The organism is Catellatospora sp. NPDC049111, assembly GCF_040648615.1.
GTDB lineage: Bacteria > Actinomycetota > Actinomycetes > Mycobacteriales > Micromonosporaceae > Catellatospora > Catellatospora aurea.
In genome coordinates, this window is sequence record NZ_JBEZEB010000015.1 from 1 (window position 1) to 57,202 (window position 57,202).

Consider the following 57,202-nt stretch of genomic DNA (forward strand, 5'->3'; position numbering starts at 1 on the left):
AGCAGGTGCACCGAGGCGTCGGCGGCCGACAGGGTGATCGTGATGATCCACGACGTGGCCACGAAGCCGAGCAGCACCAGCACGAAGACCTTGCCACGCCAGAACGGCAGCAGATCCTCCAGCATCGCCACCGAACCCTGCCCGTGCGGGCTCTCCTTGGCCACCCGCCGGTACATCGGCAGCATGCCCAGCAGCGTCAACGCCACGATCAGCAGCGTCGCCAGCGGCGACAGCGCCCCGGCCGCGGTAGCCGCGATCGCGGGCAGGTACGCCAGGGTGGAGAAGTAGTCGACGCCGGTCAGGCACATGACCTTCCACCACGACTGCGGCTTGGCGTGGCTCTCGTCGGCCTCCGGCCCGACCGGCTGCACCCGGTGCTGCAGCAGCCAGCCGCCGAGCCGCCCGGCGGGCGGTTGCATGCCATCGGGGCTGTCGACGACGGCGGGAATGGCGTACTCGACTGCCTCGCCGGTGGTGGTGTCGCTGCTCATGACCTTCTCGATACCCGGGGTGCGAACCTGACTCGCGATCAGCGCACACCATAGGCCCGCCTGTCACGGCAAACGCGACCGGCCCGCTGTCGGGGTGGTCCGTTAGGCTGCCCGCGGCAGGCTGTAGCGCAGAGGTCGTCGCGCCACTTCGCGCAGTTGGAGGACGCCGGTTCGAATCCGGCCGGCCTGCCACCCACCCGTCCTGGAGGTGTGCGGATGATCACGCTGCTGCGCGGCGACCTGACGCAGTGGCGACGCATCCGCACCCGCATGCCCGCGCCGCAGGCCGTCGCCGCGGCAGCCGACGCCCGTGCCGCCGGTGACTGGCGCGAGGCCGCGGCGCTCGCCGACACCGACGTCGACCTGAACCTCGACGAGGTCCGGGATCGGTTCGGCGCGCAGGGCGCCGCCGCCATCGACGAGGACCTGCACCACCTCGCCCTGGACCTGCTGCTCTGGCACCTGCCGCGGCACCACGGCGGCATGACGACGCTACGGGCCCGGACCAGCGCGGTGCTCGCGCCGCGAGCCGTCGACCACGGCACCCCGCTGCTGCGGGTGCGGCTGCCGCTGTCGCCGACCGGCCCGCAGCGGCTGCGGCTGACCGTCGCGACGCTCGCCGACCTGAACCGGGAGCATCGCTGGTACCTCGCACCCCGCCACACCTGGGACGTACGCGAGACCGCGGCGTTGCGGGCCGCCTGGGGCTGCTCGGCCGACCGGCCGCCGCTGCTCGCACCCGACGGCACGCCGCTGCCCTGGTCCGCGCTCGGCACCGGCGACGACCCGGCGGCCGCGACCGAACGGGTCTATCTGATGCTCGCCGCGGGCGACCACACCGCCGCTTGGCGCGCCTGCGGCATCGAGCTGCCGTTCACCGACACCAAGGCGCTGCAGCGCGACCCCGCCACGCCGACCTGCCCGGTCGGCCTCGCCGCCGAGATCCGCGCCGCCGCCGCGACGTTCACCGAGCGCCCCCGGTTTCCGGCCGAGCGGGTGGACACCCTGTTCGGGGCACACCTCAACATCAGCGTCGGGGCCGAGCTGGTCGCCTCCGAGTCCGACCCGCACGACTACAACGAGGGGCCGCCGCAGATCGCGAGCGGCCCGGTCCCGGCCGACCTCGCCCTGCTGCACGCCGGCCTGCTGACCCCTGACGAACTCCACCCGCTGCTGCGCGCGGCACTGTTCCCGACGCTGCCGCCCGCGCGGCACTGCGGTGACCACCGGTCGGCGACCGACCTCCGCTCCCCGACCACCGACGTGATCCGACCACCCGGGCGCGAGCTGCCGCCGGGGTCGGCGGTGGGTGAGCCGGGCGCGCCGGTGCGGGTGCGGTGCCGGGGCGAGTGGCACATCGTGGGCGTCCGCGACGGAGCGCTGCGGCTGCACGCCCACGACGCCGACGAGTTACGCCGCGAGCAGGCGCTGCGGGTGATGGGTGGGGCGAGCGCCGGCTGTTTCGCGGTACGCGACACCTGGCTGACCGGGGCCGGCCGGCTGCCGAAGGCCCTGGCCGCCCAGCGCACCCGGGTGCGCGAGCGGCTGCTCGACGGCGACACCGACTGGCTGCTCGACGGCCTGGCCAGGGGCGTCGTCGATCCGCTGATGCGCGACGGCGGCGGCTGGTCGCTGCGGCACATGGCGATGTGGGTAGACCACGCCCGTCTGCTGCCGCTGCTCGACGCGGCAGGCCTGCCCGTGGACACCCCCGACCGCATCGGCCGCACCCCGCTGTACGTGGCCGTGATGAACGGCGGCTCCCCGGCGCTGATCCGAGACCTGCTGGAGGCGGGCGCGGACCCGCTCGCGGAGACGGTGCACGGCGCCACCCCGGGCAGCGTGGCGGCCGGTCACGCGCGCCGCGACGATCTGGCGTTCCTCCGGCACGAGTGGAGCAGCCGCTACGCCGCCGCCCGGCGCTGACCGCCGCGTCCGGCCGGTCAGGGGCGGCGCTCGGCCGGTTCCGGCGTGATCACGCGCAGCTGGAGCATCGCCGCGAAGCGGGCCTCGGGGTCGGTCAGGTCCAGGCCGCCGACCTCGGCCAGGCGGCGCAGCCGGTAGCGGAACGTGTTCGGGTGCACGTACATCGCCGCCGACGCCGCGATGACGTCGCCGAACGCGTCCAGCCAGGCCCGCAGGGTGTCCACCAGGTTCGTCCGGTGCTGCTCGTCGTACGCGAACAGCCGCGCGACCGGCCCGGTCGGCCGGTCGCCGCGCACCGCGACCAGGTCGCGCAACTCCAGCACCAGCGACTCCACGTGCACATCGGACAGCCGTGCCACCCGGTGCCCGCGCGGGCCGCGCGCCGGGGCGGAGCGCAGCACCCGCAGCGCCCGGTCGGCCCCGGCCCGCGCGTCGGCGAGTCCGCCCGCGTCGGCGGCCACGGTCCCGATGCCGATCACGGCGCGTACCCGGTCGCCGACCCGGTCGAGGAAGTCGGTGGCGATGCGCAGCGCGCGCTGCTCGCCGTCGCCGTCGCGGGCCACCGGCAGCAGCCCGTACGCGACGTCGCCGACCAGCGCCGCGACGCAGCGCGGATGCACCGCGGTCAGGTGCATCGCCAGGCCGTCGGCCAGGCGCTGGCGCTCGCCGGTCAGGTTGACGTCCGCGCCGATGGACTCGTGGCCGGGCGGCAGCATGGCCAGTGCCAGCACCACCACCGGCTGGTCGGCCAGGCCGAGGCGGTGCAGCGCCTCACGCGCGCCCCCGCCACCCTCCAGGGCCGTGCTGAGCAGGTCGGCGCGCAGTCGCCGGGCCACATCCGCACCGGCCCGGATCCGCAGCATGTGCAGCGCGACGAGGCGGGCCGCGTCGCGCAGCGCCTGGCTGCGCTCAGCGGTCAACGGCTCGCGCACGGCCGCCCAGATCGAGCCGAGCACCTCGTCGCCGGCGCGCACCGCCACCGCGACCCGCGGCACCCGGAACCCGTCCGGCTCGCCGTGCGGCTCGATGTACACCGGCTCGTCACTGCGGTAGAGCTCGCGGAACACGCCGCGCTCGACCAGCATGCGCGAGTACTGTTCGGGCACCTGGCGGCCCAGGATCGTCTCCACCCGGGACAGGTCGGCCTCGTCCTGCCGACCCGAGAAGGCCAGCACGCGGGAGCTGCGGTCCTCGATCGTCACCGGTGCGTCGAGCAACGCCGCAATAGCGTTGGCCAGGGCGAACAGGTCTCCAGAGGGCATCCCTCCGATGGTCTGCGGCTCGGCCTCGCCGACGTCGCCCTCGGCCAGCAGCGCCCGTAGCAGGGCGGCCAGCTGCGCCCACGACGCGCCGCGGGTCAGCGCCAGCAGCGCCACGCCGGACTCGTCGGCGGCCTGCCTGACCTCCGGGGTCGGCGTCAACGGCGCGCGCAGTACGAGCGCGGTCGCGTCGTGCCTGCCCAGGGTGTGTAGCAGGGACGCGATCTCGGCTGGTTCGCGCAGGCCGACGCCGAGCACCAGGGCCCGCCACGGCAGCGTCGGCTCCTCGAGAGGGTCGTGGATGGCGACACCGCCGATGTCGCCGCCCCGGTCCGCGTCGCCGTGGACCAGTTCGAGCAGCGTCGCGCCGAGGTCGTCGAGCACGCGGCCGAGGGTGGCCTGGGAGCGCGGGTTCATCTTCACCGGGGGTGGGCACCGTCCGAACGTAGGAGCAGGACGGCCAGGCTAGTTCGTCCACAGCGACGATGCCAGCCCTCGTTTTCGTCCCATCACACCAAGATCGCTCGACTTGCTTGGCACTGGCGGGTGTTGCCGCCGTTGGTCAGCAGGACGACCGCCAGCCCCTGGGCGGGCAGCAGCCGCAGGAACGCGGACTGGCCGAGGGTGTTGCCGTCGTGGCCGATCAGCCGCGCGCCGTCCCAGCCGAACCTGATCCAGCCCAGGCCCCACGAATCGCCGAGGGTGTGTTCGTCGGGCAGGTCGGCCTGCCGGTCGGCCATCGCCGCGGCGCTGTCCGCGGCCAGCAGACGGGTGCCGTCGGCGGCCAGGCCGCCGGTCAGGTGCAGCCGCGCGAACGCGAGCACGTCGGCGGCCGTGGCGTTGATCAGCCCGGCCGGGCCCATCGAACGGGGCAGGCCCCACACGGGGGCGCGCGACGGCTCGCCGTCCGGGCCGGTCACGTGGCCGACCCCGGCGCGGTGCAGCAGCGCCTCCTCGGGCAGGGTACCCGTACGGGTCAGGCCGAGCGGCGCGAACAGCCGCTGCCGCAGCGCCGCGTCCCAGGTGCCGCCGGTGAGCCGCTCGATGACGTACCCGGCCAGCGCGAACCCGGAGTTGCAGTAGGACCAGGTCGCGCCGATCGGGTGCACCTGCGCCACCTCGGTCAGCAGCGCGGCGTACTTCTCCAGGCAGTCGTCACCGCGGCCGGTGTCGGTGAACACGTCGCCGTCGATGCCACTGGTGTGCGTCAGCAGGTGCCGCATGGTGACCTGCTCGGCGGCGTCGCCGGCCAGCCGCAGGCCGGGCAGCAGGCGGGCGAGCGGGGCGTCCAGGTCGAGCAGGCCTTCGTCGGCGAGCTGCAACGCGACGGTGGCGGTCCACACCTTCGTGATCGAACCGATCTGGAACACCGAGTCGGTGGTGGCGGCCACGCCGGTGGCCCTGTTGAGCACGCCGTACGCGGCCTCGGCCAGTTCGTCGGGCCGGCCGCCGGCCCCCAGCCGCAGGATGCCCAGCGACGCCCCGGGCACCCGGTGCCGGGCCGCGAGCGCGAACAGCCGACGCTGCCAGTGCGCGGCGTCGATCGGCGCGGACGTGGTCGGACCCGGCTGGACTGCGGTCACCGGCTTCTCCTAGCTGGTCGGGACGGCGGCACGGTCGCTCAGGGCCACCGGACGGGACCGACCCGAGGCGGCGCCCGTGGCCACACCCTAGGGCGGCACGGGCCCACGGGCTTCGTCCCCGACGACGAACACCCGTCGCCGCGGCTGTCGGCGAGCACGATCCCGCCGCGCGGCCCGGCGGCACCGCAGCCGTCCCACTGTCGGTCTCTCGACGAGGCGTCGTGCGTCCGACCCAGTCGCCCCTATCGTGCAGTGGCCAACGCCCGAATCCGCTGCCGCAGAAGGACCACCCCATGCCGCTCCACCCCCGCCGTGCCGCCCTGCTGATGATCCCGGTCCTCGCCCTCGCCGGGCTGGCGACCGCCTGCAAGTCCGGCGGCGAGTCGCCGTCGGCCGCGCCCAGCGCGGTCACCGTGCTGACCCCGTCACCGGACGCTCCCACCAGCGCCGCGCCGCCGGCCGTGCCCACCCCGACCTGCGCCGAGGTGAAGGAGGCGATGGTGCGCGGCCTGATCGACCCCTACTACGCGTTCGGCAAGGACGGCGCCCCGCTGACCGAGGGCATGTTCTCCGGCGAGGACGGCCTGGTGCTGGCCGTGCAGAAGCCGTGCGCGACCGGCGACCTCGGCGGCGAGATCGGCAACGTCACCGTCGGCACGATCATGAGCAGCGTGGTGGACACCACCGGCCGGTACTGGGGCGTCATGCTGTGCGCCAAGCCCGCCGACCGGGCGCAGTGCGTGGTGCACTTCGTGCTCGGCGACCGCGACCCGATCGAGTCCGTCGCCGTCGCCGACCGCAAGCTCACCCTGGTCTACCTGACCCGCCCCACCGACGCCGGGTCCGCGGTGGTCAGCGTCCGGCGCACCGCCGTGTACGTCGCCGACGGCAGCATCCTCAAGGAGGAGTCGCACACGGACGCGCCCTACACGCCGTGACCGCGGCCTGACAGGTCCCGTGCATCCACCGGGCGGGACCTGTCGGACCGACGTGAGAACGTGATGGCCCACCCGGCCTCCGCCGATCTCACCGGAGCAGCGATGAGCGCACCTCGTGTCACCCTGTACGACCACGACGGGACGTACACCGGCTCCCGGATCCACAACGACGTGCCGCTCGGCGACGCACACGAGCTGCGCGAGCAGCTCATCGCCGAACTGCCCGACGTCGCTTACGGCGACATCGCGGTCCGCCCGTTCTCCGTGCGTGAGGGCGACATCGTCTGGGAACTCGTCGATCAGACCGCGAAGCACGGCATGCCCCGGGTCAGCTTCTACCCGATGGACATCATGTTCGCGCCGCCGTGGGACGGCACCTACGACACCTGAGCCGTCACCGGTCTGCGGCGGCGACGATGCCGTTGATGGTGGGGGTGTCGAAGAAGACGTGCAGCGGCAGGTCGACGCCCAGCCGGCGGCGCAGCCGGGCCGCGATCTTCGTGACGGTGAGCGAGTGCCCGCCCAGGTCGAACAGGTCGTCGTCGGGCCCGATCTCGCCGTGCCCGAGCACCTCCCGCCAGATCTCGTACACCTGCAGCGCCAGTCCCGTGTAGGGCCGGGCCGACGCCTGCGGCACCAGCGGCGCCCCCGCCAGCCCGGTCAGCGCGGCCCGGTCGAGCTTGCCGTTGGCGTTGCGCGGCAGCTGCTCGACCAGCGTGAACACCGACGGCACCAGGTATCCGGGCAGCCCCGCCGCCAGCCGCTCGCGCAGCCGGGCCGGGTCGGGCGCGCCGACCAGGTACGCCACCAGCGCGTCGCCGTCCGCCGACACGGTCACCGCCGCGTCCACGACCGACTCCGCCGCCCGCAGAAACGCCTCGACCTCCCCCGGCTCGATCCGGTGCCCGCGCACCTTGAGCTGGTCGTCGGCGCGGCCGTGGAACTCCAGCGATCCGTCGGGCAGCCGGCGCACCCGGTCGCCGGTGCGGTACAGCCGCCCCCAGGCCGTGTCGACGAACCGCGCCGCGGTCAGCTCGGGACGGCCCAGGTAACCCCGGGCGACCCCGGCCCCGCCCAGGCACAGCTCCCCCACCACGCCGTACGGCAGCGGGCGCAGCCCGGCGTCCAGCACGTACGCGGTCGTGTTGGCCAGCGGGCGGCCGATGGTCACCGGGCCTGCCCCGGTCAGGTCCGCGGCGGTCGACCATACCGTCGTCTCGGTCGGGCCGTACAGGTTGACCAGGCGCTGCGTCCGTGCCCGCAGCTCGGCGGCGAGCGGGCCGGGCAGCGCCTCGGCCCCGCACACCGCGACGACGCCGCGCTCGGCGAACCCGGCGTCGATCAGCCGCCGCCACGTCGACGGGGTCAGGTGGGCGTGGGTGACCCCGGTCAGCCGCAGGAGCTTGAGCAGCAGTTCACCGTCGCGGGCCTGCTCGGCGGTGGCCAGCACGACCGTGCCGCCGGTGACCAGCGGCAGCCACAGCTCCGGCACCGACATGTCGAACGCCGCCGACGCGACGGCCAGCCATACGTCCCCGGGCCCGGTCGGCACCACGTCGGGTAGCGCGTGCAGCAGGTTGACCACGCTGCCGTGCTCGACGGCCACACCCTTGGGCCGTCCGGTCGAGCCGGATGTGTAGATCACGTAGCAGAGCCCGGGTTCATGCCGCCGTGCCACGGCCGGGTCACCGGTCGCGACCGGTGATGTCGCCGCACCGGACTCGGTCGCCCTGCCCTCGTCGGCGGCCGGCGGCATGGTCTCGCCGAGCAGGGTCGGCTCTTCGCCGATGACGGCCGCCGGTGTGGCCTCGCCGAGCACCGTCGCGCCGTCGCCGTCGGCGACCAGCAGCGCGGCCGGGCACGCGTCGGCGAGCAGGGCGTCGCGGCGGGCCACCGGGTGCTCCGGGTCCAGCGGCAGATAGGCCGCGCCGGTACGCAGCACGCCGAGCAGCGCGGGCAGCAGCCGCGACGTGCGGGGCAGGCACACCCCGACGAGGTCGCCGGAGCCGATGCCGCGTTCCCGAAGCTGTGCCGCCACCGCCCCGGCCTCGGCGTCGAGCTGCGCGTAGGTCATGGCGCTGTCGGCGGCGACCACCGCGACGGCGTCGGGCTGCGCCACGATCCGCGCGTCGACGAGTTCGTGCAGGGTCGGCGGGCCGGGAACGGGCCGAGCGGTGGCGTTCCAGCCGGCGAGCAGCTCGTGTTCGGACGGATCGAGGAGGTCGAGGTCGCGCAGGGGCGCGTCGGGTCGGCGGGCGAAGCCGTCGAGCAGCAGACGCAGGTGCGTCCCGATGCGGGCGGCGTCACCGGGGTCCAGGCGGGCCGGGTCGACGTGCAGCAGCACGGGCAGGTCCACAGCGGCGGGGTCGTCGAGCAGCTGGACGTGCAGGGCGTTGCGGGCGGCGTGGTGGAACGCCGTCCACTCGACCCGCACGCCGAGCCCGGCGAACTCCGGCGTGGGCCGGACGCGGCGGCGGTAGCTGATCGACACCGGGGTGAGCGCGGCTCGCGGGGCCAGCCCGGACACGGCCCGGGACAGGGGCACGGCGCGCACGGCATAGATGTCCCGCAGCAGCCGCCGCACGTGCGCGACGCGTTCCCGTACGGTGACCGGTGCCGCGGCGGAATCGGTGGCGGCCAGGGCCACGGGCAGCTCGTTGACGTGCAGCCCGACCGTGTCGTGCCCGTCGGCGGGGCGGGTGCCGAGGTCGACGCCGACCACGGGAGCCGGGTCGCCGTACCGGTCGAGCAGCGAGAGCAGCCCGGCGAGCACCACCTCGAACGTCGTCGCGCCCAGCTCCGCGGCGGCCGCCCGGATCGCGGCCGCGTCCAGGGTGAACGGCACGACCACGCCGGCTGTCGCGCCGGGCGCGGTGGTCCCCCGCAACCCCGGCAGGCTGGGCTCACCCGGAGCGCGATACCCCGACCAGTGCTCGCCCGCCCACGCCGGCACCTCCCCGCCCAGCCCTGTCTCCCCGGCCCGTTCCCCTCGGGAGTCGTTCCCCGCCGTCGGATTCCCCGACTTTCTCGGAAACTGCAGCAATCCCGCACCGGATTCGTGCAGTTCCCCGGAAACCGCAGGGGCCGCTGCGGCGTGAGCCGCGCCGGGAGAGGCCGATGGGGTGGGGGCGGAGTAGGCGGTGGCGAGGTCGGTGAGGAGGATCTCTTTGGACTCGCCGTCGAAGACCAGGTGGTGGGCGACGATCAGGAGCAGGTGCCGGTCGGGTCCGGCGGGCACCAGGTCGAAGCGGACAAGCGGTCCGGCGGCCAGGTCGAACGGCGCGAGCGTGCGTTCGCGGACGAACGCCGCCAGGTCGTCCGGAGCCGCCCCCACCTGCAGCGACGGTATACGGGCCGCCGGGACCAGACGCAGTTCGCCGTCGTCCTCGGCGAACGCGCACGACAGCACCGGGTGGCGGGCGACCGCCGCCGCGACCGTTTCCGTCAGCCGGGCCGGGTCGAGCGGGCCGTCGAGCCATACCGGCAGCGGCATGTGGTACGCCGTGGCGGCCAGCCCGAGGCGCTCGGTCAGCCACATGCCGTGCTGGGCCGGGGTGGCGGTGCTCATCGCGGTACCTCCTGCGGTGGTGCGGGGGCGAGCTCGCGCGCCGCGTGCTCGAACAGCTCGGTGACCCGCCCGGCGAGGGTGTCCATCTCGGACCGGTCGAAGGCGTGGTGGTTCCAGAGCAGGTGCGCGACCAGCCGGCCGTCCGGGTGTTCGACCACGGCCAGCTCGGGCGCCTGCAGGTCGGGCAGGCCACCGGGCGTGGGCCAGTCCGCGTCCAGGGCCCGCGGCAGCTCGAACGTCTCGGACTCCAGGCCCGGCAGGTGCGCCTGGCCGCCCCAGGTCTCCACGCGCAGCCAGGCCGCGCCGGTGTGCCGCAGGTAGAACTCTGCGAACGGGTAGTGCTGGTGGTCCAGCGCGTCCAGCACGGTGCGCCGGGTCCGGGCCAGCAGTTCGGCGGCGGACGGCGCGCCGGAGGTGTCCACGCGCAGCAGCAGGGACTGGCTCAGGCAGCCGATCAGCGTCTCGCTGCCGGGCCGGGTGCGGCCGGGCACCGGGGACATCAGCAGGATGTCGTGGGTGCCGGTGCGTTCGGACAGGGCCGCCGCCCAGCAGGACGCGATCAGCATGAACGGGGTCGCGCCCTGGGCCGCGGCGGCCCGGCGCAGCCCGTCGCCGAGCGGGCCGGGCAGCAGGAACTCCAGCGCGGCGCTGCGCAGCCGGACCGCCTCCCGGCGGCCGCGGAACGGCTCCAGGTGGGCGGGCGCGCCGTCGAGCACCCGCCGCCAGTGCGGCACGGTCGTCTGCCAGCGCTGCCGGGTGTACGCCACGAAGTCACGCAGCGGCGTCGCGCTCGCCGACCGGTCACCGCCGCGCGCAGGCGTCCCCGGCAGCGGGTTGCCGCTGCGCAAGGCCGCATAGGCGGCGCCGATCTCGTGCAGCAGCGGCCCCATCGACGCGCCGTCGCAGACCAGGTGGTGCACGGCCAGCCCGAGCACGTGGTCGTCGGGGCCGACGGTGGCGAGCATCGCCCGCACCAACGGCCCGCGTTTCGTGTCGAAACCGCCTTCGCGGTCGGCCCGGCACAGCTGCCCGGCGTGGTCGAGGTCGCGGGCCGCGACGGCGGTCACCACGGGCGGGCAGTGGTCGAGCACCCGCGCCCGGTGCCGCCCGGCCGGGTCCCGGTCGAACACGGTGCGCAGCGCCTCGTTCCGGTCCGCGACCGCCGTCAGCGCCCGTTCCAGCAGCACCGGATCGAGCTGGTCGTACACCCGGATGCCGACACTGATCGGCCCGACGTCCCGCGGCTCGCCCGTCGCCCACATCCAGGCCAGCATGCTCTCCTGAGTGGACGCCAACGGCATCTCCCCGGCCGCCGCCCCGCCGTGCTCGCCCTCGGTGGACGAGCGGCACTCGGCCGCCGGGCGGTGATCGCCGTTTCGGGACGAAACCTGTGATCCGACCGCACTTCCCGTCCACAAACGGCGATCACCGTCTGCCGAAGCCGGAGCCGGAGCCGGTGACGACGACTGCGTCGGCTGGTCCGCGGTGGGGGGCGCGGCGGTGAGCCGGTCGGCCTGGTCGGCGAGCAGCGGGGTGTCGAAGATGAGGGAGACGGGCACCTCGCGGCCGAATTGGGTGGCGGCCAGGGCGGCCAGGTGGGTTGCCCGCATCGAGTCGCCGCCGAGGGCGAAGAAGTCGTCGCCGACGCCGACCTCGGGCACCCGCAGCACCTCGCGCCACAGTCCGGCGAGCGCGATCTCGGCCGCCGTGCGGGGCGCGACCCGGGCCGGGGCCGCCGCGAACACCTCCCGCAGCGCGCCCTTGCGCACCTTGCCGCCGTCGTTGCGGGGCAGCGCGGCCACGGCGACGATCCGGGTCGGCAGCTCGTACGGAGCGAGCCGCTCGGCGAGGAACGTCCGCAGCCCCGCCAGCGCCGACGGGTCGCGCAACTCGACGGCCGCGGCGACCGTCGCGCCCATCACCGGATGCGGCAGCCCGAGCACGGCCGCGCCGGACACCGCCGGGTGCTCGTGCAGCGCCGCCTCGACCCGCAGCGTGGAGACCCGGTAAGCACCCGCGTTGACCAGGTCCGATTCGCGGTCGACGAGGAACAGGTAGCCGTCGGCGTCGCGGTAGCCGAGGTCGCCCATGCGCACCCAGCCGTCGCGGAACACGGCGGCGCTCGCGCCGGGATCACCGTGGTACGCCCGCACGGCGTCGCCCGCGCGCAGCCACACCTCACCGGTCTGCCCCGGCCCGGCGACGCCGCCGTCGGCGGTGAGGATGCGCAGCTCCGCCCCGCCCTCGGCGCGCCCGACCGAGGCGGGCCGCTCGGGATCGAACACCATGCTGGTATGGGCCGGAGCGGCCTCGGTGGACGTGTAGTTGTTGACGATCACCGCCTCCGGCAGCGCTTCGGCGAGCGCGCGGGCAACCGCGGGCGGCAGGGCCGCGGCGGTGCACGACACCAGCTGCACCTCGTCGAGGCCGCACTCGGCGAACACACCCGCCTCCAGCAGCGCACTCGCCATCGCGGGCACCAGGAACAGGGTGCCGACGCCCAGGTGCTGCGCCGTCCGGGCGTACACCCACGGGTCGAAGGCCGCGACGGTGACCACGGTGGGCCGCGCGACCAGCGCGGTGACCAGCATCGTCTGCGCGGCGTTGGTGCCGATCGGGAACGCGTGCAGCGCGTGCCGCGAGTGCGCCAGCGGCGGTCGCGCCGGGTCGAGTCCGTGGGTGAGGCTGGCGTGGCTCGCGGCCACACCCTTGGGTGTGCCGGTAGTGCCGGAGGTGTAGACGATCTGCGCGGTCTGTCCTGGTTCGACGGTGACCGGCAGCGACGTCGGGTCACCTGAGTCCAGCTCGGACAATGCCCAGCCGCCCGTGCCGACGACGACCCGCGCCCCGGCGTGGTCGAGCAGCTCCCGCAGCCGGGCCTCCGGCGCCGTCGCCGACAGGGGCACGGCGACCGCGCCGACGCCGGTGACGGCCGCGTACGCGACCGCGAAGTCAAGCCAGTCCGTGCCCTCGAACACCAGGCCCACCCGGTCGCCGGGCGCGACGCCCTTGCCGAGCAGCCCGTGCCCAACCCCGGTGGCGCGGGCGTGCCACGCCGCCGCGGTCAGTGCCGGCCGCCCCGCGCCCTCCCCTGCCGCCAGTCGCAGCGCGACGTGTCCGGGTCGCGCCGCCGCGAGGGCGGCCAGCAGTTCGGGGAGGGTGCGGGGCGTCATCGGATCACAGCAGCCAGAGCGGTACGGCCGCGGCGAGCGCCTGCGCGCCGGTGTCGTTCGGGTGGATGTGGTCACCGCTGTCGTATGCGGGCAGGACCTTGCTGGGCGCCGCCGGGTCGCGCAGGATCTGGTCGAAGTCGACCAGCCCGTCGAAGCCGTTGTCACCGCGCAGCCAGGTGTTCACGGCCTGGCGGACGGCCTCCTTCTCCGGCGTCCAGGTCGAGTAGCCCTCGAACGGCCCGAGCGTGGCGACGACCACCCGCAGGCCGCGGTCCTTGGCCTGCAGGGTGAGCTGGCGCAGCCCGTCGATGATCTGAGCGGCCGGGAAGCCGGACAGGTGCACGTCGTTGATGCCGAGTTCGACGATGACGGTGCGTACGCCGGGCTGGCTGAACACGTCGTCGTCGAGGCGGGCCAGGGCGCTGTCGCCCAGGGCCGGGGAGTTGATGGCCAGGCCGTCGCGGGTGACCTGGTTTCCGGCGAGGCTGACGTTGAGCACGCCGGGGTCGGCCAGCGCGGGCCAGGTGCCGGTGATGCGCCCGGCGAGGTAGTCGGGCCAGCGGGTGTTCGCGCCCAGGGTCGAGCCCGAGCCGTCGCTGATCGAGTCGCCGAGCACGACGACCGTGCCCAGGCCGGTCTTCGTCAGGACCTCGATCCCGGCCAGGTAGTAGAAGTGGTTGTAGGCCGCGGTCTGGCCGGTGCCGTCGGCGGTCTCGGCCTTGTCGCCCGCGTAGACGTACGAGGTCTGGCGGGCGGTCCAGTGCCAGGACGTCGCGCCGGTCGCGGTCGGCAGGTAGAGCGTGACCGCGAGTTCCCCGGTCGCGGACACCGGCAGGTCGATCGGGTCGGTCAGCAGCTCCGCGCCCTTGTAGACGGTCGCGGACTCGCTGCCGTTGAAGGTGACCTCGCGGATGCTGCCGGGCTGCAGGGTCGGCGAGCCCGGGGTGGCGGGCAGGCCGACGCTGGCGTGGCCGATGGTCAGCGGGCCGGTGCCGTACGCGTTGGTGATCCGCAGGCGCACCTTCTCGCCGCCCAGGGAGACCCGCACGAGCTGGCGGATCGACTGGTCGGTGAAGCCGTTGAGCGAGCTGCCGGTGTTGGCCAGGCTCGGCGCGGTGAGTGCGGTCCCCCAGGTCCCCACCCAGCGGCCGGGCAGGCTGCCGGAAGCCGGGCCGGCCCCCGCGACCAGGGTGGTCGCGAGCAGGCCGAGGCCGGCGAGGCCGGCGGCGACGCGCCGGCGGACCCGGCCCGTCCCGGCACGCGATACGCCGCGCGTCGATTCTGTGATCACTTGTGGAACCTCCGTCGATTCCCGAGGGGGATGTGGCGGGCTGTCCCGCCGACGCGACCACGATGCCAATAAACAGTTAAGTTTCTTAGGTACAAAGCTGTGATCAAGGCTGCCGGTTCGGATGATTTAAATGGCCCCATCTATCGATGGCACCTAGGCGACGGGCCGCCCGGGGGGCGCCGGGCGACCCGCCGCCTATCCCTGAGGGGCCAGGGTCCTGACGCCCGCGGCGCCGCGCTGGGCGGGCTCCCGCAGGCACGACTCGACGATGTCCGCGGCACGGGCCGCACCGCCCGCGGCCAGCACCTCGGCCCGCATAGCGGCGACGCCCGCCGCGACGCGGGGGTCCGCGGCCACCCGGCGTGCCGCCTCGCGCAGGCCGGCCGGGGTGAGCCCGGCCAGGTCCAGTGAGGCGCCGATGCCGGTGTCGACGATGCGGGCGGCGTTGAGGTCCTGCTCCAGGGTCCGGGCCACGGCGATGTGCGGGACGCCGGCCTGCACGCCCTCCATCACCCCGCCCAGCCCGCCGTGGGAGATGAACACCCGCGCGTGCGCCAGCACCGATAGCTGCGGCACCACCGGCATGACCTGCACGTTCGGCGGCGGCGTGCCCAGCGAGCGCGGGTCGAGGCGGCGGCCCACGGCGAGCACCACGTGCCAGGGCGTGCCCGCGAAAGCGTCGAACACCAGGCGGTAGAAGTCGGGCCAGTGGTTGTTGAGCGTGCCCAGCGACACCAGCGCCACCGGCGCGCCGTCGGCCGGCGGCGACCAGGGCACGTCACCGGCGCGCGAGGTCGTGCACGGCCCGACGAAACCGAACTCCTCGCCGAACGCCTCGCCCGCGTACTGGAACGCCCTCGGCAGGAAGGCCAGGTGGCGCACCACCCGCGGGGCGAGGAACTCGTCCGCGGGCAGCCCGGTCAGGCCGCGCTCGGCGAGGAAACGCTCCAGGCGCAGGTGGTATTCGGCCAGCGTGGGATGGGTGAAGTCGACCGGGACCGCCTCGTTGAGCGACCACGGGCCCGCCGAGACGATCATCGGCCAGAGCTGGATCGCGGGGATGCCGTGGGAGTGGGCGAACACGTGCCCGGCGAACGCCATCCGGTCGAACAGCACCAGGTCCGGCGGGTCGGCCAGCAGGGCGGGCTCCAACTGCGGCAGGGTGTGCTCGGTCTCGGCGAGGAAGTTGAGCAGGCTGCGTCCGATGTGCTCGGCGCGGGCCGGGGTGCGCGCCTGCGGATCGGTGTCGCCGGGCCGGGTCGAGGTGTACGGGATCACCCGCGCCCCCGCCGCCGCCACGTACGCGGCCCGGTCGGCGGGGGCGGCGTAGCTGACCCGGTGCCCGCGCCGCACCAGCTCGGCGACCACGCCCAGGGTCGGGAACAGGTGCCCGAGCGCCGGGATGTTGAAGAACGCGATGTGGTTACCCATGCCGCGCCGCCACTGCGAAGACCGGGAGTCCGGCGTCGTCGGGCATGGCCCGCAGCAGCGCGACGACCTCGTCGGCCATCGCCGCGGCGGTGTCCGCGGTGAACAGCGCGGTGTCGTAGCGCAGCGTCAGCTCCAGCCCGTCGGGCTCGCGCCAGGCATCGATCCCCAGGTCGTGCAGGATCTGCGGGGCGGCCTGGGCGAACGGCCGCCAGTGCGGATCGACCGCCCCGCCGGCGGTATGCGTGTGCAGCGCCGCCGTCACCTGGAAGACCGGGGTGCGGGAGCGGTCGGCGTCCGGATCGACGGCGGCGACGACCTGCCCGAACGGCACCGACTGGCGGGCCAGCCCGTCGATGGTCGCGGCGCGGACCCGGCCCAGCAGCTCGCCGAGATCCGGCTCGCCGGACAGGTCGACGCGCAGCGCGATCGTGTTGGCGAACAGGCCCACCGTGCGCTCGGTCTCCTCCAGCAGGCGGCCGGACACCGGCATGCCCACGCACAGGTCGGTCTGCCCCGAACGCCGCGCGAGCACCACCAGCAGCGCGGTGACCAGCACCATGTACGGCGTGGCCCGGCGCTGCCGGGCGAAGCGGTCGAGGGCGTCCGCGACCGGCGCGGCGACGTGCACGTCGATCTGGCCGCCGCGCAGCGTCTTGGCCGGCGGCCGGGGCAGATCCGCGGGCAGCTCCAGCGGCGGCACCCCGCGCAGCCGGTCGGCCCACCAGGCCAGATCCTCGTCTCCGGTGGTGTCGGCGCACTGCCACGTGGCGAAGTCGGCGTAGCCGATGAACGGCTCGGGCAGCGTTTCGCCCCGGTAGAGCGCCACGGCCTCGCGCTGCAGGATCATGGTCGACTCGCCGTCGGCGAGGATGTGGTGCACCGCCAGGCACCAGACGTGGTCGGCCGGTCCGAGGCGGATCAGCCGGGAGCGCACCAGCGTGCCGCCGGCCAGGTCGAGCAGCGCCCTGGCCAGTTCCGCGACCAGCTCCCGCGCCCGCGCGGGCGGGTCGGCCTCACCGGACACGTCGAGCAGCTCCGTCACCAGGCCGCCGGGTGACGCGATCACCTGACGCGGCCCGTCGGGGCCGACGGCGAACGTGGTGCGCAGGGCGTCGTGCCGGTCGGCGAGCGCGCCGACGGCCGCGGTGAACGCGGGCACGTCCAGCGGCGCGGTGATGCGGTCCGCGATCAGCACGATCGGTGACGCATCGCCGTCGTACGCGGTGCACAGGTGCCACCACCGCTGCTGCAGCAGGGACAGCGGCGCGGTGCCGGACGGTGTGGCACGACGCGGGATGACCTGCACTCAGCCCACCTCCTCGTCGACCAGCGATGCCAGTGAATCCATCGACGCCTGCCTGTCTTACGGTGGAACCGGGCGACACGGCGCGCCGGGGTGGGCGCACGGTACGGCCCACGGCGGAGGTCATCCACGCATGGGCATATAACTGATAGCACAGTTGACCGTTACTGTAAATATTCCTTCCAGAACTGATCTCCAGCCTGGCCAGCGTGTACACATCCGTCCGATATGGCATGCCGCAGCAGCGGGGTGACCAGTGCGGGCAGGCCGGGGAGCCGGTGACCGGGCACGAACCGGCGCAGCGCGCCCGGCGCGATCGTGCGCAGCGCGGCCGCTCCGCGCACCGCCCACAGGGCACGTTCCACCGCCGCGACATCGCCGAGCACGAGGTGAGCCGCGACGCCGTAGCAGAACGCGGCCAGCCACAGCTGCAGCAGCAGCGAGTCCGCCACGACCCGGCGCATCCGGCCCGCCGGGTCGCACGCCGCGACCGCGGCGGCATACCGTTCGAGCAGGTCCGGCAGGGTCAGGCCAGACGGGGCCAGGAAGGCGTCGGCGAGCACCGCCCGCCACCCGTCGCCGTCGGGCACCTGGCACACCACCACGCCGTCGAACAGCAGCAGGTGCGGCACCACCGGCGGCGCCAGCACCCTGGCCCAGTCGCCGGGCGGCCCGCCGAACAGCGCGGCGTGGCGGGGTCCCTGCAGCACGTCGTTGCCGATCAGCGAGTCGCCCTGCTCGTGCTCGGCCAGATTCGGCGAGCTGACCAGCGGCGTCATCCCGTGCTCGCGGGCGAAGCGCAGCAGCAGCACGTCGTCGGGCTCGCCGGATTCGGCCGGGAACTCGGCGAGCGCGTGCGCGACCGCGGTCGGCAGGACCACGGCGGTCGTCGGCACGTACGGGTCGAGCAGCGGCACCCAGCCCGCGCCCGCCAGCGCGGCCAGCCGCACCGCCGGCGACGTGCGCGAACCCCACTCGGTGAACAGGCACAGGATGCGGTCGGGCTGCGCCGCGACCGCCGCCCGTACCAGCCGGTCGAACCCGGGGGCGAGGCGCATGTCGTCCTGCACCAGCAGCCGGTGGGTGCGGCCGGGATCGGCGGTCCGCCAGGCCAGCCGGGCGGTGCGCAGCGCGCTGCGCGGCCCGTCGGGCTCGGGGTCCTCGACCACCTCGAAGTCCAGCCCAGGCTGGCTCGCGGCCAGGGCTTCGGCCTCCGGGCGGCGGCGCGGGTGCGCGGCCACCGCGGCCGAAATCGACGCGTGCATTTAAGTATCTTAACTGTTAAGTTTGTTGATGTTACCGGCTGTCGAGAGGACGTCACTATGAGGCCCCGACTGCGCCGGTGGCTCGACCTCGCCCGCCTGCTCCGCGGCGCGGGCCCGCTGCCGGTGACGGTCGCGCTGCTCGTCAGCGCCGCGTTCGGGCTGGCCCCGATCGTGTTCATGGTGGGCATGGCGGTGCTGCTGTCCCGGGTGCCCGCGGTGGCCCGCGGCGAGGCCGCGCTCGGCGCCGCCGTCGGCCTCACCCTCGCCGCCCTCGTCGCGCAGCAACTGCTCGGCCCGCTGCAGCTCGCACTGGCCGAGCTGCTCGCGCGGCGGATCGACGGGCACTGCGTGCAGCGGGCGCTGCGAGCGGCGTACACCCACTCGCCGGTCGCGGCCCTGGAACGCCCCGGCACGCTGGACCTGCTCACCGACGTGCGCACGGCGATCGACCGGGCCAGCCCGTCACCCGGCCAGGCCGCCGCGGCGCTGCCCGCGCTGCTGGCCCGCTACGCCGGGCTCGCCGGGGCGGTCGTGCTCATCGCGCTGGTGCTGTCGCCGCTCGCCGGCCTCGTCGTCGCGGTGACCGCGCTGGTCATCCGGTTCGGGCAGCGCGGCTCGCTGGGCCGCTTCGCGGCGGCGTGGGACGCGCTGTCGCCGCAGCGCCGCCGCCTGGCGTACACCCGCACCCTGACCACCGGCACCGCCGCCGCCAAGGAGATCCGGGTGCTCGGGCTGCTCGGCTTCCTCACCGCGCGCCTGGACACCGAGCACCGCGGCTACCTCGATCCGATCTGGACCATGCGACGGCGGCTGCTGCTGCGCCCGTTCCTCGGCTACGCCCTGGCCGGGCTCGCCGGCGCGACCCTGGCGCTGACCGCGGTCGCCCAGGCCACTGCCAGCGGGCGACTCGACCTGCTCGGCTACGCCGTCGCCGTGCAGGCGGTCCTGGTGCCGATCCGCTTCGGCGTCTACTTCCCCGAGGCCGACGTGCAGACCCAGTTCGGCGGCCGCGCCCTGGCCGCGCTGACGAACTTCGAGCATGCGGTACGCGGTGCGGCCCTGCCCGGGACCGCCCCCGCGCCCGCCCCGCAGCACGAGATCAGGTTCGCGCAGGTCGGCTTCGCCTATCCCGGCGGCCACCGCGTGTTCACCGATCTCGACCTGGCCATCCCCGCCGGGCGGTGCACCGCGATCGTCGGCCTCAACGGGGCGGGCAAGACCACCCTGGTGAAGCTGCTGACCCGCTGCTACGACCCCGACCGCGGCGCGGTCACCGTCGACGGCCACGACCTGCGCGACCTCGACGCCCGCTCGTGGCAGCGGCAGCTCGCCGTCATCTTCCAGGACTTCAACCGCTACGAACTGACCGCGGGCGAGAACATCGGCCTCGGCACGGGCACCCCGGCCGCCTGGCACGCCGCGGCGGCCCGCGCCGGCGCGCAGGACCTGCTCGACGACCTGCCCGCCGGCCTGGACACCCCGCTGCACGCCCGCTACACCGGCGGCCGCGACCTGTCCGGCGGCCAGTGGCAGCGCGTCGCGCTGGCCCGCGCCCTGCACGCCGTCGACCGCGGCGCGCGCCTGCTGGTGCTCGACGAACCCACCGCCGCCCTCGACGTACGCGCCGAGGTCGAGTTCTTCGACCGCTTCCTCACCCAGACCGAGGGCCTGACCAGCGTCATCATCTCGCACCGCTTCTCCACGGTGCGGCGCGCCGACCAGATCCTGGTGCTCTCCGACGGACACGTGGTCGAACACGGCGACCACGACACGCTCATCGCCGCGGGCGGCCACTACGCCGAGATGTTCGCGCTGCAGGCCAGCCGGTTCCGCGACGACCTGGCGGCCGCCGCATGAGCACCCTGCGCACCGCGCTCGTCTTCGTGTTCGGCCTGGCCTGGGCCGCCGACCGGCGCAAACTCGCCATCGGCGTCGGCCTGATCACCGGCGGCTACCTGGCCACCCCGTTCATCGGCTTCCTGCTGCGCGACTTCACCGACGCCGCGCTCGCCGGGGCGACCGGGCCCGCGACCGCGCTGGCCGTCGGCGTCGCGGCGCTGCTGGTCGTGGAGCTGATGCTCGGGCACTTCGCGCACCTGTACTACTTCGAGGTCGGCGAGCAGGCCGGCACCGTGCTCGACCGGCGGCTGCTGGCCCTGGCCAACGGGCAGCCGACCGTGGCCCACCTCGACGACCCCGGCTTCGCCGACACGCTCGCGCTGGCCGCCCAGGACGCCGCGCAGACCCGGCAGTCCCTGGAAGGCCTGCTGCACCTGGGCGGCCTGGTGCTGCGGGCCGCCATCACCACGGTCATCCTCGCCGCCGTCGACCCATGGCTCGCCCTGCTGCCGCTGGCCGCGGTGCCGCCGGTGCTCGTCGCCCGCCGCGCCGCGAAGCTGGCCGAACGTGCCCGCGAGCACACCGCCGAAGCCGGGCGGCTGTCCAGCCACCTGCTCACGCTCGCCGCCGACGCCGACGCGGTCAAGGAGATCCGGCTCTGCGGGGCGGACGAGTTCCTGCTCGCCCGGCAGGCCGAGACGTGGTCCCGCACCACCGACACGCTGTGGGCGGCGTACTGGCGGGCCGCGCTGCTGCGCGGGTGCGGGCAGCTGCTGTTCGCGTTCGCGTACGGCGGGGCGATCCTGCTGGTGCTCGGCCGCGCCGTGGACGGCACCGCGACCGTGGGCGAGGTCATCCTGGTGGTGACCCTGGCCGTGCAGATCAGCGTGCAGGTGGCCGGGGCGATCGGGCTGCACGCCACGGTCGCCGCCGCCGCGCGTACTGCGGGCCGCTTCGCCGAACTGGCCGTCGCCGCACCCCAGCCGGAGTCCGCGACCGCGTCGGCCCCGCGGCGGCTGCGGCACGGCATCCGCCTGGACGGCGTCACCTTCGCCTACCCGGGCGCGGCCGAGCCGACGCTGCGCGACGTCGACCTGACCCTGCCCGCCGGGGCGACCGTCGCGCTCGTCGGCGAGAACGGCGCGGGCAAGAGCACCCTGGTCAAGCTGCTCTGCGGGCTGTACACCCCGACCGGCGGCACGCTCACCGTCGACGGCACGGACCTGGCCCGCATCCCCGCCGAGTCGTGGCACCGGCGGATCGCCATGCTGTTCCAGGACTTCGCGCGGCTGCACTGGACGGTCCGCGACAACGTCGGCATCGGCGAGCTCACCCTGCACGACGACGACGCGGCGTTGCAGGCCGCGATCCACCGCGCCCGCGCCAGGCGGGCCGTCGACCAGGCCGGGGGTCTGGAGGGTCTGCTCGGCCGAGGGTACGCCGACGGCACCGAACTGTCCGGCGGCCAGTGGCAGTCGCTCGGCCTCGCGCGGTCGCTGATGCGGCCCCGGCCGCTGCTGCTGGCCCTGGACGAGCCCGCCGCCGCGCTGGACGCCCACGCCGAGAACGCGCTGTTCAGCCGCTTCGCCACGGCGGCCCGGCGGGCGGCGCGCGGCTCCGGCGCGATCACCCTGTTCGTCTCGCACCGCTTCTCGACCGTACGCGCCGCCGACCTGATCGTCGTACTGCGCGACGGCACGGTCGCCGAACTGGGCACCCACGACGACCTGATGACCCGCCGCGGCCTCTACCACGACCTGTTCACCCTCCAGGCCAAGGCCTACGCCTGACGCGACGCCCCCTGGCCGGCACGAAGGAAGGGCACCTTCACAACGCTCCGCGTTGTAGCAGGTGCCCTTCTTAACGGCAAAGGCCCGCGACCTGGTGTTGCGGGAGCCTTCACCGTTGCGGCCGAGCGGCGTGCGCGGGGTGGCGATCGCAGTTCGATCAACACCTGCGGTCGAGGCCCGTGTTCTGCCCCTGACGGGCGATCTCACGCCTCTGCACCTGTCAACCCGCCTGCGCAAACCGGATCTAGAAGAACTGTTGTCGCCAGGGCGACAACAGTTCTTCTAGATCCGTCGGTGCCCGGTCCCGGCGGGCAGAGACGGCGGGGTGGTCACGGAGGGAGGGGCCAGAGTGTGTCCTGGTCTGGCGGGGACCCGGGTGCCGGCCCGAGGTCCGGAGCGGATCTGCGATCTCGCCGAGGCGGGTGGTCGGATTTGTGACGGGTCCTAGGCAAGGTGGAGCGATCAACTTACCGTGTGCGCCATGACCGCCTCTCCGCTGCGCCACGCCGCCCCCGGCCACGACGTCGCGCGTACCCATAACCCTGTTCGCCCGCACCGCACCGCCGTCGCTGTCGCCGGTGTGCTCGTCCTCGCCCTGCTGGGCACCGCCGCCTGCGGGAAGAAGGGCGAGCCGCAGTCCACCGCCAGCGCCAACACCGTGATTACGGACAGCCCCGGGACCAGCGCGAGCGCCCTGCCGTCCGGCTCCGCAGCAGCGACGCCGTCATCGACCGGTGGCAGCGGCAACGGCAGCGGGACGCCGACCTTCCCGAAGACGGCCAAGGACTACGGCCTGGCCGCGCTGGCCGCATGGGCATCGGGCAGCAAGTCGAAACTCGACCTGTACGCCGTCCAGGCCGCGGTGTCGCAGTTCATGGGCCACGGCAAGCCCAACAGCCAGTGGACCACGCTCAACTGCTCGGCCGCCGGCAGCGGGCGCACCGCCTGCGACTTCCGCAACGCGCACGGCGACGACACCCGGCTGACCATGGAGGACACCCAGCTCGGCCACCCGACGGCGGTCGTCGACGTGTTCGTCAACCGCACCCAGTACCCGGCCGACGCCGCCGGATACGTCGGCTACTTCATGGCCGCGTGGGGCGACGGCAACAAGCAGCGGATGACCCGCTTCTCCAGCTCCACCATCGCGAACATGTTCACCGGCAAGACCCCGCCGACCGGCAGCCAGACCGAGGCCACCCAGAACGGCAGCAACTGGACCGTACGGGTGACGGGCCTGCCGGTGGGCTCCGGAAGCTGGACCTTCACCGTCAGCGGCGGCAAGCTCGGCGGCGGCAACGCGATCACCGCGGCGAAGGTCGACTGATCGGACCGGGCCCCGGCGGTTCGGTTGGCCGGACGCTCCATGATGGAGCGCATGGTGGTGACCGGACGTGATCCTGACGGGGCCCTGCAGTTGTGGCGAGTGGGCCGTCGCCGTCTGGCGTGGCGGCCCCGGTCGGCGAGCAGCGCCTCCCAGGAGCCGGGGCCGTTCCCCGACCTGCCCGGGCGGCTGGTCGGGCAGGCGCTGGAATGGGTGCCCGCGCTGGCCGCCACGGTCGTCGTCTGGCCGTGGCGGCGGTGCGCCGGCCGCTGGCCGGTCGTCGCGTACACCCTGGGCATGGCGGACCAGTCCGGCTACCACTACCAAGAGGTCGTGCACAGCCGCGCCGACGCCGACGCGCTCGCCGTGCGGTGGGCCGCCGAGATCCGAAAGCATGGCCGGCCGCAGGGCCGCGAGCCGGACGAGGTCGCGCCGGACCGACACCACCTGCTCGACGACTGGCTCGGCGGCGGGGGCGCATAGACTTCGCCGTGATCGGGTGGCGGCGACGCGGGGGGCGACACGAGTGACCGAGGCTGACCAAGGGCTTGCCGACGCGCCGCCGATCCTCAGCGACGTTCCCGGCTCGTTCACCTGGCGGGTGCTGCACGACCGGCATCCGGCGATCATCGAGCAGGTGTCCCGGGCGTTCCCCTATCCGCCGCGTATCCGGGCGGCCCTGGCGAGGCTGGCGCAGGACGCCGTGTCCGGCGTCGTGGAGCCGCTGCCCGCCGACGCCCACGACGCCGCCGACTGGGCCCGCTGGAGCGCACCATACCTGGGCATGGCCTGGTACGACGTGCCGTTCCTGTGGGCCGAGAACTACTTCTACCGGCGGCTGCTCGAAGCCGTGGAGTACTTCCGGCCCGGCCCGTGGCGCGGGCTGGACCCGTTCACCCCGCAGAAATCGGCTGAGCTGGCCGACCCGGCGCTCGACGCCGACCTCGCCGCGCTGGCCGACCTCGCCGGTCGTCCCGCCGAGGAGCAGCTGACCGCGGCCGTGGACGCGGCGCTCTGGGGCAACCGCGCCGACCTGGCCACCCGCGTGTCCAACCCCGAGGCCGAGCACCGCAAGCAGGCGTCCGACCTGGTCGCCGACGACAGCGCGGCGCTGCGGCGGCTACTCGCGCCGGGCAGCGGCGGCACGGTTTGCCTGGTCGCCGACAACGCCGGGCGCGAACTCATGCCCGACCTGGCCCTGATCGACGTGCTGCTGCGCGAGGGCCTGGCCGACCGGGTCGAGCTGCACCTCAAGCCCCAGCCGTACTTCGTCTCCGACGCCATGCTCCACGATCTGCTGTCCTGCCTGCGGCGGCTGGCCGAGACGGCCCAGGGGCTGCGGGAACGGCTGTGGTCGGCGCTGGACGACGGGTCGCTGGAGGTGCTCACGGACGGGTTCTACTGCGAGCCGCTGAGCTATCACGACCTGCCCGGCGACCTGGCCGCGCGGTTCCGGGCGGCGAAGCTGACGATCGTCAAGGGCGATCTGAACTACCGCCGCCTCGTCGGAGACCGCCACTGGCCGGCGCACACCCCGTTCGACGCGGTGACCGCGTACTTCCCCGGCGCGGTCGCGGCGCTGCGTACGCTGAAGTCGGAGGTGCTGGTCGGCGCACCGGACGTCGCGGCGCTGGACGCCGCCGGCCCCGGCTGGCGGCTGGACGGCGCCCACGGCCTGATCCAGGTCCGGATCTAGGCGGCGTCAGCGGCGGCTGAACAGGTTGCGCAGGTTCGAGACGCCGATCGCGACCGCCGCGGCGACGGCGAGCACCCCGAAAGCGATCCGCAGGTTCGTCACCAGCAGCCAGGTCAGCCAGCCCAGCCCGACGACGATGGCCAGGCTCGCCAGGAACAGCAGCAGGCGGCGGCGCAGGACCGCCTCGACGGCCATCACCGCCAGCACCGCCAGCGTGCACGCCAGCAGCAGCGAACCCTGCTCCAGCAGCAGCGCGAAGCCGAGCAAAAGCAGCAGCACCGACAGCGACGCCCCGGCCCAGAACCGCAGCAGCGCCCCGGCCGGGGCGGCGACGTCGGGCACGACGCGGTTGCGCAGGTGCGCGTGCGGCGGCGGGAGCGGCGGCACCCCGCCCACCGCGCGGAGCTGGTCACGTTCGTTGACCGCGGCGCGGCGGCGGGCCCGCAGTTGCGCCACGGACTGCTCCTGCGCGTTCAGGGCGGCGGCCGCGCCGTCACCGCCGCGGCGGCTCGCGGTGACCGTCGGTGGCAGCACCTCCAGCCCGGCCGACATCCGCCGCAGCTCGTCCTGGCCGTCGGCGATCCGCCCATCGAGCTCGGCGATGGTCTCCGCCAGCTCGCGGGCCCGGTCGGCCCCGGCGCGCAGTGCGCGGGCGGGCGTCGGCGGCACCTTGTCCAGCCCGGCCCAGCCGACCGGGTCGCCCCACGAGGTCCGGATCGCGCCGCTGCGCTCGTAGCGGGGACCGGCGGGGGCGCGCTCCCCGCCGAACGGGTCGGCCGTGTCCAGCCCCCACAGGCCGCGGTAGTCGCGCACCCAGGGCGTGGCGGAGTCGATCAGGATCGGGGTCCACGGCCGGGACGTGCCGGGACCGATCCGTACCCCGTCGCCACGGCGGTAGTCGACGTACGGGATGCCGAGGCCTTCGGCGACCTTGCCGCGGGTCCACGGGAACAGCACCGCCCGCACGCGGGTCAGCGTGTTGAGCGCGCCCTCCAGCGCGGGCGGCTGCACCCGCACCAGGTAGTCGCCCGGCAGATACGCCCCCGAGTGCGAGCCCGCGCCCGCGTTGGCCACCAGGTGCGTGCCCTCGACCCAGGTCAGGTCGGGGTCGTCGGGGCGGCGGCGCAGCTCGTCGCCGACCTCGTCGTGCGAGGACAGCGCCACCCAGGCGAGTGAGAACCCGTCCTCCGGCGACGGCACCAGGTACAGGGTGAGCTGCTCCCAGTCGGACTCGTGGTCGTTGACGCCGCTGAAACTGGACCGCCAGTCGTTCATCGCGTACAGGAACCAGTACTGGATGACGACGTAGCCGCCGTCCGAGCTGACGTGGGCGTGGTAGGCGTCGGTCTGCGGACCGGCGGCGGCGTACTGGCGCTGCACCGCGGCGGTGAGCCCGCCCGGGACCCGGCCGCGCAGCGTCAGCGACAGGCGCAGCAGCGAGTCGATGAACCGGCCGAGCAGCCCGACCGCGGCCAGCCGGGACACCCCGGTGAACTTCGGCCGGTCCGGCCTGCGCCGCCATTCCCGCAGCTCACGATGCCCCAGGCCGCGTGGGGCGTAGCGCAGGAACAGCGCGGCCTCGGGATGCTCCCGGGCCGTTGCGGCCAGCCGCTCGGGGTCCAGCTCGCCGTGGTCGACCAGCAGCGTCGGCGCGCCCCGCGACGTGTGGTGCGAGGCCCACAGCGCCGCTCCGGCCAGGTAGGTGTCCACGGGCATCGGGAAGAACATCTCGCCCGCGGTGAAGCAGAGCACCGGCTCGTATCGGCGCACCAGCGCGCGCAGGTCGACCCCTTCGAGCAGTCCCGCACGGTCGTCTACGCCGGTCACCACCGTAGTGTCACAGCTCCGGCGCGGCTGATCGGTCGAAACCTGCTCATACCGTCCCGCCCGAGGTGACGCGGGCGGGACGGGTGCGCGGCGGTCAGAAGCCGCGGAACACCTGGCGGAGCAGGGCCAAGTCGGCTTCACCCACGGTCTCCACGGCGGCCGGGGTGTGCTGCGGCGACAGTCGGCCCACGATCAGGCGCAGCCAGGCCTCGGCGGGCAGCCGGAGCACACCGTCGGCGTCGGCGGGCGCGTCGGTCAGCTCGACCTTGTCGGCGAGCCGCAGGCCGTGCACCGCGTCGGGGCCGGTGGTCTCGACGCGCAGGGTCAGCTCCTTGCCGTCGAGCGCGTCCGACTTGGCCAGCCAGCCGAACATGCCGCCGAGCGTGCCCGTGAGCAGCGGCACCGCCTCGGCGGCGAGCACGGCCCGCGGGTCGCCGCCGACCCGTACGTCCCAGGAGTGGAAGGTGTACTCGCTCAGCCGCAGGCTCGCCGCGGTGGCCACGTCGACCGGGGCGGGCAGGAAGCCCATGTCGATCCGCAGGTCCGCGCGCGTGCCCGCGTCCAGCGACTCGTACTTGGCCAGCAGGGCGTCGTTGGCGGCGAGGAAGCCTTCGGCCCGTGCGGCGGGGGCCATCGCGTCCCAGCGCGCCCAGACGCCCTTGTTGAACTCGAAGCCGGGGTTGGGCTCGCCCGCCAGCGCCGCCTCCACGGTCGCGAGGTGGATCTCGGCGCCGCTGCCCAGGTGGCTGAGCACCTGGGACACGTCCCACTCGGACGCGCCCGACGGGCCGGTGAGGTCCGCTGCCGGCAGGTCGCGCACGTGCGCGGCGAGCGTGTCGTGGCCGGACCGCAGCGCGGCGATGGCGGCGTCGGCGGAGCTGGTCATGGGTACTCCTAGGTGATCGCGAAGGTCGTCGGCTGGATCAACCCCGGACCCGACCCGCTTGTTCCGCTCCGACCGAGGCGACCGGGCCGTACCGGGTCTGCACGGCACGGGTCTGCAACGCCCAGTAGCGGTCACCGAAGGACCAGTGCCACCACTCGGTGGGGTAGTTGACCATGCCCACGCCCGACAGCGCGAGCGACAGCACATCGCGGTGCTCGCGGGCCACCGCCGACACGTGCGGCGAGGCGGTGAAGCAGGCATCCGCGCTGGCCAGTGGGCTCGCGTTGACGGCGGTGCCCATGTCCAGCTCCAAGCCCTGCTCGGTACACAGGGTCAGGTCGACGGTGCCACCGGTGCTGTGCGGCGCGACGTCCGGTGGCGAGACGTACTTGCTCGCCTCGGTGTGCAGCCGCTCGGCGTCCCATCCCGGGTGGGCCGCGCGCAGTTCGTCCTTGTAGCCCTCGAAGTACTCGGTCTGCAGGCGCAGCGGCCGATACGCCTCGATCACCAGCAGCCGCAGCCCGTCCGGCAGGGCCCGCTGCGCGTCCAGCAGGCGCTGGGCCACACCCTCGCGCAGATGGGCGTACGCCCCGGCGGGATCGGCGAGCCGCGAGTCGATCCGCAGCTCCGGCACCTCCCGCAGGTCGATCATGGGTTCGCCGGTGTCGCCGAGGGCGATGGCGGAGATCCGGCGGTCCGACAGCAGAATCATGCCGCCGCCTCGCTAGTCAGGTCGGTCACGGTGCCCAGTCCACCCGAGCGGCTGCGACGTGGACGTGAGCGCAAACGCTCACACGGTGCTCACACCCCTGCCCACACCCCAGCGCAGGCGCGTCACCGGCCGATGACGCACCGGCGGGCTAGCATCCGGCAATGACGATTCTCGCGGACGTGACCGGTGACTGGACCGGAGCCAACGGCTTCCGGCTGATGCCCCAGGACCCGTTCGCCGAGTCGCCGGCCACGCTGACGCTGGCCACGGCGGCAGGCGGCCACATGACGACGGTCGCGTACACCTGGGCGCACCCGGCCGACGGCCCGCAGCAGGGCCTGCTCGCCCTCGGCGCGGGTGAGGAGCCGGGCGCGGTGGTCGGGCTGTGGAGCGACTCGTGGCACCAGCAGCCCGCGTCCAGGACGATGCCCGGCACCGTGCGCGACGGCGGGGTCGTCGAGCTGGAGGCCGACTACGGCGGCGGGTGGCGCTGGCGGATCATCATCGACGCCACCGGCGCGACGCTCCAGCTGCGCATGGACAACGTGATCCCCGCCGAGCACGCCACGGCCGAGATCGCCGCCGGGCCGTACCCGGCGATGCTCATGACGTTGCGCCGACGCTGAGACCGCCCGATCGTGTCACGTCCATCACCGGTGGGCCTGCCGCCAGTTGGTACCGGTGGTGCTACATCGGGGTGACACGGGGAGCTTTTGACATGTGGATTCGCAGGTCGCTGCTGGCCGCCGCGGGCACGGCGTACACGCTGCTGCCGCTGACCGCCGCCGCGGGCGCGCCGGCGCCTGGGGCGGAGCCGGTGGTGCCGGACGCGGTGTACCCGCTGGTCGCGTACGCCGAACCGGACCTGGGCGGGGCGTCGCAGGCGTTCGGCGCGGGCGTGTTCGACGCCGACTCCGGCGGCCTGGGCGCGGTCGGCGGTGACGCCGTGTCGTCGCTGCGCGTGGCCGAGGGCTTCCGCGTGCTGGCCTGCGACCGCACCGCGGCCCAGGGCGCGGACGCGGTCGACGGTCTCGGCTCCTGCCGCTACTTCGACGCCGGCTGGTACGACCGGGTCGGCGGCGGCCTCGACGACAGGATCTCGCTGCTGACCGTGGTCGCCGCGAAGGAGACCGGCCAGGGGGTCACCGTGTACGGCGAGCCCGCGCTGTCCGGCGGCAGACTGCACCTGGGCCCCGGCCGGTACGAGGCGGCCGCGGGCGACCTGGACCGCCTCGACGCCGTCCGGTCCCTGGCCGTGGCCGACGGCCACCAGGCCGTGCTCTGCGACAGCGACCGCTCCACCGCCACCGCCAGCGGCAACCCCGGCCTGTGCCAGGTCTTCGGACCCGGCGAGCACCCGGCGGTCGGCGACGGCCTGGACGGGGCGGTCTCCCTGGTCGCGGTCGGCGGCCCGGCGGTCACCGCGACGAGCGAACCCGGGTTCGCCGGAGCCGCACAGTCGTTCGGCCACGGGGTCCATCAGGCCTCGGCCGCGCAGCTGGCCACGGTGGGCAACGACGCGATCAGCTCACTGCACGTGGCAGCCGGTCAGCGGGTGCTGGCCTGCGCCGACGACCAGGCCGCGCCGGCCGTGCCGGGAGAGTGCACGCTGCTCGGCTCCGGGGTGCACGAGCTGGCCGGGACGGGCCTCGACGACGGGATCTCCCTGCTGGCCGTGTCGGCGGGCCCCTCGACCGGCCAGGTCCTCACCGCGTACGCCGACGGCGGTTTGACCGGTTCGTCCGGGGCGTTCGGCGCGGGCATGTTCGCCGCCGCCGATCTCGGCACGGTCGGCAACGACGCGATCAGCTCGCTGACCCTCGCCGACGGCGGCCGCGCGGTGCTCTGCGAGCACGACGCCACCGCGCCGGGCGAGGTCGGCGCGTGCCGCCTGTTCACGGCCGGCGACCATGCGACGGTCGGCAAGACCCTCAACGACCAGACATCCTTGATCTTCGTCGCTCCCTGAGCGGTTCCACGCCCGGCGCCGGCTTCGCGGCCGGCTCCTCGGCGGCAGCGCCTCGGTCCCCCGTGAAGCCGGAAAGGTCGCCTGCCGCTCCATGCGTGCCGGCCGCGTCGAGGCGTGGCCGGCTGAGGGCGTGGAGCCCGCCGCGTCACGCCCCGCCAGCCGGCCTCGCCGTCGGCTCAGCCCAGCCGATGTCCCGAACACCCTCGTCGCCGCCAGACGGACGGCCCGGGTCGCCGCACACTTATTGTCATCTCGCACACACTCTGCGTACCGTCGCCTGCGATGGTCACTCGGCCTGCGGCTACATCTTTTTTGATGTGGGCACATCAAAAAAGATGTAGCCGCTCAATGAGCGGCTCCTCGCACCGGCGCTACCCAGAGTCACCAACGGCACCAGCCCTGGGCCACCGGCCACCTCGTGCTGCGCGCACGCTCTACGCCGTCGGCGTACAACCGGATAATCGCGTTGCGGAGTGAGTGCTCACTCATTTAGAGTCGCCGCCGTGACTGACGCCTCCCCCAGGCGCCGGGTTTCCCCGTTGACCCCCGAGGACCGGCGCGCCGCGATCATCGCGGCGACCCTCCCCTTGCTGCGTGCCGAAGGTGTGCACGTGAGCAGCAAGCGGATCGCCGAGTGCGCGGGTGTCGCGGAGGGGACCATCTTCCGCGCCTTCCCCGACAAGAACGCCCTGATCGCGGCGACCCTCGCCCACGCCTTCGACCCGGCCCCCACCATCGAGTCGATCAAGGCGGTGGCGGGCGACCCCGATGTCAGGTTCCGTCTCAAGACGGCGGTGCGGATCCTCACCCGCCGCTTCCGCGACAACGCCCCGCTGATGATGTCGCTGCGCGGCAGCGGACTCGCCGTGGTCACCACCACACCCGTGTTCGACCCCCGCGAGGCGCTGACCGGCATCTCGGATGCGGTGGCCGAGCTGATCTCCGATGATGCCGACCGGTTCCGGCTGCCGCCGCAGACCGTCGCGTCCCTGCTCATCTCGATGGTGTTCTTCAACAACCGCAACGAGGTCCTCCCCGAAGACCAGATCGTCGACGTCGTCCTGGACGGCGTGCTCTCCCCCGAGGCCAAGAAAGAGCCCGCATGCTGATCACACTCGTACGCCGCCAGCTGCGGCCCTACCGGCGGCACATCTCGCTCGTGGTGCTGCTGCAGTTCGTGCAGACGGTGGCGAACCTCTACCTGCCCACCCTCAACGCCGACATCATCGACCAGGGCGTGGTCAAGGGCGACACCGGCTACATCATGCGCATCGGCGCCGCCATGATCGGCGTCTCGCTGGTGCAGATCATCTGCTCGATCGGCGCGGTCTACGTCGGCGCGCAGGTCGCCAGCGCGCTGGGCCGCGACGTCCGGGCCGCGATCTTCGACCGGGTGCAGTCGTTCTCCGCCCGCGAGGTGGGCCATTTCGGCGCGCCGTCGCTCATCACGCGTACCACCAACGACGTGCAGCAGGTCCAGATGCTCGCGCTGATGACCTTCACCATGATGGTCAGCGCGCCGATCATGATGGTCGGCGGCATCGTCCTGGCGCTGCAGCTCGACGTGCAGCTGTCCGGGCTGCTGCTGGCCGTGATCCCGGTGCTGGTCCTCGGCATCGGCTTCATCGTGTGGCGGATGCGCCCGCTGTTCCGGGCCATGCAGACCAACATCGACGAGGTCAACCGGGTGATGCGCGAGCAGATCACCGGCATCCGGGTGATCCGCGCGTTCGTTCGCGACCGGCACGAGCAGGAGCGCTTCGCCGGCGCCAACACCGAGCTGACCAACGTGGCGCTGGCCGTCGGCAAGCTGATGGCCTCGATGTTCCCGTTCGTCATGCTCGTCATCAACATCTCGACGGTGGCCGTGCTGTGGTTCGGCGCGCACCGCATCGACAGCGGCGGCATGGAGATCGGCGCGCTGACCGCGTACCTCAGCTACCTGATGCAGATCCTGATGGCCGTGATGATGGCGACCTTCATGTTCGTGATGCTGCCGCGCGCCGAGGTGTGCGCGGAGCGCATCGAGGAGGTGCTCGGCACCGACTCCAGCGTCGTCCCGCCGACCGCGCCGGTCACCCCGGAAGGGCTGCGCGGGCATCTGGAGCTGCGCGACGTCGAGTTCAGCTACCCGGGCGCGGAGGAGCCGGTGCTGCGCAGCATCGGCTTCAGCGCCCGGCCCGGCGAGACCACCGCGATCATCGGCAGCACCGGCAGCGGCAAGTCGACGCTGCTGCACCTGGTGCCGCGGCTGTTCGACGCCACCGGCGGCCGGGTGCTGGTCGACGACGTCGACGTGCGCGACATCGAGCCGCAGGCCCTGTCCCGGGCCATCGGCTTCGTCCCGCAGAAGCCGTACCTGTTCTCCGGCACCGTCGCGTCGAACCTGCGCTACGGCAAGGCCGACGCCACCGACGAGGAGCTGTGGCGGGCCCTGGAGGTGGCTCAGGCCAAGGAGTTCGTGCAGGCCATGCCCGAGGGCTTGGACGCGCCGATCGCCCAGGGCGGCACCAACGTCTCCGGCGGCCAGCGCCAGCGCCTGGCCATCGCCCGCGCGCTGGTCAGCCGGCCCGAGATCTACCTGTTCGACGACTCGTTCTCGGCCCTGGACTACGCCACCGACGCCGCGCTGCGTCGGGAACTGTCCCGCGAGACCGCCGACGCGACGGTCGTGATCGTCGCCCAGCGCGTCAACACCATCCGCGACGCCGACCGCATCCTCGTCCTCGACGACGGGCAGGTCGTCGGCACCGGCACCCACAGCGAACTCATGAACAGCAACGTGACCTACCGCGAGATCGTGCTGTCCCAGCTCACCGAGGAGGAGGCGGCATGAGCGAGCGCAGCGAGCGAATCATGAGCCCCGTGCATCACGTCGGAGCCGAGCGCAGCGAGGTGACGGCGTGACTCAGACCCCCGTACGCCGTGATTCAGGGCCTCGTTTCGGACCCGGCGCGATGATGGCCGGCCCGCCGCAGGGCAAGTCGCTCAACTTCAAGCAGTCCAGCCGCCGCCTGCTGAAACTGCTGGTGCCCCACCGTGTCGCCGTCTGGTCGGCCGTGGTGCTCGGCGTCATCGGCGTGGGCCTGTCGGTGATCGGCCCGCGCATCCTCGGCCACGCCACCGACGTGCTGTTCACCGGCATCATCAGCGGCAACATGCCCGAGGGCGCGACCAAGGCGCAGGCCGTCGACGCGGTCCGCGCCCAGGGCAACGGCACGCTGGCCGACATGCTCAACTCGATGGACCTGGTCCCCGGCCGGGGCGTCGACTTCGACGCGCTCGGTCGGGTGCTGCTCGTCGCCCTCGGCGTGTACGTCGCCGCGTCGCTGTTCTCCCTGATGCAGTTCCGGATCATCACCACCGTGGTGCAGCGCGCCGTGTTCGCGCTGCGCGAGCAGGTGGAGACGAAGCTGTCCCGGCTGCCGCTGAGCTACTTCGACGGCCAGCAGCGCGGCGAGGTGCTCAGCCGGGCCACCAACGACATCGACAACGTCGCGCAGACGATGCAGCAGTCGATGAGCCAGCTGATGAACTCGGTGCTCACCATCGTCGGCGTACTGGCGATGATGTTCTGGATCTCGCCCCTGCTGGCGCTGATCGCGCTGGTCACCGTGCCGGTGTCGGTGTGGGTGACGATGCGGATCGGCAAGAAGGCGCAGCCGCAGTTCATCGCGCAGTGGGCCGTCACCGGCAAGCTCAACGCCCACATCGAGGAGATGTACACTGGCCACTCGCTGGTGAAGGTGTTCGGGCGGCAGCAGGAGGCGGCCGAGACCTTCCGCGAGCACAACGAGGCGCTGTACAACGCGGGTTTCAAGGCGCAGTTCATCTCCGGCATGATCCAGCCCGCGATGTTCTTCATCGGCAACCTGAACTACGTGCTGGTCGCCGTCGTCGGCGCGCTGCGCGTGGCGTCGGGCTCGCTGTCGCTGGGCGACGTGCAGGCGTTCATCCAGTACAGCCGCCAGTTCAGCCAGCCGCTGAGCCAGGTCGCCGCGATGTCCAACCTGGTGCAGTCCGGTGTGGCCTCCGCCGAGCGGGTGTTCGAGCTGCTCGACGCGACCGAGCAGAGCCCCGAGCCGGTCCCCGCCGCCCGGGTCACGGACCTGCGCGGGCGGGTCGGCTTTGAGCACGTATCGTTCCGGTACAGCGAGGACAAGCCGCTGATCGAGGACCTGTCGCTGGCTGTCGAACCCGGCCAGACCGTGGCCATCGTCGGCCCGACGGGCGCGGGCAAGACCACGCTGGTCAACCTGCTGATGCGCTTCTACGAGGTGACCGGCGGGCGCATCACGCTCGACGGCGTCGACATCGCCGCGATGGACCGCGAGGACCTGCGGTCCAAGACCGGCATGGTGCTGCAGGACACCTGGCTGTTCGGCGGCACCATCGCCGACAACATCGCCTACGGCGCGGACTCCCCCACCCGGGAGCAGATCGTCGAGGCCGCCAAGGCCGCGCACGTGGACCGCTTCGTGCGCACGCTGCCCGACGGCTACGAGACGGTGCTGGACGAGGACGGCACCAACCTCAGCACCGGCGAACGCCAGCTGATCACGATCGCGCGGGCGTTCCTGGCCGAGCCGAGCATCCTCATCCTCGACGAGGCGACCAGCTCCGTCGACACGCGTACCGAGGTGCTCATCCAGCGGGCGCTGAACTCGCTGCGCAGCGGCCGGACCAGCTTCGTCATCGCGCACCGCCTGTCCACCATCCGCAACGCCGACGTCATCCTCGTCATGGAGCACGGCTCGATCGTCGAACACGGCTCCCACGACAAACTGATCGCCTCCGGCGGCGCCTACGCCCGCCTCTACGAGGCCCAGTTCGCCGGCGCCACCACCGACTGAAACCAAAGGAAGGGCACCTTCTTAACGGACGTCCGTGTAGAAGGTGCCCTTCCTTCGTTTCGGGGTGGCGGAGGGTGAGGGGGGTCAGTGGCGGAGGGTGCGCAGGACGCCGGTCAGCATCGGGAGGGTGAAGTCGCCGCCGGAGGTCTCGGGCTGGGCCGCGAGGTAGGCGCGGAGCCGGTCCGCGGTGGCCCGCTGGTCGGGTTCCGGCATGACCAGCACGCCCGCGCGGGTCGCGAGGGTGGCGACGAGGGAGTCGGCGGTGCGGTGCTGCCCGTGTGGGAACTCGGCCTGCTCGGGTGAGCCGAACCGGGGCGGTCCGGTGTGCGGCAGGTGCATACCGGCCGTCGCGGCGCGCCAGTTGCGCAGCGTGTCACGCGGGCCGATGACGGCGCTGCCACCGACCCGCTCCAGTCCGGCGATCCAGTCGACGCGGTCGTCCAGGACGTTCCACAAACCGGCCAGGACACCGCCGGGCGCGAGCACCCGGGCGATCTCCGGCCCGGCGACCGCCATGTCGAACCAGTGCATCGCGTTGCCGGCCAGCACGGCGTCCACGGAGCCGTCCGGCAGCGGGATCGTCTCGGCATTGCCCTGCAGGGCACGGATGCTCGGCAACGTACCGTGCAGCTGCGCCAGCATCGCCGGATCCGGCTCGACCGCGATGACGTCGATGCCCAGCGCGACCAGCGTCGCGGTCAGCTTGCCGGTCCCCGCGCCGAGGTCGAGCACCCGCGGGCCGGGTGCGGGCGCCAGGGCCCAGCGCACCGCGGCCTGCGCGTAGTCCGGGCGGTGCTCGGCATAGGCGGCCGCGGCCGCGCCGAACGACGAGGAGTGAAGCAACCGTTCATCTTGATCCACACCAGCAGCCTATTCGTGCCGGGGCGCGACGGCGACCCGCAGAACCTCAGCGGCACGTGCAGCCACCGCTCGCCCGGCTCGCGCCCGGCGACACGGTCTCGCCGGCGGCGGAGAGCGGCGGGCGAGTCACCCACACACCTACTCCAGCCTGGCAAGCACCAGATCCACGACAGACCGGTAGTGCTCGACACGCTCCGTCACGGGCAGCCCCACCCGGCGGCGGCCCTCGTTGGTGGCGATCCGATACATCAGCGCACGCACCAGCATCTGATCCCACTCGGCGCGGTCGGCCCAGCGATCCGGCAGCGCTTCAGACGCATCGTGCCAGGTCATGGCATCCACGACGGCTACGGCCAGCGCCCACGACGCCGGCCGGTGATAGACCGGCCAGTCGATGACCGCCGGGGCGAGCCCGTCGGCGAACATCACGTTGCCCAGCAGATCACCGTGGACCACCTGGGAAGGCGAGTGCACCGGCTGTCGTACGCGAGCCAGCGGCTCCAACACCTCCGTCATCACCTCGCCGCCGCGCAGCGGCAGTTCCTGCCAGGCGACGCGGTCGCCGAAGCTCCACGGATCGTCCCGCTCGTCCAGGAACGACGGCCGCGCGAGCCCGGCCAGCGCCTCGTGGAACGCCTCCCCCGCAGCGAGGACGTCGTCCCACCGCCGCGGGTCAGGGCTGCCGGGCGTCAACCGCCATGCCTGCCAGCCCAGCACCGTCCAGCTGCCGTCGCCGGCCCGCACCGGTCGGGCGACCCGGAAACGCCGGCTCCCGGGAAGTCCCGACAACACCTCGGCGACCCATGCCGTCTCCGCCTCCAGCCCGCCGGGCTTGAGGACGACATCGTCGGCGCACCAGGTCCGGCCCTGACCGCCCGGCAGCGGGACGGCCGGGCCGCGAGCACCGAACGCTGCCAGTACCTCCGGAGCGGGAACCTCACGTGCCATCCCGGCAACCTAACCGCCGCGGCCGGGCCGGGGCGACCGCATTCGCCCCGCGCCGACGTCCCCGGGAGTCAGGAGATCGTCTGCGGACCGCGGAGCAGCTGCGCGAGATGTTCGATCTCCTCCACGGTGACGTTCGCGTCGAAGTGGCTGCGGACCCCGGCCGAGTTGTGTTCATACAGCCAGTCCACGTCGGCCCCGCCGGCCGCCATTGTGGAGCGCACGGGCCAGTACCTGCGCAGCCGTTCGGCGAGCGCGTCGCGCTGCCGGGCGATGGCGCGCGGCGTGACCGAGTCGTAGAGCCGGTCCGGGTCGTGCACCGCCTGACGGGCCAGGTCGTCTCCCCAGAAGTCGAGTGTCCAGCCCGGCCACAGCTCGGCCCACCGCTCGCGCAGGCCGCGCAGCGGCTCCAGGGTCCACAGCCCGGCCCGCTTCGTCGCGGGGTCGAGGTCCAGGCCGGATCTCGGCACGTCATCGGCGACGTCACCCGGCAACTCGGGCCCGGCGGCGACCCACTCGACCAGGTCCGGCCCCATCCACCAGCGTCGCCAGGCCTGGTCGGGGCTCAACCCGTAGAGGCGCACCACCCCGTCGCCGCCGCGGACGGTGACGACGGATCGGACCGAGTCACCCGGCAGGAACTCGTTGCGCGCGGACTCCTCCGGCTCGTTGTCGACACGCGCGCTCGCCGGGTCGAGGCCCACGTACTCCATCAGGTCGCCGATGCCGTCGTAAGCCCACCGGATCTCCCAGCCGGACCACGTCGCCGCGTACGCCTCCAGCATCGCCGCCCGGTAGGCCAGGCGGTTGAACGTGGTGTTGAACAGCAGCAGGATCCGCTTGTCGACGTCGATCAGCACGCCGCCCTCGCACATGAGGTCGCTGAACCAGTGCTCCTCGGCGTAGTCGCCGGCGTGCTCGAGCCAGCGCAGCACCACGTCCGGGCCGGGCGCGAACAGGTAGTCGATCCCGTAACCCGCCCCGCCGCCCTGCGCGTACACCGTGTACTCGCCGTCGCGTACGACGACGTAGTTGACTCTGCTGCCCACCGGGGCACCTTAGCGGCTGACCGGTCATCCGGTGACCCGCCCGGTCAGGACCTCGCGCGATCCACGGAAACCGAAGGACGTGCGGCAGGCGGAGTCCCGACCGGCTGCGGCAGGAGCCGCAGCAGCAGGCCGATGCCCAGCGCCGGCAGCGCCACCAGCTTGATCCCCTCCAGCGCGATGTACGCGAGGTGCAGCGTCGACTCCGGCGGGCTGCCGCCATCGATGATCAGCTGCGCGCGCTGGTCGAGCAGTGGGCGCAGCACCAGCGCCTGGGTCAGCAGCACCAACCACAGGCCGCCGGTGACCACCCACCGCCACCTGCCGATCGCGGTGCCCAGCAGCGCCACCGTCAGCACGGCCAGCAGCACGAACTCGGCGATGTTGAGCGCCTGGAAGACCAGCCGGCCGATGCCCAGCCCGAGCGCGGTGGTGATGCCGGGGGCGCGGAACTTCAGCGGGGCCTCCAGCAGCGAGATCGCGGCGACCATCCCGAACCACACGAACGGCGTCGCCACCTGCGCGACCGCACGGACCCTGCTCACCGGGCCGCCCGGATCTCGGCGGCGCACACGCCGGGCCGCACGAACGGGTGCAGGTCAGCGTCGAACGCCTGCGGCGACAGCCCGTCCACGGTGCCGCGCAGCAGCCCGAGGTGCACACCGCACACCACGTCGGGATGCCGCCGGGCCACGTCGAGGAACGGGCAGGCGTGCAACTCGATCCGCGCGGCTCCGGCCTGCGGCGTGCGTGCAGGGTCGAAGCCGAGCTCGGCGAACAGCGCCATGGCCCGCGCGGCGGCTTCGTCGAGCGTGGCCACGCCCGCCCGCCCGGCGGCCCGGTCCGGCGCACCTCGGTCCGGTTCGGTCTGCGCGGCAGCGGTGCCCGCCTCGATGGAGGACGTGTGCCGCAGCCAGCGCCGGCCGGCACGCTCGGCCAGTTCAGCGCCCCGCGCCCCGTCGAGCTGGCCCGCGAGCATCTCCGCGAGCAGCGCGTAGCCGGCCGCCTCGGCGGCGGGCGTCACACCGGCGTACACCGCCTGCGGGCGGCCGGGGCCGCCGCGGGAAACGCTGCTCTGCACCACGTACCCGGCGTCGATCAGGACTTTCAGGTGGAAACGCACCGTATTCGGGTGCAGGCCGGTCGCCTGCGCCAGCGCGGTCGCGTCCTGCGGCGTGCCGGCCTGGCGCAGCACCTCCAGCACCCGCCTGCGGCTGGCCACCGCGAGTGCGCCGTAGGTCATATCGTCAGCCACGGACCGAATATATACGATGGCGATAGTAAAAAAGGAGGAGCCCGTGCGCACCGACATCACCGACCGCGCCGACATCACCGGCGTCGTGACCGACTTCTACACCCGGGTGTACGCCGACGACCTGCTCGGCCCGATCTTCATCGACATCGCGAAGATGGACCTCCCCGCCCACCTGCCGATCATGAGCGACTTCTGGGAGACGGTCCTGCTGCGCACGGGCAGCTACCGCCGCAACGCGCTGCAGTCGCACTTCGACCTCAACCAGCTGGTCCGGCTGGAGCAGCACCACTTCGACCGCTGGCTGACGCTGTGGCGGGCCACCGTCGACGACCGCCACGCGGGCCCCCTCGCCGAACTGGCGAAGACGCAGGCCAGCCGAATCGCCGGCTCGATCGGGCGGCGGCTGGCCGGCTCGACCGGCAGCGAGCACGTCACCATCTCGACCGTCAGGCCGTGACCGGACCTCCCATAATGAAGGCCGCCGAGGTGGGCTCGCAGCGGACCCGTGGAGAGGACCGGCCATGTCACGAGCGAAGGTGGTCGCCGTCGGACTGCTCGCACTGGCCCTGGCGGCCGCGACGGCCTGCTCGCCCGCGACGGACGAGCCCGCGGCGTACCGGGTGTCGGTGGATCTGTTCTCGGGCCGGGAGAACCCCGAAACCGCGCTGAGCGCCCCGGTCGCCGAGCGAGTCTACGTTGAGCTGTCCGGCCGGGCCGCGGACTTCCAGGACGCCGCCGACCCGGCCACGCCGCTCGGCTTCCGCGGGTTCGTCGTCACACCGCGAACGGGCGCACATCCCGTGCTCCGGGTCACCCGGGATGCCGTGTACATGATCCGCGACGGCGTCCACCGCAAACTCGCCGACCCAGCGGGCGCGTACTACCGGACCATCCTGGACGACATCCGGTCGCGGCTCCCCCAGGACGTGATCGACGCACTTGCGTGAACGAGGGTGCCCGACAGTGCCCCGGGTCCGCGGCGTCCGTCGAGTCGATCGAGGGCAACCGCAGGAATCGGGGCAGCACTCAAGCGCCCTGCTCGAACCGTGCCTTCTCGACGACCGCCAGCACGGCTTCCGTGACCGCATCCGGGCGACTGCTGTGGATGTAGTGCCCCGCCTCGGGCACGACGGCATGCTCGCCCCGCGGCGCGGCGGCGGCTACCTCTGCCTGCAATGCGGTCCACCGGGTCCGCATACCGTTCGGCAGACCCACGGTCGCGCTCAGCACGACCACCGGCACGTCGGGCAGCCGCGAACCGGAGCGCAGCCGCCGAACCAGCCGAACCTGCCCGGCGACCATGCGGCTCTCGGCGATGCCCGTGCGGAACCGTTGCTCCTGGGCGTGGCAGGCCATCTCCGCCTCGACGAGCAAATCCTGGACCCGAGGGTCGTCGGTCAGCCGACGTGCCTGTTCGGCGGCTTGCTCCCGCAGTGGTCGGTCGGCGCGCCCGAGGGCCTGGCGCACCACGTCCGCACGTGCGAACACCGCCTCGGCGGCGCGTACGATCCACGGCCGGAACTCCTCGTGCGCCGGATCGACCAGCACGAGCCCTGCCACCAGGTCCGGGTCCGACCAGGCGACGACCTGGGCCAGCAGGCCGCCCCAGCTGTTGCCCACCAGGACGCACGGCCCGCCGCCCGCCTGGGACAGCAGCGCCCTGAGATCGTCGAGCTGCGACTCGAACGTCAGCGGCGTGGCCGGGTCGCTGGCCCCGAACCCGGCGCGGTCGTACGCGATGACCCTGGTGTGCGGCACGAGCGCCGGCAGGATCGGCAGCCAGGTCAGCGCGGGAGTGCCGCTGGCCGCGTCCAGCACGACGGTCGGCCCGCCCGTGCCCGCCTCGATCCAGCGAAGTTTGCGCTGCCCGAAAGCGATCTCACCACGGGTCGCCCCGCCCGGCAGCAGAGCGGCCACCGCCCGCACGATGACGTCGTCCACGTTCGCCTCTCAACCGCGGCGACCGGCATCGACGAGCCGGTCCCCGAACCAGGTCATCGCCTGGCCGTGCGAACGGGTCCAGGCCAGCGGCCTGCCGTCCAGCGCGAGCAGGTTGTACGCCGCGCCGTCGGGCGGTGGCGGTGCCGCGCCGGTCGACAGGAGGTCGGCGGAGTCGTTGGAGACCCAGTGACCGGGCAGGTCACGCACGATCTCGACGAACGTCGCCTGCTGCGGTGCGGGCACCTGGTATAGCACTGAGGTGTGGAAGACGACCAGGGTCGCGCCGGCCGGAGCCTGGGCCGCGAGCGCGGGCAGGGCGTCGTTCAGGTCACCGCGTACCAGCAGCGGCGGGTCGGCCGCGGCGACGGCGGCCGCGGCGCGCAGCCGGTCGCGGCGGTGCTGGTGCTCGGGCCAGATGAGCGCGTCGAGCCAGGCGACGTCGGCCGGGTCGGTGACGTCGAGCGGGTTCAGGTCGATGCCGGCCCGCCAGACGACCTCCGGCAGCCGGTCCGGCGGGGCGGTCCCGGTGATCGCGCAGTCGAGGATCGGGCCGTGCTCGCCGAGCAGGTGCTCGCCGTAGCGGTAGGCGTACCGGTCCGGGTAGAGGCACAGGCCGGCGGACGCGCCGACCTCCAGCAGGGCCAGCGGCTGGGGCAGCGCGGCGAGCACCGGCAACAGCACCGCGCACCGGCCGGCCTCGTTGGTCTGCGTGGCCCTGGCCGTCATCTCGGCCGCGATGGCGGGCCAGTTCCGCACGATGAACGCGCGGCACGCGGCCGGGTCGGCCACCGGGCCGCCGAGCAGGCGGACGACGCCGAACAGCAGCTGCGGATGCCACTTCTCCGGCGGCAGCGTGCCGAGCAGGGCCAGGACCTCGTCGTCCTGGCTGACCGCCGCGCCCAGTCGTTCGTACACCGGCGAGACGCCGTGCGCCTCCGTCTGCGCGAAATCCGCGAAAACCCCCGCGATCGTCATGCCCGCCATCGTCGCACCGCGCCACTCTCCTCGCTGCCCCGCAGAAAACCGCAGCTCACCGCCACAGCAGTGATAGGAAGGGCACCTTCTACATCGGATTCCGATGTGAAGGTGCCCTTCCTTCGCTCGGGGCGGGGGGCTTGGTTTGTCAGGAGTTGAGGCGGCGGTGGCGGTGGACGGAGAGGGGGAGGAAGACCGCGGTGAGGAGGAGGGGCCAGAGGATGGCGAGCAGGAGGGCTTGGTCGGGGACCAGGCCGGGGTTGCCGAACAGGTCGCGGGAGGCGGCGGCGGTGGCCGACAGCGGGTTCCACTGGGCGATCGTGCCGAGCCAGGCGGGCATGGTCTCGGGGTCGACGAAGACGCCGGAGAGGAAACCGACCGGCCAGACGAGGATCTGGACCATGGTCACCGACTCCGGTCCTTTCACGACCAGGCCGAGGAAGATGCCGACCCACAGCAGGGCGAAGCGCAGCAGCAGGAGCAGGCCGAACGCGGCGAGCGCGGAAGCGAGGCCCTCGTGCCAGCGCCAGCCGAGCGCCGCGGCCGCACCGACGAGCACGGCCAGGCCGACCGCCGAGTTCATCAGGTCGGCCAGGCAGCGGCCGAGCACGACCGACGCCGAGTTGATCGGCAGGGACCGGAAGCGGTCGGTGACCCCCTTGGCGGCGTCGGTGGACACCGCGGTCATGGTCGCCTCGACGCCGAAGAACATGGTGAGGGCGAACATGCCCGGCATCAGGTAGTCGAAGTAGTCCTCGCCGATCGCCCCGCCGAACAGCCCGCCGAACATCAGCGCGATCATCACGGTGAACAGCCAGTTCACGATCACGCCGACCGGCTGCTGCCGCCAGTGGGTGAGCTCGCGCCGGGCGAGCACCCAGGTCTCCTCCAGTACGGCCGTCACGCCGCCACCTCCTGCTTGTCGCCCTGCTTGCGGTGCAGGTCGAGGAACACCTCGTCGAGCGTGGGCCGGCGCAGGTTGACCTCGACCGGTTCGACGCCCTCGGCGGCCAGCGCCGTGCTGATGGCGATCAGCGCCTTGGTGCGCTGCCGCACCGGCACGCTGATCCGGTGCTGCTCGGTGCGCGGTTCGCCGTCGGCGTGCGCCGCCACCGCGGGCAGCGCCCGCCCGGCCTGCTCGGCGTCCGCGAACGCCAGGTCGATCCAGTCCTCACCGATCGTGGCTTTGAGCTCGTCGGGGGTGCCCTCGCTGACCACGCGGCCGTGCCACAGCATCGCGATCCGGCTCGCCAACTGATCGGCCTCCTCCAGGTACTGCGTGGTCAGCAGGACGGTGGTGCCGCCCGCGACCAGTTCCCGCAGCGCCGACCAGACCTCCTGGCGGCCCTGCGGGTCCAGGCCGGTGGTCGGCTCGTCCACGAACAGCACCTCGGGCGAGACGATCAGGCTGGTCGCGAGGTCGAGCCGGCGGCGCATGCCGCCGGAGTACTTCGCGACCGGTTTGCCGCCCGCGTCGGTCAGGCCGAACCGCTCCAGCAGCTCGTCGGCGCGTTTGGCCGCGCGGGCCAGGCCCAGGTGGTTGAGGCGGCCGAACAGCACCAGGTTCTGCCGGCCGCTGAGGATCTCGTCGACCGCGGCGTACTGGCCCACGAGTCCGATGCGCTGGCGCACCTGTGCCCCCTGGGTGCTCACGTCGTGCCCGGCCACCACCGCGCGTCCCGCGTCCAGGCGCATCAGCGTCGCCAGGATGCGTACGGCGGTCGTCTTGCCCGCGCCGTTCGGGCCGAGCAGCCCGTACACGGTGCCCGGAGGTACTTCGAGATCGAATCCGTCGAGTGCCGGGGCCGGTGCTCCCCGGTAGGTCTTGCGGACCCCGTGTGCCGATATCGCCGGCTCTGCCATGCGCAGACTCCTCCCGCTCAGTTCGAGTACACCGTACCGTACGTCGTACGCTACTGTCGAGGCGAGCGGAATTCGCGCGGATGACCCACGCTGTGCCGTATGGATTACGCCCCCTTCATGGCCCTCTCCGCGTTCCTGCCACTGGCGGCGCGGACGGCACTGTGGCAGGTGCCCGAGGACGAGGTGTGGATCGTGGAACGCCACCGGCGCTTCCACCGCGCGCTGGCCGCCGGCCGGCGGCTGGCGGTACCCCTGCTCGACCAGGTCAAGGCCAGGGTCGAGCTCACCCAGCAGATGCTGCTGTGGCCCCCGGCGCCACGGGAGGACAGCGTCGACGAGCCGGCCGGAGACGTGTTCACCGCTCAGGACGGCGGCAAGGTCGAGATCCGGATGCGCATCCTGTGGCGGGTCACCGACCCGGTGCGGGCCGGGTACCAGCCGAACGGCCCCGGTCTGGCCATCGACGACCTGGCGGCGGCCATCCTGCGCCGCCTGATCGCGGGCCTGCCGCAGGAGGCCGCGATGACCAGCCGCTCAGCCCTCGACCGGGAACTGACCAGCGCGCTGACCGAGCAGGCCGGCTGGGCCGAGATCGGCAGTGTGCGAATCAGCGAGGTGCTCGCGCACCCGGTGCCGGTGCGGGCCTAACCACCCGAGCGCATCAGGTCACGGCACAGCGGCACGTCCGAGGTCCGCACGTCGGGCGGGAAGATCAGCGCGGCGAGCGGGCGGCGCAGCACACCGGCCTCCCGCTCGCTGCACATCCGGCGCGAGGTGATCTGGTCGGACTTCAGCTGCCGCGGGCCGCCGCCGTCGCGGTACAGCACGGTCTCCAGGTCCTCGTCCTGGCCGATGATGTAGGCGACCTTGGTGGTGCCGTCCACGGTGAGCGCGGTCGCGGGTAGCCACATGCCCTGCAGCGTGACCATCCCGGCGAGCACAACACCCAGGACCAGCGTCAGACCGTCGACCCAGCGGTTGGGCACCCGCCCGCCGAGCAGCGGGCTCGGCGGGCGCTCGTCGGCGCGCGGCGTGACAGGCCGCCCCCGGCGGCGCAGCAGTATCAGCGACAGCAGCGCGGCGGCCCCGGCGAGCACGAGCAGCAGGTACACCGGCGCGGTGAGCAGCCCGACGACCAGCAGCATCAGCGCCACCGGCGGCGGCAGGCTCGCGAGCACCGTGGGCTGGAACACCGCGCCCCGGACGGCGGCGCGCCGCTCGGACAGCGCCAGGTAGGCCGCGAGGATGAGGATCAGCGGCAGGAACGGGACGTAGCTGCCGATGAGCAGCGCCTGCATGCTGGTGTGCTGGGCGAGCGCCTTGAGCGTCGCGTCGTCACCGTTGGACAGCACGAACAGCCGCACCCCGGCCAGGATGGCGGGGAACGCCGCCGACACCAGGCCCAGGTAGAAGCCGTGCCGCTCCCCCGCCGCGACCGTCGGGGCGGCAGCCTCCGGGATGCGGGGCGACGGAACCGGGGGCGGGGCGTCGCTGAGCTGCTCGGTCACGGTGCGCATTCTTCCATCCAGATCGGACCGCTGGCCATACCCCCGGCGGGCCGTGGGCCACCTGACCTGGTCTCAGGGTCGAGACCAGGGTCGACACCGGATCTGCCGGGCGCGGGCGGAGGTCTAGGTTGGCGGCGTGGCCCTCATCGCGACCCAGTCGCTGACCAAGACATACCCGGGCGGGGTGACCGCCCTGTCCGACCTGACCCTGTCCGTCGAACCGGGCATCATCGGCCTGGTCGGCGCCAACGGCGCCGGCAAGTCCACGATGATAAAAACCCTGCTCGGGCTGCTGACGCCGACCACCGGCAGCGCCCAGGTGCTCGGCCTGGACCCGACCACCGACGGTGAGCAGGTGCGCGCCCGCGTCGGGTACATGCCCGAGCACGACTGCCTGCCGCCGGACATGATCGCGGCGGAGTTCGTGACGCACATGGGCCGGATGACCGGCCTGCCGCGCACCGTCGCCCGCGAGCGGGCGTCGGAGGCGCTGCGCCACGTCGGGCTGTACGAGGAGCGCTACCGCCAGATCGGCGGCTACTCCACCGGCATGAAGCAGCGCGTGAAGCTGGCCCAGGCCCTGGTGCACGACCCGGACCTGCTGCTGCTCGACGAGCCCACCAACGGCCTGGACCCGGCCGGGCGCGACGCGATGCTGACGCTGATCCACCGCATCGGCACCGAGTTCGGCATCTCGGTCGTGGTCTGCTCGCACCTGCTCGGTGAGATCGAGCGGATCTGCGACTCGCTGATCGCGATCGAGGGCGGGCGGCTGCTGCGCGCCGACCGGATCGACGCGATGACCACGGGCACGGACGTGCTGGCCATCGAGGTCGCCGAGGGCACCGCCGAGCTGTCGGCGGCGCTGGCCCAGCGAGGGCTGACCGCCACGGCGGAGGGCCGGATGCTGCTGGTCCCGCTCGCCGACGAGGACACCTACGACCTGATCCTGCGTACGGTGGCCGACCTCGATCTGCCGCTGCACCGCCTCGACCAGCGCCGCCACCGGGTGGCCGAGCTGTTCTCCCCCGCCGCCCCGTCAGCTTCCCTGGAGGTGAGCCATGTCTGAGCGGAGCGTCATCCACGACATCGGCTACCAGCGTTACACCGGCACCCGGCTGGGCCGCGGTTACGCCGCCCGCTCGCTGTTCGAGCACGGCGTGCGAGTCGCCTTCGGGCTGGGCCGCAGCGCCAAGGCGAAGATCTTCCCCTGGATCGTGATCGGCCTGGTCACCTCGCTGGCCCTGATCGTGGTCGCGGTGAAGGCGCAGACCGGTGAGATGATCCTGACGTATCAGCAGCTACCGAGCACGGCCAGCGTGCTGGTGATGGTGTTCCTCGCCGTGGTGGCACCCGAGCTGGTCTCGCGTGACCTGCGCAACCAGACGCTGCCGCTGTACTTCTCCCGGCCGCTGGCGCGCTCGGACTACGCGCTGGCCAAACTCGCCGCGCTGGCGACGGCGGTGTGGCTGCTGATGGCCGGGCCGCAGCTGCTGATGTTCCTGGGCTCGGCGTTCACCGCGCAGGACGCGTCGGGGGTGGCCGCGGAGGCGCGCGGCATGCTCGGCGGCTGGGTGGTGGCCACGTGTTACGCCCTGGTCTTCAGCAGCCTCGCCGTCTTGATCGCCTCGATCGCCAGCCGCCGCGCGTTCGCCGCGGGCGCGATCGTGGTCGTCTTCATGATCACCTCCCCGGTGGTGGGCCTGCTCGCCGCGCTCGGCGAAGGCGGCGCGCTGTCGCAGATCGCGCCGATGTTCAGCCCGTTCTCCCTGCCCGAGGGGGTGCGCAGCTGGCTGTACGGCACGTCGTTCGAGGTCGGACCGTACGGGCCGGTGTACGGCCTGGTGACGGTGCTGAGTATCACCGTCTGCACCCTGCTGCTGCTCCTGCGCTACCGGAAGGTGAACCTGTGAGCGACCTCGACCTGCGCGGGGTGTCCCGCTGGTACGGCAACGTCGTCGCCGTCAACGACGTCACGATGACCCTCGGGCCGGGCGTGACCGGCCTGCTCGGCCCGAACGGGGCCGGCAAGACCACCCTGCTGCACATGATGGCCGGCTTCCTCGCCCCGTCCCGCGGACAGGTGCTGATCGACGGCGAGGCCACCTGGCGCAACCCGGCGATCTACCGCAAGCTCGGCCTGGTCAACGAGCGCGAGGCGGTGTACGGCTTCCTGTCCGGCAAGGAGTTCGTGCGGGCCAGCGCGAAGCTGCACGGGCTGCCCGACGCCGACGCGGCGACCCGGCGCGCGATCGAGCTGGTCGAGATGGCCGACGCGCAGGACCGCCGGATGGACACGTACTCCAAAGGCATGCGCCAGCGGATGCGGGTGGCCGCCGCGCTGGTGCACGACCCGGCGGTGCTGCTGCTGGACGAGCCGTTCAACGGCATGGACCCGCGCCAGCGCATGCACATGATGGAGCTGCTGCACCGGCTCGGCGCGCAGGGCCGCACGGTGCTGTTCAGCTCGCACATCCTGGAGGAGGTCGAGCAGGTCTCCGGCACCGTGCAGGTGATCGTCGCGGGCCGGCTGGCCGCGTCGGGCGACTACCGCACGATCCGCCGCCTGATGACGCACCGGCCGCACGTGTTCGCGATCCGGTCCAGCGACGACCGGCGGCTCGCGGTCGCGCTGATGGCCTCGGACTCGGTCGCCGGCGTGACGCTGGGCAAGGACGGGCTGACCGTGCACGCCGGCGACTACGGCACGTTCACCCGCGCCCTGCCGCGCATCGCCCTGGACCAGGGCGTACGGGTGCGCCAGCTCATCCCCTCGGACGAGTCGCTGGAAAGCGTCTTCTCCTACCTGGTCTCGGCATAGGGAGCACCGCGATGAACATGACCATTGCCTGGATCACCGCCCGAGGGCTGCTCGGCCGCCGCCGGTCCTGGCTGCTGCTGCCCATGCCGGTCATCCTCGTCGGCATCACGGCGATCGGCCTGGCCTTCGCGGCTCCGGCGGTCGACCTGGCCGACGGGGTGCTGATCGGCCTCGGGGTGGCCGTGATCCTGCCGCTGGTGTCGCTGATCGTCGGCACCGGCGTGCTCGGCTCGGAGATCGACGACGGCACCGTCGTGCACATCCTGACCAAGCCCATCCCGCGCAGCAGGATCATCCTGGCCAAGCTGGTGGTGGCCTCGCTCGTCAGCGCGGTCACCACCGCGGCGCCGATGTTCGTCGCCGCCACGATGGTCGGCGGGGTGCGGCTGGGTATCGGGTTCGCGGTGGCGTGCGTGGCCGGGGCGATCGTGTACAGCGCGCTGTTCCTCGCGCTGAGCGTGGTGACCCGGCGGCCGGTGCTGGTCGGCCTGCTCTACGTGGTGATCTGGGAGGGCCTGCTCAGCAACGTCGTGATGGGCACCCGCACCGTGTCGGTGCAGCACTACGTGATCGAGTTCGCCAGCGCACTGTCCGGCTCGACGCTGTTCCCGAGCACCGTCTCCACCACGGTCGCCGCGGTGATGACCGTCGTCTTCACCGTGCTGGGCACCTGGCTGGCCACCCAGCGCCTGCGCGCCTTCTCGGTCGCCGGCGAAACCAGCTGACCCTCCGGAAACGAAGGAAGGGCACCTTCACAACGCCATGCGTTGTAGAAGGTGCCCTTCCTTCGTATCGCGCCGGTCAGGAGCCGGCGATGTTGACCATCCAGTTGACGCCGAAGCGGTCCTTGAGGGCGCCGAACTCGTCGCCCCACATCTGCTTCTCCAGCGGCACGCCGACGGTGCCGCCCTCGGTCAGCTTCTCCCAGTAGCCGCGCAGCCGGTCGCCGTCGTCGCCGCTGAGGCTGATCGTGATGTTGTCGCCGGGGTTATAGGCCATGCCGGGCGGGGTGTCCGAGGCCATCAGCGTGTAGCCGGCGTCGGACTCCAGCTGCGCGTGCATGATCTGGTTCGCGTACGGCGCGTCCTTGTCGCCGAACTCGCCGAAGGTGCTCACCGTCAGGTTGCCGCCGAGGATGCCCTGAGAACTCCATCGCCTCGCGGGCGTTGCCGTTGAAGCTGATATACGGGTTGAGCCTGGACGCCATTCGAATCCTCCTTGATCGTCATGGTTCGCCGGGTTGTCGCGCGGTCCACGCAGCATCCTCGCAGAAGGGCCCGACAGCACGGCATGACACGACGGAGTGACGGCCGCCCGTAATCCGTGGTTCAACGGCACAACGGATCACGTTCATCATCGTCCGTGAATGTCCGGCGCATGAGATCACTCCATCGCCGCACGTTCGTCCTAGGCGGACTCGCGATCGCGGGGACCGCGCTGACCGGCGCGAGCGCGTTCGCCGCCGCCCCGTACCCGTTCAAGCTCGGGGTGGCGTCGGGCGACCCCGAGTCCGACAGCGTCGTGCTGTGGACGCGCCTCGCGCCGACGCCGCTCAACGCCGACGGCCAGGGCGGCATGGCCAACGCCGACGTCGTCGTCGACTGGCAGGTCTCCACCAGCAGCTCGTTCAGCACGCTGGCCGCGTCCGGCTCGGTCACCGCCCGGTACGCCGACGCGCACTCGGTGCACGTGATCGCGGGCGGGCTGGCCGCCGACGCCGACTACTACTACCGCTTCCGGGCGCAGGGCCACATCTCGCCGGTCGGGCGCACCCGCACCGCGCCCGCGCCGACCGCGTTCGGCCGTGACCTGGTGATGGCGTTCGCGTCCTGCTCGAACTGGCAGGCCGGCTACTTCACGGCGTACCGCCGGCTGGCCGAGGACAACCCCGGCCTGGTGCTGCACCTGGGCGACTACATCTACGAGGGCGGCGCGACCGCCGGTTCGGTACGCGAGCACGTCGGCGCCGAGATCGTGTCGCTGGCCGACTACCGCCGCCGGTACGCGCTCTACAAGTCCGATCCCGACCTGCAGGCCGCGCACGCCGCCGCGCCCTGGCTGGTGGTGCCCGACGACCACGAGGTCGAGAACAACTACGCCACCAATGTACGCGCCGACAGCTCCCCCACGCTGACCGCGGCCCAGTGGACCGCCCGGCGCACCGCCGCGTACAAGGCCTACTACGAGAACATGCCGCTGCGTCCGGCCTCGACGCCCAGCGGCAACAGCATCCCGCTGTACCGCCGCATCCGCTGGGGCAAGCTCGCCACCTTCCACATGCTCGACACCCGGCAGTTCCGCGACGACCAGGCCTGCGGCGACGGCTGGAAGGTGTGCGCCGACGCCGACCTGCCCGCCCGCAGCCTCACCGGCGCGGCACAGGAGGCGTGGCTGCTCGACGGCCTCGCCCAGCACTACGGCACCTGGGACATCCTCGGCCAGCAGGTGTTCTTCGCCCGCCAGTTCGACGCGGCCGGGGCCGCGAGCATGGACTCCTGGGACGGTTACCGCGGTTCGCGGGCCCGTATCCAGCAGGGCTGGCGTGACCGCGCGGTGCGCAACCCGCTGGTGCTCACCGGTGACGTGCACAAGTCCTGGGCCAACGAGCTCAAGGCCGACTACGCCAACCCGAACTCGGCGACCATCGGCACCGAACTGGTGTGCACGTCGATCAGCTCCGGCGGCGACGGCAGCGCCACCACGACCATCCCGAACGTGGCCACCAACCCGCATCTGAAGTTCTACTCCGACCGGCGTGGCTACGTGCGCACCACCATCAGCCAGGCGCAGGTCCGCGCCGACTTCCGCGCGGTCGGCGCGGTCACCGAGCACGGGGCCGCGGTGTCCACGCTGCGCTCGTACGTCATCCAGGACGGCCTGCCCGGCCTGCAGCAGGTCTAGGAGAAACACACATGAGAGCCCTCATCACCCTGGCCCTGTCCGCGACGGTGGTCGTGGCCGTCGCCGCGACCCCGGCCGCCGCCGCCCCGGTCCCCGCCGCCCGCGCCCTGGCCGCGCTGACGCCCGTCTCCGTCACCTGGACCACGGCCAACAGCACCGCCACCGGCGACCAGGACGTCTCCGCGGTGGCCACGAACCGGTCCGGCCACGTCGCCGTCGTCTGGGAGGACGACCGCGACACCACCGCGCCCGAGGACGCCGCACACACCGAGATCTACCTGCGCCTGTTCCGCGACGGTGTCGCCGTGTACGAACTGAAGCTGTCCGCGGGCGGCACCGCCGGCACCGCCTGGCGGCACCTGTCCCCCGACGTCGGCCTCGACGACAAGGGCAACGCCGTGGTGGTCTGGGCCGACGACCCGGACGGCAACGGCTTCTACAACATCCCCTACCGGGTCGTCTCCCCGACCGGCACGATCCTGGGCTCCGGCAACGCCAACGCGTCGGCCGCCGGCCAGCAGATCCAGCCCGCCGTGGCCCTCGACCCCGACGGCACGCCGAGCAGCCCGAACGCGGTCGCGTTCACCGTGGTCTGGGAGGACGTCCAGGACACGAACCCGGCCACGGTCAAGGCGGCGGGCTTCACCAACGTCACCACCAAGGCGTACGAGGTCACGGCCAGCCAGACCACGGGTGCGCACCACCGGCCCGACGTGGCGGTGTCCGCCGCGGGCGACGCGGTCGTGGTCTGGAACGAGGACGGCGACGGCAACGGCTTCGACAACATCGGCCTGGTCCGGCTCGCCAAGGCCAACGGCGCGGTGACCCTGTCCCGGCGCACCGCCAACGCCACCGGCGACGGCCAGCAGCGTAACGCGTCCGTGGCGGCGAACACGACCGGCGAGTTCACGGTGGCCTGGGAGTCCGACCACACCGGCGCCCCGACCGTCTGGACCCGCTCGTTCACCTCGGCCGGCAACCCCCGCCACGCCGACGTCGAGGTCTCCCCGCAGCCGGGCGCGACCGCGCCCTCGACCGGCATCGACGACCAGGCCAACGTGGTGGTCGCCTGGTCGATCCCGGCGAACACCGGCGACGTCTGGGCCCGCGGCTTCAACCCCGACGGCACCACCGCCGCCCGCCTGCCCGCCCAGTTCTACAGCGACCTCACCACCGGCCGCCAGGACCAGCCCGCCGTAGCCGTCTCCCCCTGGGGCGAGATCGCCCTGACCTTCACCGACGACAACGACGGCAACCAGTTCGACCAGATCCGCCTCGGCCTCGGCGCCGCCAACTCGGACTGGTGACCACCCCCACCCGGGGTGATCATGAACCTATGGCACGGCTCGGCGGCGTGTCGGCGGCATAACCTCATGATCACCTCGGGTGTCGGTCTCCGCGCGGCGCAGCACCAGCACCGCGGGGATCACGGCGAGGATCGCGGCCTGGGTCCAGAACAGGGCGTCCAGGAGCAGCTTCACCGGGTCGAGGTGCAGGGGCAGGCGCTCGGGCGCGGCGGCGATCTCCTCGATCTCGTCCAGGGTGGACGCGTCGGCCCCACTGTTCAACCAGGACCAGGGATAACCGAGGCCGCGGCGGTAGCCGAACATGCAGCAGACGTCCTCGCGTACCACCAGCAGACCCGCCAGCAGACCGCAGATTGCCAGCACCGCCACGCCGGCCCAGACGATCGGGCCCGGGCGTAGGTCGGCGAGCCCGAGCCAGGCCAGCACCGCGCCCGCGCACCCGAGCACCATCCCGAAGACCGTGTAGTAGCCGATGCCCACGTGCGTCACCAGGGCGAGCAGGCCGACCGCCGCGCTGGCCACCCCCGCGCACAGGAACACGGCCATCCGCAGCCCGGATATCTGCATGCCCCGAGTCTGCCATGGATGGCACGGGACACTCCCGGCCCTCAACGCCGCTAGTCTTGCCCGCGTGACGACGTGACCGTGCGGAGGGCCCGTGGACCAGCAGGTACTGCAAGCCTCGCCGGCAATCCCGCGGCGCCGGAGGACGTGCTGGTACGGCTCTGCCGCGATCGCCACCTGGCCGGCATGGTGGGCGTGCGCGAGGGCGAACTGCCCGACGCCGTCGTCGACGCGATCGCCGACCACCACGATTCGGCGCTGATCACCTCGCTGAGCCGTCGCGGCAGCGTGTCCGCGACCAAGGCCCGCCGGCTCGCCGAGCATCCGGTCGCCGCCGTACGGCAGGCCTGGGTCGGCGCACCGCGGCAACAACTCGTCGACGACCGCTATCTCACGATCGTCGAGCTGGAGCGACTGCTCGACATGCCCCGGTCCGCGCTGGCCCGGCACCAGGACCCAGTGATCCGTGCCGCTGCCGCCCGCTGCTGGTTCGACCCTTCCACCGAGGCGCACCGCGCGCTGCTCACCGATCCCGATCCGACGGTACGCACCGCGGCCGTCTCGCGCCGACACCCTCAGGTGCCCGTGGACCTGCAACCGGAGTTTCTGCGGAACCCGGTCACCCGACCGGTCCTCGCCCGGTATGCGCAGCTCACCGATCAGCAGTCGCGGGCCCTGGCGGAGGACCCGGACCCCGAGGTCCGTGGCGGCCTGGCGCACCATCCGGCACTACCACCCGCGACCCGCGAGCTGCTCTTCACGGATCCCGACGAGATGGTCCAGGTGACGATCATGCAGCATCCGTCGCTGACCGAAGAGGAACGCACCCGGCGGTACGACCTGTGCCGGGCGGCCGCCGCCGCAGACGACGAGGTGGCCGAGATGGTGGTCGAGTTCTTCGATCTCTTCGGCCCGGACTGGCTGCGCACCGCCCCGCTGGAACGCCGACTGGCCTATCTGGACTCACCCTTCGCCGCGTTCCGGGAGGTGGTGGCGTGGTCGCGGGACCTGCCGCCGGAGGCGTACGCCCGGCTCGACGCCGACCCCGTGCACCGGGTCCGGTCAGCCTCTGCGAAACGGCCCGACGCCCCGCCCGCGGTTGTGGAGCGGATCCTGCGCGAGCACGGAGACAGCCGCAAGTCGCGATGGCGATGGACCGACCACCCGAACTTCCCCACCGAGGTCCTGCACACCTACGCCGACCACCCTGACGAGCGGGTACGCAGTTATGCGCCACGTGACCCCAACCTGCCTCCGGAGACCCTGGCCCGGCTCGCCACAGACGCGAGCGAGGTCGTACGGCGTGCCGTCGCGGCCGGTCCCGGGTCACCCGCCGAGGTCATCGCCGCGCTGCTCGTGGATCCCGAACCGGCCGTCGCCGCGCAGGCCGCCGCCCATCCGCGCCTGCCGGTGACGTCGATGCACAGCCTGCTGGACCGGGCCGGCCTTCCATGATCGTTCGACGTGCCAGGCAGGTGTGCGTATCTTGACCGCCCGTACGCCCGGTTGCCTGGCAAGTCCGGCGATCATGGGCCGCGCGGGGGCGCGGTGCGGCCCGGTGGCCGTCGGTGGAGTTCAGCGCGGCGGGCGGTAGGGTCCGGCGGTGATCAACGTCGTCGCCGTCGACCTCGACGGCACCCTGCTGCGCTCCGACCACACCGTCTCGGCCCGTACGGTCACGGCCCTGGCCCGCGCCGCGCAGGCGGGGGCGCGCATCGTGATCGGCACCGCCCGGCCGCCCCGGGAGGTCCAGGAGGTCGCCGCCGCGGCGGGCATCGCCGGAGTCGCCGTGTGCTCGAACGGCGCGGTCGTGTACGACCTGGCCACCGGCGAGGTCACCATCACCGGCCCGCTGCCCCTGACGCTGGCGGAGCGGGTCGCCGACGTGCTCACCCCGGCGCTGGACGGGATCGCGTTCGCGGTGGAGACCGGGCACCGGGCGCTGACCGGCCCCGGCTTCGACCACGTGAGCCGCCGCAGCACCGTCCGGGTGCCGGTGCGCACCCGGGACGAGCTGTGGACCGAGGCCGAGAGCTGCGTGAAGCTGCTGGCCTGGTCACCGGCTCCCGTCACCGACGAGCTGCTGAGCCGGCTGCAAACACTGGTGCCGGAGGTGGCGGTCACCTACTCCGGCGGCAGGGGCATGCTGGAGATCAGCGCCGCCACCGTGTCCAAGGCGGACACCCTGGCCCGCCTCTGCTCGACCTGGGGCGTCGACGCCGCCCAGGTGATCGCGTTCGGGGACATGCCCAACGACGTGCCCGTGCTGCGCTGGGCCGGAACCGGGGTCGCCGTCGCCAACGCCCACCCACAGGCGCTGGCCGGCGCCGACCGGGTCACCGCGAGCAACGACGAGGACGGTGTGGCCGTGGTCCTGGAGGAGCTGTTCCCCGCCCGCGGCGGTGTCGTACCCGCCCGTTAGCGTCGCCCGCGACACGACGGTCGGCTGTGGAGTGTGGCGATGTTCAGGCAGGGCGATGTGCTGGTGGTCCCGATCGCGCGGGAGGAGCTGCCGCCGGATCTGATGCCCGCGCCACGCGACCGGCGCAACCGCATGGTGCTGGCGCTGGGCGAGGCGACCGGGCACGCACACGTGATCACCGGCGAGCGGGTGGCGATGCTGTGCCCGCCCGACGACCCGGGCCGGCTGTTCCTGCTGATCGAGGGCTACGGCCGCCTGGTGCACGAGGAGCACGGGCCGATCGCGCTGGCCGCGGGCGCCTACCGGGTGGTCCGCCAGCGCGAGTACTTCCCCGGCGCGATCCGCCCGGTCGCGGACTGAGCGCGGCGTGGACGGGAACACGGCGATGACGACGAGCAGCCAGATCACGAGCACGAGCACCGGCGAGCAGCGGCCGAACCGCCGCGAGGCGCGCCGCAACGAGGACATGGCCCTGGCCGCGCGGGCCGAGCGGTGGATGGCGACCGGTCTGAGCACCGAACCGGCCGACCGGGCGGGCGCGGAGGCGGGCGTGCGCGTCGCGTACACCCTGGCGGGCCTGCCGGTGCCGCGGCGGATGCTGTGGCTGGGCTCGCCCGCGGCGGGCGCGACAGCAGTGGCGATGCTGCGCACCGGGCTCGCGGGCGACCCGCGGGTCCGCGAGGCGCTCGCCGCGCAGGGTGTCCGGCCCGGCGAACTCGAGCTCGGCCGCAGCGTGCGGCCCCGGGTGCGCACGCGCCCCTGGGCTCAGGCCCGGACCGCGCTCACCGACCGGCTCGGTGCGGTGGGCTTCGCCCGGCACTGGGCCGCCACCGCCCGCCGCCCCTGGCAGCAGCTCGTCGACCAGCTCGCCACACCGCTGCGCACCCGGCTGTCGGAGCAGTTCGCCGAACAGAGCGGCGAGTTCGCCCAGGCCCGGCAGGACGCGCTGCTCGACGTCATCCACGGCCAGCACGACGCGGCCTGGCTGGGCGCGTTCGACAGCCACCCCGACGTCGACGGCCTGGCCCGGGTCGCCTGCAGCGCGGGCTGGTGGTGGGCGTTCGAGCACGTCGCGATCCTCACCGAGCGCCCGCGCGAGGTGCACCGGGACAACCTGGGCCGGCTGCACCACGGCGACGGCCCCGCGCTGTCCTACCCCGACGGCTTCGGCCTGCACGCCTGGAGCGGCATGCCGATCCCGGCCGAGATCGCCGCCGAACTGCCGACGCTGACCGTCGCGCGTATCCGCGGCGAGGGCAACGCCGAGATGCGCCGGGTCATGCTGGAGCACTTCGGCTTCGACCGCTACCTGCGCGAATCCGGGGCGGCCAAGACGCAGTCCGACGAGTGCGGCACGCTGTGGCGGGTCACGCTGCCCGGTGACGAGCCGCTGGTGATGGTGGAGGTGCTGAACTCCAGCCCCGAGCCCGACGGCAGCTTCCGGACGTACTTCCTGCGGGTGCCGCCGTCGACGCGCACCGCACGCGAGGGCGTGGCGTGGACGTTCGGCCTCACGCCCGAGGAGTACTCGCCCCTGCAGCAGACGTGAGCAGCGCGCTCGGCACGCCCCAGGTCGGCGGCGGCCCGGCGGGGATCCGCTCGGGCACGCCGCCGGCGAAGACCTGGTGCAGGCCGAGCCGTTTGAGGTGCACGTACCCGATGTGGCAGT

50 protein-coding genes, 1 tRNA gene and 1 pseudogene (1 of these 52 cut by a window edge) are annotated in these 57,202 nt (G+C 73.1%); 27 read left to right on the forward strand and 25 right to left on the reverse strand.

The window, feature by feature from the left end:
- Positions 1-419, reverse strand: a pseudogene (locus AB0B66_RS21400) (amino acid transporter); the annotation flags it as partial.
- Between the two features lie 189 nt (positions 420-608).
- Here AB0B66_RS21400 and AB0B66_RS21405 point away from each other — a divergent pair.
- Positions 609-681, forward strand: a tRNA-OTHER gene (locus AB0B66_RS21405).
- A gap of 26 nt (positions 682-707) precedes the next feature.
- Entirely contained in the window at positions 708-2,417 is a 1,710-nt protein-coding gene (locus AB0B66_RS21410; RefSeq protein WP_360532384.1) for a hypothetical protein, read from the forward strand.
- A 17-nt stretch (positions 2,418-2,434) separates the two neighbouring features.
- Here the strand turns inward: AB0B66_RS21410 and AB0B66_RS21415 are convergent, their stop codons facing one another.
- Both AB0B66_RS21415 and AB0B66_RS21420 read right to left on the reverse strand, forming a co-directional pair.
- The gene (locus tag AB0B66_RS21415; RefSeq protein ID WP_360532819.1) at positions 2,435-4,093 is read right to left on the reverse strand and encodes a helix-turn-helix domain-containing protein; all 1,659 of its coding nucleotides are present in this window, start codon (positions 4,091-4,093) and stop codon (positions 2,435-2,437) included.
- Between the two features lie 92 nt (positions 4,094-4,185).
- The gene (locus AB0B66_RS21420) at positions 4,186-5,259 is read right to left on the reverse strand and encodes a serine hydrolase domain-containing protein (RefSeq protein ID WP_360532387.1); all 1,074 of its coding nucleotides are present in this window, start codon (positions 5,257-5,259) and stop codon (positions 4,186-4,188) included.
- A gap of 293 nt (positions 5,260-5,552) precedes the next feature.
- Between AB0B66_RS21420 and AB0B66_RS21425 the strand changes: the two genes are divergently transcribed.
- Positions 5,553-6,197: a hypothetical protein gene (locus tag AB0B66_RS21425; RefSeq protein WP_360532389.1), complete on the forward strand. Its 645-nt coding sequence runs from the start codon at positions 5,553-5,555 to the stop codon at positions 6,195-6,197.
- 102 nt (positions 6,198-6,299) lie between these two features.
- The gene (locus tag AB0B66_RS21430) at positions 6,300-6,587 is read left to right on the forward strand and encodes a hypothetical protein (protein WP_360532392.1); all 288 of its coding nucleotides are present in this window, start codon (positions 6,300-6,302) and stop codon (positions 6,585-6,587) included.
- Positions 6,588-6,591: 4 nt separating this feature from the next.
- Here the strand turns inward: AB0B66_RS21430 and AB0B66_RS21435 are convergent, their stop codons facing one another.
- The 6 genes from AB0B66_RS21435 to AB0B66_RS21460 all read right to left on the reverse strand — a co-directional run bounded on the left by AB0B66_RS21435 (position 6,592) and on the right by AB0B66_RS21460 (position 18,228).
- Positions 6,592-9,765, reverse strand: a complete 3,174-nt coding sequence (locus tag AB0B66_RS21435) for an amino acid adenylation domain-containing protein (RefSeq protein WP_360532395.1) — start codon at positions 9,763-9,765, stop codon at positions 6,592-6,594.
- Positions 9,762-12,938: an AMP-binding protein gene (locus tag AB0B66_RS21440; protein ID WP_360532398.1), complete on the reverse strand. Its 3,177-nt coding sequence runs from the start codon at positions 12,936-12,938 to the stop codon at positions 9,762-9,764. The genes AB0B66_RS21435 and AB0B66_RS21440 overlap by 4 nt, the downstream gene beginning before the upstream one ends.
- Positions 12,939-12,942: 4 nt before the next feature.
- On the reverse strand, positions 12,943-14,229 hold the full coding sequence (locus AB0B66_RS21445) for an SGNH/GDSL hydrolase family protein (RefSeq protein ID WP_360532401.1): 1,287 nt from the start codon (positions 14,227-14,229) through the stop codon (positions 12,943-12,945).
- A gap of 195 nt (positions 14,230-14,424) precedes the next feature.
- Positions 14,425-15,660 (reverse strand): macrolide family glycosyltransferase, encoded by a 1,236-nt coding sequence (locus AB0B66_RS21450; RefSeq protein ID WP_360532404.1) that lies wholly within the window; start codon positions 15,658-15,660, stop codon positions 14,425-14,427.
- Complete coding sequence (locus AB0B66_RS21455) at positions 15,653-16,966, reverse strand: condensation domain-containing protein (RefSeq protein ID WP_360532407.1); 1,314 nt, start codon at positions 16,964-16,966, stop codon at positions 15,653-15,655. Before AB0B66_RS21455 ends, AB0B66_RS21450 begins: the two co-directional genes overlap by 8 nt.
- Positions 16,967-17,127: 161 nt before the next feature.
- On the reverse strand, positions 17,128-18,228 hold the full coding sequence (locus AB0B66_RS21460; RefSeq protein ID WP_360532410.1) for a hypothetical protein: 1,101 nt from the start codon (positions 18,226-18,228) through the stop codon (positions 17,128-17,130).
- Positions 18,229-18,285: 57 nt separating this feature from the next.
- Here AB0B66_RS21460 and AB0B66_RS21465 point away from each other — a divergent pair, with 57 nt between their 5' ends.
- From AB0B66_RS21465 to AB0B66_RS21485, 5 genes are all read left to right on the forward strand, one after another.
- Complete coding sequence (locus AB0B66_RS21465; protein ID WP_360532413.1) at positions 18,286-20,085, forward strand: ABC transporter ATP-binding protein; 1,800 nt, start codon at positions 18,286-18,288, stop codon at positions 20,083-20,085.
- On the forward strand, positions 20,082-21,857 hold the full coding sequence (locus AB0B66_RS21470) for an ABC transporter ATP-binding protein (RefSeq protein ID WP_360532416.1): 1,776 nt from the start codon (positions 20,082-20,084) through the stop codon (positions 21,855-21,857). Before AB0B66_RS21465 ends, AB0B66_RS21470 begins: the two co-directional genes overlap by 4 nt.
- A 481-nt stretch (positions 21,858-22,338) precedes the next feature.
- Positions 22,339-23,184, forward strand: a complete 846-nt coding sequence (locus tag AB0B66_RS21475; protein WP_360532419.1) for a hypothetical protein — start codon at positions 22,339-22,341, stop codon at positions 23,182-23,184.
- A gap of 51 nt (positions 23,185-23,235) precedes the next feature.
- Positions 23,236-23,664, forward strand: a complete 429-nt coding sequence (locus AB0B66_RS21480; protein WP_360532422.1) for a hypothetical protein — start codon at positions 23,236-23,238, stop codon at positions 23,662-23,664.
- 43 nt (positions 23,665-23,707) lie between these two features.
- The gene (locus AB0B66_RS21485; protein ID WP_360532425.1) at positions 23,708-24,877 is read left to right on the forward strand and encodes a damage-control phosphatase ARMT1 family protein; all 1,170 of its coding nucleotides are present in this window, start codon (positions 23,708-23,710) and stop codon (positions 24,875-24,877) included.
- 6 nt (positions 24,878-24,883) lie between these two features.
- Here the strand turns inward: AB0B66_RS21485 and AB0B66_RS21490 are convergent, their stop codons facing one another.
- The 3 genes from AB0B66_RS21490 to AB0B66_RS21500 all read right to left on the reverse strand — a co-directional run bounded on the left by AB0B66_RS21490 (position 24,884) and on the right by AB0B66_RS21500 (position 28,302).
- A complete protein-coding gene (locus tag AB0B66_RS21490) occupies positions 24,884-26,704 on the reverse strand; it encodes a hypothetical protein (RefSeq protein WP_360532428.1) in 1,821 nt (606 codons plus the stop codon).
- A gap of 94 nt (positions 26,705-26,798) precedes the next feature.
- Positions 26,799-27,590 carry a maleylpyruvate isomerase family mycothiol-dependent enzyme gene (locus AB0B66_RS21495; protein ID WP_360532431.1) on the reverse strand — a complete coding sequence of 264 codons (792 nt, stop codon included), beginning with the start codon at positions 27,588-27,590 and terminating at the stop codon, positions 26,799-26,801.
- Between the two features lie 37 nt (positions 27,591-27,627).
- Positions 27,628-28,302, reverse strand: coding sequence for a M15 family metallopeptidase (locus AB0B66_RS21500; RefSeq protein WP_360532434.1), 675 nt, complete (start codon positions 28,300-28,302; stop codon positions 27,628-27,630).
- A 161-nt stretch (positions 28,303-28,463) separates the two neighbouring features.
- On the opposite strand from AB0B66_RS21500, the gene AB0B66_RS21505 reads away from it, so the two are divergent.
- From AB0B66_RS21505 to AB0B66_RS21525, 5 genes are all read left to right on the forward strand, one after another.
- Positions 28,464-28,928 carry a hypothetical protein gene (locus AB0B66_RS21505; RefSeq protein ID WP_360532437.1) on the forward strand — a complete coding sequence of 155 codons (465 nt, stop codon included), beginning with the start codon at positions 28,464-28,466 and terminating at the stop codon, positions 28,926-28,928.
- A gap of 92 nt (positions 28,929-29,020) precedes the next feature.
- Positions 29,021-30,271: a hypothetical protein gene (locus tag AB0B66_RS21510; protein WP_360532440.1), complete on the forward strand. Its 1,251-nt coding sequence runs from the start codon at positions 29,021-29,023 to the stop codon at positions 30,269-30,271.
- Between the two features lie 503 nt (positions 30,272-30,774).
- The gene (locus AB0B66_RS21515) at positions 30,775-31,380 is read left to right on the forward strand and encodes a TetR/AcrR family transcriptional regulator (RefSeq protein ID WP_360532443.1); all 606 of its coding nucleotides are present in this window, start codon (positions 30,775-30,777) and stop codon (positions 31,378-31,380) included.
- On the forward strand, positions 31,374-33,107 hold the full coding sequence (locus AB0B66_RS21520; protein WP_360532446.1) for an ABC transporter ATP-binding protein: 1,734 nt from the start codon (positions 31,374-31,376) through the stop codon (positions 33,105-33,107). Before AB0B66_RS21515 ends, AB0B66_RS21520 begins: the two co-directional genes overlap by 7 nt.
- Before the next feature lie 121 nt (positions 33,108-33,228).
- Entirely contained in the window at positions 33,229-35,124 is a 1,896-nt protein-coding gene (locus AB0B66_RS21525; RefSeq protein WP_360532822.1) for an ABC transporter ATP-binding protein, read from the forward strand.
- A gap of 84 nt (positions 35,125-35,208) precedes the next feature.
- Here AB0B66_RS21525 and AB0B66_RS21530 read toward each other — a convergent pair whose 3' ends face one another.
- The 5 genes from AB0B66_RS21530 to AB0B66_RS21550 all read right to left on the reverse strand — a co-directional run bounded on the left by AB0B66_RS21530 (position 35,209) and on the right by AB0B66_RS21550 (position 39,231).
- Positions 35,209-35,985: a class I SAM-dependent methyltransferase gene (locus AB0B66_RS21530; RefSeq protein ID WP_360532449.1), complete on the reverse strand. Its 777-nt coding sequence runs from the start codon at positions 35,983-35,985 to the stop codon at positions 35,209-35,211.
- Positions 35,986-36,123: 138 nt separating this feature from the next.
- Entirely contained in the window at positions 36,124-36,933 is an 810-nt protein-coding gene (locus tag AB0B66_RS21535; RefSeq protein WP_360532452.1) for a TIGR02569 family protein, read from the reverse strand.
- Positions 36,934-37,001: 68 nt separating this feature from the next.
- Entirely contained in the window at positions 37,002-37,979 is a 978-nt protein-coding gene (locus AB0B66_RS21540) for a hypothetical protein (protein WP_360532455.1), read from the reverse strand.
- A 44-nt stretch (positions 37,980-38,023) separates the two neighbouring features.
- A complete protein-coding gene (locus AB0B66_RS21545) occupies positions 38,024-38,521 on the reverse strand; it encodes a hypothetical protein (protein WP_360532458.1) in 498 nt (165 codons plus the stop codon).
- Positions 38,518-39,231 carry a helix-turn-helix domain-containing protein gene (locus tag AB0B66_RS21550; protein ID WP_360532461.1) on the reverse strand — a complete coding sequence of 238 codons (714 nt, stop codon included), beginning with the start codon at positions 39,229-39,231 and terminating at the stop codon, positions 38,518-38,520. The genes AB0B66_RS21545 and AB0B66_RS21550 overlap by 4 nt, the downstream gene beginning before the upstream one ends.
- Before the next feature lie 43 nt (positions 39,232-39,274).
- Between AB0B66_RS21550 and AB0B66_RS21555 the strand changes: the two genes are divergently transcribed.
- Together AB0B66_RS21555 and AB0B66_RS21560 are read left to right on the forward strand one after the other, a co-directional pair.
- Positions 39,275-39,688 (forward strand): group III truncated hemoglobin, encoded by a 414-nt coding sequence (locus AB0B66_RS21555; RefSeq protein WP_360532464.1) that lies wholly within the window; start codon positions 39,275-39,277, stop codon positions 39,686-39,688.
- Positions 39,689-39,752: 64 nt separating this feature from the next.
- Positions 39,753-40,178 carry a hypothetical protein gene (locus tag AB0B66_RS21560; RefSeq protein ID WP_360532467.1) on the forward strand — a complete coding sequence of 142 codons (426 nt, stop codon included), beginning with the start codon at positions 39,753-39,755 and terminating at the stop codon, positions 40,176-40,178.
- A gap of 79 nt (positions 40,179-40,257) precedes the next feature.
- On the opposite strand, the gene AB0B66_RS21565 is transcribed toward AB0B66_RS21560, so the two are convergent.
- The 4 genes from AB0B66_RS21565 to AB0B66_RS21580 form a co-directional block, all read right to left on the reverse strand.
- The gene (locus AB0B66_RS21565) at positions 40,258-41,172 is read right to left on the reverse strand and encodes an alpha/beta hydrolase (protein ID WP_360532470.1); all 915 of its coding nucleotides are present in this window, start codon (positions 41,170-41,172) and stop codon (positions 40,258-40,260) included.
- Positions 41,173-41,181: 9 nt separating this feature from the next.
- Positions 41,182-42,147: a DUF2332 domain-containing protein gene (locus AB0B66_RS21570; protein ID WP_360532473.1), complete on the reverse strand. Its 966-nt coding sequence runs from the start codon at positions 42,145-42,147 to the stop codon at positions 41,182-41,184.
- A 148-nt stretch (positions 42,148-42,295) separates the two neighbouring features.
- Positions 42,296-43,051, reverse strand: coding sequence for an ABC transporter permease (locus AB0B66_RS21575; RefSeq protein WP_360532476.1), 756 nt, complete (start codon positions 43,049-43,051; stop codon positions 42,296-42,298).
- A complete protein-coding gene (locus AB0B66_RS21580) occupies positions 43,048-44,010 on the reverse strand; it encodes an ATP-binding cassette domain-containing protein (protein WP_360532479.1) in 963 nt (320 codons plus the stop codon). The genes AB0B66_RS21575 and AB0B66_RS21580 overlap by 4 nt, the downstream gene beginning before the upstream one ends.
- A gap of 99 nt (positions 44,011-44,109) precedes the next feature.
- Here AB0B66_RS21580 and AB0B66_RS21585 point away from each other — a divergent pair, with 99 nt between their 5' ends.
- Positions 44,110-44,658, forward strand: a complete 549-nt coding sequence (locus AB0B66_RS21585; RefSeq protein WP_360532482.1) for an SPFH domain-containing protein — start codon at positions 44,110-44,112, stop codon at positions 44,656-44,658.
- On the opposite strand, the gene AB0B66_RS21590 is transcribed toward AB0B66_RS21585, so the two are convergent.
- Complete coding sequence (locus AB0B66_RS21590) at positions 44,655-45,527, reverse strand: hypothetical protein (protein WP_360532485.1); 873 nt, start codon at positions 45,525-45,527, stop codon at positions 44,655-44,657. The two genes, AB0B66_RS21585 and AB0B66_RS21590, sit on opposite strands and share 4 nt — an antisense overlap.
- A 127-nt stretch (positions 45,528-45,654) precedes the next feature.
- Here AB0B66_RS21590 and AB0B66_RS21595 point away from each other — a divergent pair, with 127 nt between their 5' ends.
- The 4 genes from AB0B66_RS21595 to AB0B66_RS21610 are packed head-to-tail and all read left to right on the forward strand — an operon-like array spanning position 45,655 to position 49,064.
- Positions 45,655-46,587 (forward strand): ABC transporter ATP-binding protein, encoded by a 933-nt coding sequence (locus AB0B66_RS21595; protein WP_360532488.1) that lies wholly within the window; start codon positions 45,655-45,657, stop codon positions 46,585-46,587.
- Entirely contained in the window at positions 46,580-47,431 is an 852-nt protein-coding gene (locus AB0B66_RS21600) for an ABC transporter permease subunit (protein WP_360532491.1), read from the forward strand. Before AB0B66_RS21595 ends, AB0B66_RS21600 begins: the two co-directional genes overlap by 8 nt.
- On the forward strand, positions 47,428-48,339 hold the full coding sequence (locus AB0B66_RS21605; RefSeq protein ID WP_360532494.1) for an ABC transporter ATP-binding protein: 912 nt from the start codon (positions 47,428-47,430) through the stop codon (positions 48,337-48,339). Before AB0B66_RS21600 ends, AB0B66_RS21605 begins: the two co-directional genes overlap by 4 nt.
- A gap of 11 nt (positions 48,340-48,350) precedes the next feature.
- Positions 48,351-49,064, forward strand: a complete 714-nt coding sequence (locus tag AB0B66_RS21610; protein ID WP_360532498.1) for an ABC transporter permease subunit — start codon at positions 48,351-48,353, stop codon at positions 49,062-49,064.
- 76 nt (positions 49,065-49,140) lie between these two features.
- Here the strand turns inward: AB0B66_RS21610 and AB0B66_RS21615 are convergent, their stop codons facing one another.
- Positions 49,141-49,455, reverse strand: a complete 315-nt coding sequence (locus tag AB0B66_RS21615) for a VOC family protein (RefSeq protein ID WP_360532501.1) — start codon at positions 49,453-49,455, stop codon at positions 49,141-49,143.
- A 261-nt stretch (positions 49,456-49,716) separates the two neighbouring features.
- Here AB0B66_RS21615 and AB0B66_RS21620 point away from each other — a divergent pair, with 261 nt between their 5' ends.
- Entirely contained in the window at positions 49,717-51,240 is a 1,524-nt protein-coding gene (locus AB0B66_RS21620; protein ID WP_360532504.1) for an alkaline phosphatase D family protein, read from the forward strand.
- An 11-nt stretch (positions 51,241-51,251) separates the two neighbouring features.
- A complete protein-coding gene (locus AB0B66_RS21625; RefSeq protein ID WP_360532507.1) occupies positions 51,252-52,547 on the forward strand; it encodes a hypothetical protein in 1,296 nt (431 codons plus the stop codon).
- Positions 52,548-52,574: 27 nt separating this feature from the next.
- Here AB0B66_RS21625 and AB0B66_RS21630 read toward each other — a convergent pair whose 3' ends face one another.
- Positions 52,575-53,114: a hypothetical protein gene (locus tag AB0B66_RS21630; RefSeq protein ID WP_360532510.1), complete on the reverse strand. Its 540-nt coding sequence runs from the start codon at positions 53,112-53,114 to the stop codon at positions 52,575-52,577.
- A gap of 144 nt (positions 53,115-53,258) precedes the next feature.
- Here AB0B66_RS21630 and AB0B66_RS21635 point away from each other — a divergent pair, with 144 nt between their 5' ends.
- From AB0B66_RS21635 to AB0B66_RS21650, 4 genes are all read left to right on the forward strand, one after another.
- On the forward strand, positions 53,259-54,566 hold the full coding sequence (locus AB0B66_RS21635; protein ID WP_360532513.1) for a hypothetical protein: 1,308 nt from the start codon (positions 53,259-53,261) through the stop codon (positions 54,564-54,566).
- 148 nt (positions 54,567-54,714) lie between these two features.
- Positions 54,715-55,533, forward strand: a complete 819-nt coding sequence (locus AB0B66_RS21640) for an HAD family hydrolase (protein WP_360532516.1) — start codon at positions 54,715-54,717, stop codon at positions 55,531-55,533.
- Between the two features lie 39 nt (positions 55,534-55,572).
- On the forward strand, positions 55,573-55,893 hold the full coding sequence (locus tag AB0B66_RS21645) for a hypothetical protein (protein WP_360532519.1): 321 nt from the start codon (positions 55,573-55,575) through the stop codon (positions 55,891-55,893).
- A gap of 25 nt (positions 55,894-55,918) precedes the next feature.
- On the forward strand, positions 55,919-57,082 hold the full coding sequence (locus AB0B66_RS21650; RefSeq protein WP_360532522.1) for a DUF6745 domain-containing protein: 1,164 nt from the start codon (positions 55,919-55,921) through the stop codon (positions 57,080-57,082).
- Here AB0B66_RS21650 and AB0B66_RS21655 read toward each other — a convergent pair.
- Positions 57,045-57,202, reverse strand: partial view of an STM4011 family radical SAM protein gene (locus AB0B66_RS21655; protein WP_360532525.1) — the 3' portion only. Its footprint extends 757 nt past the window's final position; 158 of the gene's 915 nt are visible here — the last part of the coding sequence; its start codon lies off the right edge, out of view; its stop codon occupies positions 57,045-57,047. The two genes, AB0B66_RS21650 and AB0B66_RS21655, sit on opposite strands and share 38 nt — an antisense overlap.

Coding starts and splice junctions, on each gene's coding strand:
- AB0B66_RS21440 (WP_360532398.1), bottom strand. CDS start 12,938: ATGACGCCCCGCACCCTCCCCGAACTGCTGGCCGCCCTCGCGGCGGCG.
- AB0B66_RS21450 (WP_360532404.1), bottom strand. CDS start 15,660: ATGGGTAACCACATCGCGTTCTTCAACATCCCGGCGCTCGGGCACCTG.
- AB0B66_RS21435 (WP_360532395.1), bottom strand. CDS start 9,765: ATGAGCACCGCCACCCCGGCCCAGCACGGCATGTGGCTGACCGAGCGC.
- AB0B66_RS21500 (WP_360532434.1), bottom strand. CDS start 28,302: ATGATTCTGCTGTCGGACCGCCGGATCTCCGCCATCGCCCTCGGCGAC.
- AB0B66_RS21570 (WP_360532473.1), bottom strand. CDS start 42,147: ATGACGATCGCGGGGGTTTTCGCGGATTTCGCGCAGACGGAGGCGCAC.
- AB0B66_RS21520 (WP_360532446.1), top strand. CDS start 31,374: ATGCTGATCACACTCGTACGCCGCCAGCTGCGGCCCTACCGGCGGCAC.
- AB0B66_RS21580 (WP_360532479.1), bottom strand. CDS start 44,010: ATGGCAGAGCCGGCGATATCGGCACACGGGGTCCGCAAGACCTACCGG.
- AB0B66_RS21620 (WP_360532504.1), top strand. CDS start 49,717: ATGAGATCACTCCATCGCCGCACGTTCGTCCTAGGCGGACTCGCGATC.
- AB0B66_RS21525 (WP_360532822.1), top strand. CDS start 33,229: ATGATGGCCGGCCCGCCGCAGGGCAAGTCGCTCAACTTCAAGCAGTCC.
- AB0B66_RS21475 (WP_360532419.1), top strand. CDS start 22,339: ATGACCGCCTCTCCGCTGCGCCACGCCGCCCCCGGCCACGACGTCGCG.
- AB0B66_RS21430 (WP_360532392.1), top strand. CDS start 6,300: ATGAGCGCACCTCGTGTCACCCTGTACGACCACGACGGGACGTACACC.
- AB0B66_RS21560 (WP_360532467.1), top strand. CDS start 39,753: ATGTCACGAGCGAAGGTGGTCGCCGTCGGACTGCTCGCACTGGCCCTG.
- AB0B66_RS21630 (WP_360532510.1), bottom strand. CDS start 53,114: ATGCAGATATCCGGGCTGCGGATGGCCGTGTTCCTGTGCGCGGGGGTG.
- AB0B66_RS21590 (WP_360532485.1), bottom strand. CDS start 45,527: ATGCGCACCGTGACCGAGCAGCTCAGCGACGCCCCGCCCCCGGTTCCG.
- AB0B66_RS21600 (WP_360532491.1), top strand. CDS start 46,580: ATGTCTGAGCGGAGCGTCATCCACGACATCGGCTACCAGCGTTACACC.
- AB0B66_RS21460 (WP_360532410.1), bottom strand. CDS start 18,228: ATGCACGCGTCGATTTCGGCCGCGGTGGCCGCGCACCCGCGCCGCCGC.
- AB0B66_RS21495 (WP_360532431.1), bottom strand. CDS start 27,590: ATGACCAGCTCCGCCGACGCCGCCATCGCCGCGCTGCGGTCCGGCCAC.
- AB0B66_RS21470 (WP_360532416.1), top strand. CDS start 20,082: ATGAGCACCCTGCGCACCGCGCTCGTCTTCGTGTTCGGCCTGGCCTGG.
- AB0B66_RS21535 (WP_360532452.1), bottom strand. CDS start 36,933: ATGGCACGTGAGGTTCCCGCTCCGGAGGTACTGGCAGCGTTCGGTGCT.
- AB0B66_RS21585 (WP_360532482.1), top strand. CDS start 44,110: ATGGATTACGCCCCCTTCATGGCCCTCTCCGCGTTCCTGCCACTGGCG.
- AB0B66_RS21465 (WP_360532413.1), top strand. CDS start 18,286: ATGAGGCCCCGACTGCGCCGGTGGCTCGACCTCGCCCGCCTGCTCCGC.
- AB0B66_RS21425 (WP_360532389.1), top strand. CDS start 5,553: ATGCCGCTCCACCCCCGCCGTGCCGCCCTGCTGATGATCCCGGTCCTC.
- AB0B66_RS21645 (WP_360532519.1), top strand. CDS start 55,573: ATGTTCAGGCAGGGCGATGTGCTGGTGGTCCCGATCGCGCGGGAGGAG.
- AB0B66_RS21610 (WP_360532498.1), top strand. CDS start 48,351: ATGAACATGACCATTGCCTGGATCACCGCCCGAGGGCTGCTCGGCCGC.
- AB0B66_RS21415 (WP_360532819.1), bottom strand. CDS start 4,093: ATGAACCCGCGCTCCCAGGCCACCCTCGGCCGCGTGCTCGACGACCTC.
- AB0B66_RS21410 (WP_360532384.1), top strand. CDS start 708: ATGATCACGCTGCTGCGCGGCGACCTGACGCAGTGGCGACGCATCCGC.
- AB0B66_RS21505 (WP_360532437.1), top strand. CDS start 28,464: ATGACGATTCTCGCGGACGTGACCGGTGACTGGACCGGAGCCAACGGC.
- AB0B66_RS21625 (WP_360532507.1), top strand. CDS start 51,252: ATGAGAGCCCTCATCACCCTGGCCCTGTCCGCGACGGTGGTCGTGGCC.
- AB0B66_RS21650 (WP_360532522.1), top strand. CDS start 55,919: ATGACGACGAGCAGCCAGATCACGAGCACGAGCACCGGCGAGCAGCGG.
- AB0B66_RS21480 (WP_360532422.1), top strand. CDS start 23,236: ATGGTGGTGACCGGACGTGATCCTGACGGGGCCCTGCAGTTGTGGCGA.
- AB0B66_RS21510 (WP_360532440.1), top strand. CDS start 29,021: ATGTGGATTCGCAGGTCGCTGCTGGCCGCCGCGGGCACGGCGTACACG.